Genomic DNA, 56,259 nt, shown 5'->3' on the forward strand with positions numbered 1-56,259 from the left:
CATAGTGTTTCGGTGGTTATAGCGTTGGGGAAACACCCGGTCCCATTCCGAACCCGGTAGTTAAGCCCTTCTGCGCCGATGGTACTGCACTGGTTACGGTGTGGGAGAGTAGGTCGCCGCCGAACTTACGTACAGAAACCCCTGAGGGTCGAGCGCACAAACGCTCCCCTCGGGGGTTTTCTGCGTTGTCGGCCAGTTGGGCGACCGGATCCTAATGTCCTGCGTCCGGAACGCGGCCTCCGGTGTCCAGCGGGCGTTCGAACGCGGCATCCAGGACGACGATGGTGTTCGTGCCGGTGACGCCCTCGACGGTGAAGATGCGGCACGTCCTGGAGTCCTTCGGTGGTCGCGGTCCGGACCTTCGCCAGCAGAGTCGCAGGGCCGGCGATGATGTGGAGCTCCTGGATCTCCGGGATGGTGGCCAGGGCGTCACGGGGAGGCCGCGTCGCCCATCCAGGCGCCGGCTTCGATCAGCACGAGGGCCAGCACTCCCAAGCCCACCGCAGGCGGGTCGACATCCACGGTGGTGCGGCGGATGACGCCCCGCTCGCGCAGCTTGCTCGGAAGGCCGAAGGGCCGGTGCACTTCGCCGGAGGGCGTTACCTGGTGTGGAGCGACATCCCCAACGACCGGCTCCTGCGCTGGGACGAGACGACCGGCCAGGTCGGTGTGTTCCGGCACCAGCCCGGCTACGCCAACCGCAACACCGTTGATCGCCAAGGCAGGCTGATCAGCTGCGAGCAGGGCAACCGGCGGGTCACCCGCACCGAGCACGACGGCTCCATCTGGTTCACCGATCCGATCTACGGCATCAACTGCGATTACGAAGGCAACAAGGGCGAGAGCGAGATCGGGGCCTGCCACGTCTACCGCATCGACCCCGGTACCGGTGCCGTGCGCATCGTCGCGGATGACTTCTCCCGCCCCAACGGTCTCGCGTTCTCGGCCGACGAACAGCGCCTCTACATCGCCGACACCCGCCAGGAACCGAGTCACATCAGGGTTTTCGACGTCACCGACGACGGCACGTTCACCGGTGGGAAGATCTTCGCCGAGTGCGACTTCGGCCGCTTCGACGGCATCCGCCTCGACGACGCGGGCCGGGTCTGGGCCGCCGCGTCGGATGGGCTGCACGGTTTCGACCCGACGGCACCCTGATCGGCAAGCTCCTGCTGCCGGAAGCGGTCTCCAACCTCACCTTCGGCGGCATCAAGCGCAATCACCTGTTCATCACCGCGTCGACCTCGCCGTACGCGCTGAGGGTGACCTTCAACGGGGTCCGCGACCCGGCCTGAGAGCCTCCACGAGGTGAGGTGGAGTGGCATTGGTTAACGTTCCGGCATGCACAACGAGCAGCGCACCGCCCGCCGGTCCGCCGGCGTCGGCAGGACGGCAGACCTCGCCACGAACCCCTTCCGCGTCGATCGCGACCGGGTCGCGAGCTCACCGTTCTTCGCGCGGCTCGGCGGTGTCACGCAGGTGGTCAGCTCCACCGGGTCCGGGTTGCTCGTGCACAACCGCCTCACCCACAGCCTCAAGGTCGCCCAGGCCGCGCGCGCCATCGCGGAACGGCTCACCAGCCGGCCCGAGCTGACCGCGGTGCTGGAGAAGCTCGGCGGGTGCGATCCCGACGTGGTGGAGGCGGCGGCTCTGGCGCACGACCTCGGGCACCCGCCGTTCGGGCACCTCGGCGAACAGGTGCTGGATCGGCTGGCGCGGCACCGGTTCGGGCTGCCGGACGGGTTCGAGGGCAACGCGCAGTCGTTCCGGATCGTGACGACGACGGATGTGCGGGGGCCCAAAGCGCTCGGCCTCGACCTCACCGTCGCGGTGCGGGCGGCGATGCTGAAGTACCCGTGGACGCGGCATCAGCCGCTCGACCTGCCTGTGGCGCCACGTGGTGCGTCGGAGCCGGACGACATGCCGGGGACCGGTAGTTCCAAGTTCTCGGCGTACGTTACGGAGACCAACGACCTGCGACAGGCGCGTGAGCCGTTCGAGGGCCGGATCGAATCATGGCAGCAGACGGTCGAGGCGAGCGTCATGGACACCGCGGACGACATCGCCTACGCGATCCACGACCTGGAGGACTTCCACCGGGTCGGGGTGCTGCAGCACGCGACGGTCGCGGCGGAGCTCGGCACCTGGCAGGCGCAGGCGCTCGACCTCGCGGGGCTGAGCGATGCCGAGCTCAGCGCGGAGATCCGGATGCCCGGACGGTCGCTGGAGACGCTGCGCAGGCGCCTGCACCTCAAGGACTCCTGGGTGATGAGCGACGAGGCGTTCGCGCTGGCGGTGCGGAAGGTGAGCAAGGAGCTCGTCGACGGGCTGCTGTCGGTGCCCTTCGACGGGTCGGTCGAGGCCGAGCAGGCGGTCGCCGGGTTCAGCGCGCGGTGGACGCGCAGGCTCGTGGACGCGGTCGGGGTGATCGAGGAGCCGACGCCGAGGTCCGGGCACGTAGTGCTGGCGGTGGCGCAGTGGCACGAGGTGCAGGTGTTGAAGTTCGTGCACCGGCGGTTCGTGTTGCTGCGACCGGATCTCGCTCTGCACCAACGTGGACAGGCGCGGTTGCTGTCGTCGCTGGTGGACGCGCTCGAACAGTGGGTGACGGACCGGACGGAGGCGGATCGGTTGCCGCGCAGGCTGCACGATCTCGTCGAGCTGGCCGAAACGGAGTACGCGGCGCTCGCCCGGACGGAGCCGTCCACATTGGTCGGTCCGAGTGGGGAGCTGCCGGTTGGTCCAGACGTCGTGCGGGGGCTGGCGCGGGGGCGGGCGGTCGTCGACTTCATCGCCTCACTCACCGACAACCAGGCGGCGGCGCTGCTGGAAGCCCTTTCCGGGCGAACCGGTCAGTTGTGGACTGACGCGTTTGTTCTGTGAAGTGTGATTGTGTCTGCTAAGTGGGAAGTACCCCAATCGGATGCTGACTGTGATCAGTCGTGCGCCATACGTTGACGCCTCGGCCGGGGTTTAGCCGGCCGCAGGCAGCGTGCTCGGGGGCACGCACAACGTTCGGGGGAGAAGCCCTGTGCGCCGATCTCGAAGAGGCACGACGTTAGTCACCGCAGGTACCGCAGTTCTTCTGGCCGCACTCACCGCTGTGACGCCGGCGTCTGCAGATCCGGTCAAAGCGTCCAAGTCCGTCACCGAACGCACCGCGGCCCAGATCGCCGCGCTGCAGAGCATCAAGAAGTCGCTGACTCCTGCTGAGTCCAAAGTGGACAGCGCGCTCGTCGTGGAGGCGCGCAAGCGCAGCCAGATGGGGACGATGAGCGCCCTTCCCCAGGTGCAGACCGGCGTCGCCGTGACGCCGCAGTCCACCACCCTCGTCGACATCCGCGCCAAGCAGTACTCCGAGGACCTGGTCAACGCTGTCCGCGCGGCGGGCGGACAGATCCGGGCAGTGTCCGAAGAGCACCGCACCGTGCGCGCGGAGGTGCCCGTCGCGAAGATCGCCGAGATCGCCGCGCGCTCCGACGTCGCCCGCGTCGAGCCCGGCAGTGACGCGATGACGCAGGACGTGAAAAACAAGCGGGACAACAAGAACCGCAAGGCTCCGTCCAAGGAGGACAAGGCTCGGGAGATCGAGCGCAGGCTCTCCGAGAAGCAGCTGTCCGTGCAGGCGGCCAAGGTCGCGGAGAGCGACAAGGCGCACAACGCCGAAGCGGCGCGTGGCTCGTTCCACGTGACCGGCGTCGGCGTGAAGCTCTGCGCGCTGTCGGACGGCGTCAACTCACTGGCCGTGTCGCAGGCCGCGGGTGAGCTGCCGGCGGTCGACATCCTGCCGGGTCAGCAGGGCACCGGTGACGAGGGCACGGCGATGCTCGAGATCCTGCACGACCTCGCGCCCAACGCCGAACTCGGCTTCGCCACGGCGTTCAACGGCGACGCGAGCTTCGCGGACAACATCAAGAAGCTGCGCTTCCAGCTCGGCTGCGACGTCATCGTCGACGACGTCATCTACTTCAACGAGTCGCCGTTCCAGGACGGCATCATCGCCCGCGCGGTCGACGCGGTCGCCGCAGACGGCGCGCTGTTCTTCTCCAGCGCCGGCAACCAGGGCAACGTTGTCGACGGCACGTCCGGCCACTACGAGGGCCAGTTCGTCGACTCGGGTGTGGGCGTCGGCAAGTTCGCCGGTTCCGCGCACGACTTCGACCCGGACCCGAACGCCAAGCAGCTGTTCAACCCGCTGTCGGGCTACTCGGGCAACAGCCCTGTGACGCTGCACTGGGCCGACCCGCTCGGCCAGTCGTTCAACGACTACGACCTCTACCTGGTCAACGCCCAAGGCAACGTTGTCACGTTCAGCCAGAACAACCAGGACGGCGCCCAGGATCCGTACGAGCGCCTCAACACCCCGGCGACCTCGACCGGCACGCGCCTCGCGGTCGTGAAGTTCCGCGGTGACGACAAGTACTTCGCCCTCTCGCTGTTCGGCGGCCGCTTCGCCGACTCCAGCGACGGCCTCAAGAAGTTCGTCACGCCGGGCATGACCCGCGGCCACTCGGCGGCCAAGGGCGCGATCTCGGTCGCGGCGGCCCCTGCGGCCCAGGCGCTGCCGTTCGACCTGCACCCCGGCGACCCGGCCAACCCGAAGGGCCCGTACCCGAACGCCTTCGACAGCACGCAGAAGCCGGAGCGCTTCACCTCCGACGGTCCGCGCAGGACCTTCTTCGCGCCCGACGGCACGCCGCTCGCCGAGACCCGGCAGAAGCCGGACATCACCGCGGCCGACGGCGTGACCACGTCGGTGCCGGGCTTCGCGCCGTTCTTCGGCACGTCGGCCTCCGCCCCGAACGCGGCCGCGATCGCCGGCCTGATCCTGTCCGGCAACCCGACCCTGTCGCCCGCCGAGGTCAAGGAAGCCCTTGTCGTCACGGCGATCGACATCGTCGAGTCCGGTGTGGACAACCGCACCGGAGCTGGCATCGTCATGGCGGACAAGGCTTTGGCGTACACGGGCGCGTCCCCGCAGGCGCTTGCCCGTGCCGGCCGCCCGACGATCGTGAACGACGCGGACGGCAGCCAGTACCTCAAGCCGGGCACCACGGCCACGGTGACGGTGCCGGTCACGAACAGCGGAGATGGTTCCGCCGCTTCGACTTCCGTCGTGCTGTCGTCGCCGAGCGCCGGCGTGACCATCGCGCCGCGGTCGAAGTACTACGGCAACATCGACGTCGGCCAGACGGTGTCCAGCACCTACAAGGTGACGGTGCCGGCCTCCGCCGCACTCGGTTCGGCGGTCAAGCTGGACGCGCGGGTGACCTACGCGGGTTCGACCTCGCCGACGACGGCGTCGTTCACCTACCGCGTCGGTGAGCCGTCGCGGGAGTTCAAGACGTTCGCCTACACCGGTGCGCCGGTGGCCATCCCGGACAACGACCAGACCGGTGTGTCGATCGCGGTGCCCGTGACGGGTGTCGGCGGCGCGTCGAACCTGAAGTTCTCCGTGGACGGTGCGACGTGTTCGGCGACCGAGGGTTCGACGACGGTGGGCATCGACCACACCTTCGTCGGTGACCTGGTGGGCACGCTCACCTCGCCGTCCGGCAAGTCCGTGACGCTGTTCTCGCGGTCCGGCGGCACCGGCGCCAACATCTGCCAGGCGGTCTTCGACGACTCGGCCACGCGGTCGTTCTCGTCGGTGCTGGCCGGTGAAGCGCCGTTCACCGGCTCGTGGAAGCCCGCCACGGGCACGTTGTCGTCGCTGCTCGCCGACCCGGCGGACGGCACGTGGACGTTCAAGGTCGCGGACGTGGTCGGCTCGGACAAGGGCTCGATCCGCAACGTGACGCTGCACGTCGCCGGCTGGGTGTGATGCCTTAGCCGACAACGGAAAGGCCCCCGGCTCGCGAGCCGGGGGCCTCTTCGTGTGCCGAGAAAACCTAACGGTTCGGCCACTCCCAGCGAATCCCGAACACACCGGGACCGAACCCGAGCGCCACCGCGTGCACGCCCCCGCCCGAGTCGAGGGTCAGGTTGCGGCGCCGCGACGGAGTTTCGTCGCCCGCCGGCACGCTGTACTGCTGCACGCGCGAAGGCAGGTTCGTCTCGTCGAACCGGACCTCGATGACGTACTCGCGGACCGGCAGCCGGAACTTGCGCGCGAACGTGTTGTTGCCCTTGGGGGCGTGGCCCTCCGGGAACACCAGCTGGTATTCCATGATGAGGGTCTCGCCGCGGGTCAGCGGACGTTCGAACATCATCTCGGCGACCATGATGTTGGCCTCGTGGTCGCGTGCGATCCGGCCCAGGTGGCAGTTGCGCACGTTCACGATCTCGGGGAGCACGTCGGACTCCTCGGTCTCGAACACGAGCGCCCAGCGGTCGGGGCCGTCCTGCTCCGCGCGGAGGATCTGCCGCACCCACACGGATTTCTGCCCGCCGTCGGCAGAGATCTCGATGCGGTCGTGCTGGCTGATCCGGCCGAGCTTCAGGTCGGAGGACGTGTCGACCTTCGAGAGCAGGTTCGCGACCCGCTCACGACGCGCCCAGAGGGCGTCGATCGGCATCATCGTCGTCGGGCGGCAACGGCGGCCTCGCGGACGAGGTGGGCCGAGCAGCGCCGACAGACCCGACTGAGGCACGCCCAGGACCGACTCGAGGTGCCGCAGCGCCTCCAGTGATTCAGGGCGTTCCGGCCTTCGCCGTCCTGACTGCCAGTAGCTGAGCGTCGCGACGCTGATGGTCACGCCGCGCAGTGCCAACCGGTGCTGGATGCGGTCGAGGCTGAGACGGCTCGCCTTGATCGCCGCCCTCAACGCCTCCGGGAACGGTCCCGTCGTCAAGAGCTGCGTAAGGCTGCCGTGGCCCGTTGAGTCAGTGTCGTCAACGGTCAGTGTTGGTCGACCGGCAGCAGTGGTCATGGTGACTCCCCGCTGTCATAAGATCACGCCCCAGTGACCCTACCCGTCCGTGAACATCGCTGGTCGAGACCGGATGGAGTCAATGGTTAATCCATACGGTTGACGAGTTCACGCTTTCGAGACTCATCTGTCAAGCGTTTCGAACCGATCAGTAACATAGTCGTGCAGTTCACGCCTCGTGTCGAGGTGGCTCTAGTGTGTGCACGGTGAACGACCTCGACGTGCTGACCTCCGTGGCCGGCGCGGTGCTCGGACCGGGTTCGCACGCGGTCGTCGACCTGCTCGACGTGGTGCCCGGCGTCCAAGTGGACGCGGTGCGGGCCGCGGACGATCTGCTGCCCAGGCTGGCGCACGAGGAGTCGCTCGCGAACATCCTCATGCTCGCCCGCGCCTCGCTGCGGCCCGGCGGCGTCCTGGTGGCCGCCGTCCCCGAGCTCGACCGGCTCGGCGCGCTCCGGCCGACCGCCCCGCCGCCCAAGGTGAACGGTGACCGGGTCACCGTGCAGCTCTGGGACTGGGCTCCTGACGGCCTGTCGTACGGCCTGGAGGTCGTAACGCTGCTCCGGGGTGCGGCGGGGTGGGAAATCTCCGCGACGGCCTCCACGCGCCACAGGGTCCTTTCCGCGGCCGAGATGGAGGAGGCGCTGGGCGCCGCCGGGTTCGTGAGCGTTCAACGACTCGCGCCGGGGGAGAGCGGCTACCGCGTGCCGGTGTGGGTGGCTGTCGCGTGAGCCGGGTGCGGCCGGTTCCCGGAGGACGGGCCGTCGAGGTCGAACCGGAACGCGTGGAGGGCTGGATCGGCAGGTTCGCCGACCGGCACGGCGCCGTCGACGTCCAGATCGGCGAGTCCGTCGTCATCACCGCGGCGGACGGCGCGACGGCCACGTTCCGGACGCGCGGCGGCACCCGCATGGAAGAGGTGATTGAAAACCTCACCGAACCGCGCCGGATCGGCCTGATCCTCGTGAGGCTCGGCGGGCACAGCATCGGTGTCGCGTACGGCGGCAAGGTCGAGGTGTCCGCGACCGACCGCAAGCAGGTGCACGGCCGCATCAAGGCCGGCGGCTGGTCGCAGCAGCGGTTCGCCCGGCGCCGTGAAGGGCAGGCCCGCGTCGCGCTCCAGGCGGCCGCGGACGACGTCTTCCGCGTTCTGGTCCCGAGGCTCGCCCAACTGGACAGCGTCGTGCTCGGCGGCGACTGGCAGGCGTTGGACGTGTTGCGCAACGACCGCAGGCTCACGAGCGTCTTCTCCAAGGCCGAGGACCGCGTCCTGGACGTCCCGGAACCCCGGCGCGCGGTGCTGGACGAGGCCGCGGAACGGGCCCGCTGCGTCGAGATCGTGATCCAGGACACACGGGCAACCGGATCGGACGCCGGCCGCATGGATACGGGTGAGGGTGCCTGACCGAGGCACCACCGAACACCCGCTGGAGTCGAAAAGTGCGCAAACGAATGGCGATCGTGGCTGGAGCCGTGGCGCTGGGTGCCGTCGGCATCGCGGTGCCCGCGCTGGCGCTGAGCGGTGGCGGCACGACCGGGCCCACGCCGACGACCTCGGCGCCCGCGACGACGCCTCCGGTGTCCTCGACGGTGACTCATCCGCCGTCGACCACGCCTCCGGTCTCCTACCCGCCGACGACCCCGCCCGTGTCGAGCACGCGGGTGACGACGTCTCCGCCTCAGGGGACGTCGTCCTCGAGGCCGGAGCCGCCGCAGACCACGTCGATCAGGCCGACCCCGCCCGCGACCACCCCGCCGCACCCGTCGACCACCTCGCGGCCGGCGTCCTCCTACCCCGCGACGACGCCGCCGGTGTCGTCGTACCCGGCCCGCTGAGGAGCCACCGCTGAACTGGGAGGCCGAGTTCACCGACTGCTTCGAACGGTGCGCCGACGCGATGCGCTTCACGGCGTTCTTGTTGTGCGGCAACTGGCATGAAGCGGAAGACGTGATGCAGTCGGCGTTCTTGAAGCTCTACCTGGCCGGTCCCAGGATGCAGGACCGGTCGGGGCTCGAACCGTACCTGCGCCAGATCGTCGTGCGGACGTTCCTCGCCGAACGCCGCAAAGTGCGATGGCGCAGGGAGAAGCTGACTGACACACCTCCTGAGGGCCTGTCCTCCGTCGCAGGGGCGGAGGACAGGCTCGTGGTGTGGCAGGCGCTCACCGCCGTGCCCGCACGGCAGCGCGCTGTCCTCGTGCTGCGCTTTTGGCACGATCTCAGCGTCGAGGACACGGCGACGGCACTGAACTGCTCGACGGGCACGGTGAAGTCGCAGAGCAGCAAGGGCCTGGAAACGTTGCGGCGCAAGCTGGGGCCGGAGTTCGATCAGCTGAGGCTGGAGGTGTGATGGTTCGCGAGGACGACCTGCGGGCGACTTTCTCCGCTCTGCACGCGGAAGAGGCGCCGCCGCGTGCCGTCACGGCCGCCGACCTGATCCAGCGCGGCCAGGCCGTGCGGACCCGGCGGCGCACGATCGCCGTGGTCGGCACCGGGCTCGCGACCGTGGGGGTCGTGGCCGTGGCGCTGGCCGTGCTGCCGGCCACGACCCCGTCGGACCCCGCGGTGCCGGGGCCCTCCACGACGACCGCACCGCCGCGGCCGGAGTCACCCGTGCCCACGACGGCGCCGCCGAGCTCGAGCGAGTCGACGCGGACCACCACGGTGCTCCCGCCGAACTCGAGCCGGCCGCCGACGCCCGGTCCGTCGACGACACCGCCCGGCACCACGTCGACGCCGGGCATGCCGCCGGTGACCCAGCCCAACACGTCGATCAACCCGACGTCGTCGTCCACCAGCGTGCTGTCCGTGCCGCCGACGACGCGCAGCGGTTAATCGTTCGGCAACACCGGAGCCGGCGCCCACAATGCCGGAATGACTGCCGAGATCCGACTCGTCGAAGTGACCGACGCCAACCGCGACGCGGTGATCGCCGTGCGCGTGCGTCCCGACCAGGAACAGTTCGTCGCGTCCGTGGAGAAGTCCTTCCAGCACGCGGAGCAGTACCCCGACGCGAAGCCCTGGTACCGCGCGGTCTACGCCGGCGATGAACCGGTCGGCTTCGTCATGCTCAGCTGGAACCTGGTCCCCGGGCCCGGGTTCCGCGGACCGTACTTCCTGTGGCGGCTGCTCGTCGGCGCCGAGCACCAGGGCCGCGGTTACGGCACCGCGATCCTCGACGAGGTCGTGACGCTGCTCCGCGCGGAAGGTGCGAAGGAGCTGCTCACCAGCTACGTGCCGGAAGAAGGCTCACCCGAGCCGTTCTACCGCGGCTACGGGTTCGTGCCGACCGGCGAGGTCGACGAGGACGGCGAGGTCATCCTGACGCTGGATCTGACCACGCGACCGTGAAGTGCCGGTCCGCGCCCGGCTCCTCGAGCTCGTCGAGCACCGCCACCGCCAGGTCCTCCGCCGAGATCCGGGACGGATCGGTGAGCAGCTCGTCGTGGCCGCGGCGGTAGGTGCCGGTGCGCTCGCCGGGTTCGAGCAGCGCGGGCGGGCTGAGGTAGACCCAGTCCGCCGGATGCTCCCGGCAGATCTCGAACTGGTGCAGGCTCGCCGCGGCGATGGGCCGGATGTGCGTTGGCACGTAACGGCTGTCGTCGAGCACGAGACCGCCGCCCGGTGACCGCAGTGGTGCGGCACCACCCACGACGATGATCCGGGTCCGCGTGGCGAGCGCGGCGTCCAGCAACGCTCTCGTCGTCGGGCCGGCGGCAGACTCCTCGCCCGGACGCGGCCGGGTGGCGGCGACGACACCGTCCACTCCGGACAGCAGGCCGTCCATCAGCTCGCGGTCGGTCGCGTCGCCCTGCACAACGCGTGCTCCGGCCACGGAGGCAGGGCTGCGGAACACCGCTGTCACGTCGTGCCCGCGTCGCAGGGACTCGGTCACCACCCGCGATCCGACCATGCCCGCGGCACCGACGACTGCGATCTTCACTGGAGAACTCCTTTGGCGAGAACGGGTGCCGGTCGCTGGCTGGCGACGATGGCGGCGAGGGCGAGTGCGAAACCGGTGAGCTGCACCGCGTCCAGCGTCTGGCCGAGCACGACGACGCCGAGCAGCGCGGCGACCATCGGGGAGAGCAGGCCGAGCATCGAGACGGAGGTGACCGGCAGCGTGGTGATCGCACGGAACCACAGGACGTAGGCGAGCAGGCCGCCGACAGCGCCGAGCCACAGGTAGCCGAGCAGGGCCGCGACACCGATCGCGGGCGGCGCGCCCTCGAAGAGGAACGTCACCGGCACCAGGAACAGCCCGCCCGCGGTCAGCTGCCAGCCTGCGAACGCCGTCGGGCTGGCGTTCTCCGGCCTGCCCCACTTCTTCGTCAGCGTCACGCCGAGCGCCATCGTTGCGGCGCCGCCAAGCCCGGCCAGCACACCGATCACGTCGAACCCGGCCGCCGGCCCCAGCACCACCAGCCCGACGCCGACGACCCCGATCACGCCCCACGCCAACCGCCACGCCGACGGGCTCTCCTTCAGCACGCCGACCGCCAGCAACGCCACGACGAGCGGTTGCGCGGCGCCCAGCGTGGCCGCGACGCCGCCCGGCAGGCGTTCGGCGGCGATGAACAGGAACGGGAAGAACAGGCCGATGTTGAGCACGCCGAGCGCGGCGGCCCTGGCCCACCACGAACCGCGCGGCAGCGTCCTGGTGAGCGCCAGCGCGACCAGGCCGGCGGGCAGCGAGCGCAGCAGCCCGGCGAACAACGGGTGTCCCGCCGGCAGCAGCTCGGTCGTGACCACGTAGGTCGATCCCCAGACCACCGGCGCGAACGCCGCCAGCGCGGTGCGGAAGAGGTCGTTGTTTCTCACGTGGTTCAGTCTTCGGCGGCTGGATCAATGAGTCCAACACATGCTTTTCATCTGATCCATCGTGATTCACGATAGATGGATGGAGCTCCAGCAGATGCGGTACGTGGTGGCGGTCGCCGAGACGGGCAGCTTCACCAAGGCGGCCCACCGCTGCCTCGTCGTCCAGTCCGCGCTCAGCCACCAGATCGCGCGCCTCGAACGAGAGCTCGGCGCCCGCCTCTTCGACCGCACGAGCCGCAGCGTCCGGCTGACCCCGGCGGGAGCGGCGTTCCTGCCGTCGGCGAGGCAGTGCCTCGACTTCGCGGAACGGGCGGCGGCCGAGGTCGCGGCGGCCGTGGGGGAGGTGCGCGGACGGGTCGTGGTCGGCGTGATCCCCACCGTCGCCGCGGTGGACCTGCCCGCGGCGCTGAAGGTGTACCGGGAGAGGTATCCGCAGGTGCGGGTCGCGTTGCGAATGCTGCCGAGCCACGAGCTCGTCGAGCAGGTCCGGCAGGGTGCGCTCGATCTCGCGTTCCTCGGTCTGCCGCCGGGGGTGAGGCCGGAGGGCGTGCGCGGCCGCGAGTTGGCGCGCGACGAGCACGTTGCCGTTGTGGCGCCGTCGCACTCGCTCGCCGGGCGTGCCGGGACTTCGCTGGAGAGGCTCGCGGAGGAGTTGTTCGTGGACTTCCCGGCAGGCTCGCCGGGGCGGATGCAGTCGGATCAGGCGTTCGCGGCGGCGGGGTTGCAGCGCGAGGTGGCGTTCGAGGTGACGACGGCGGAGCTGATGGCCGGGCTGATCTCGGAGGGGCTCGGGGTCGCCGTGTTGCCGTCGCGGTACGCGCCGCGGTTGAGCGGGGTGGTGACGCTGCCCGTGGTGGGTGGGCCCTCGCGGGTGGAGCACCTGGTGTGGAGCGCGGCGGGGCTGACGCCGGCCGCTGCGGCGTTCCTGGACGTGCTCGGTGTGCCCGAAACTGTCGGTGGTGCCTGAGAGAATGAAAGCAGGGGACCCCCTGAGGGGGACCCCTGCGTGAGCGTGGCTCAGCCCGCGGTGCCCGTGGCGAGAAGCCCGCCGTCGACGCGCACCGTCTCACCCGTGATCCACGAAGCGGCGTCCGAACACAGGAACGCCACGAGCGAAGCGACGTCCTCCGGGTTGCCGAACCGCTTCATCGGGTACGCCCGCGTTCCTTCCTCCTCGCGCCCGGACCACAGCGCCTCCGCGAACTTCGTCTTCACCACGGCGGGGGCGACGGCGTTCACGCGCACCTTCGGGCCGAGCTGCCACGCCAGTTCCTCGGTGAGGCGGATCAGCGCCGCCTTCGACGCCCCGTACGCGCCGATCACGCCGGTGGACCGGATGCCGCCCACCGACGCGATGTTCACGACCGCGCCGCCGTGCTCGCCCATCCACGACTTCCAGGCGAGCTGCGTGAAACCGAGCGCTGCCACCACGTTGACGTCGAAGATCTTCCGGACGGCGTTGAGGTCGGCGTCCATCAGGAAACCGAACTGCGGGTTGATGCCCGCGTTGTTGACGAGCACGTCGAGGCTGCCGAACTCCTCGACCGTGCGCGCCACGACCTCCTCGCGGGACGCCTCGTCGCCCGCGTTGCCCTGCAGGGCCAGCACTCGGCCACCCGTGTCGGACGTCAGCTTCGCCGCGGCCTCTGCCAGCTGGTCGGCCTTGCGGCCGGTGATCGTGACCGCGGCGCCGCGGGAGAGCAGCTCGCGTGCGATGCCGAGGCCGATGCCGCGGGACGCGCCGGTGACCAGGGCCGCCTTGCCTGAGAAGTCTTCGCTCATGGCCGGAATCTATGCGTCTGGACACAGGTGGGAAATTCGTTGGTCGCGAACCCGTAGACTGGTCCGCGTGATCCTCCTGGAGTAGGCCGACCCGGACGTGCCGACCTTTGCCGTGCCCGGAACATTTCTACTCGGAGTTTCTCTTGATCACCGCAACCGACATGGAGTTGCGCGCTGGCTCACGCATTCTCGTGAGCGGCGCCAACCTGCGCGTTCAGCCCGGCGACCGCATCGGCCTCGTCGGCCGCAACGGTGCCGGCAAGACCACCTCGCTGCGCGTTCTCGCGGGTGAGGGCCAGCCCTACGGCGGTGCCATCACGCGCAAGGGCGAGCTCGGCTACCTGCCGCAGGACCCCCGCGAGGGCGACCTGTCCGTCATCGCCAAGGACCGCGTGCTGTCCGCGCGCGGGCTCGACCAGCTGCTCCGCGACATGGAGAAGGCCCAGTCGAAGATGGCGGAGCTGGTCGACCCCGACGAGCTCGACACGGCCGTCACCAAGTACGGCAAGCTCGAGGAGCGCTTCGCCGCGCTCGGCGGGTACGCCGCCGAGTCCGAGGCCGCCCGCATCTGCTCGAACCTCGGTCTGCCGGACCGGGTGCTCGCGCAGCCGCTCAGCACACTGTCGGGCGGTCAGCGCCGCCGCGTCGAGCTGGCGCGCATCCTGTTCGCCGCGTCCGAGGCGGGCATCGGCGCCAAGTCGAGCACGATCCTGCTGATCGACGAGCCGACCAACCACCTCGACGCCGACTCGATCACGTGGCTGCGCGGCTTCCTCAAGTCGCACGACGGCGGCCTCGTCGTGATCTCGCACGACGTCGAGCTGCTCGACGACGTCGTGAACAAGGTGTGGTTCCTCGACGCGACGCGCGGCGAGGTCGACATCTACAACCTCGGCTGGAAGAAGTACCTCGAAGCCCGCGCGACGGACGAGAAGCGCCGCCGCCGTGAGCGCGCCAACGCCGAGAAGAAGGCCGGCGCGTTGATGACGCAGGCCGCCAAGATGGGTGCGAAGGCCACGAAGGCCGTTGCGGCGCAGAACATGGCGAAGCGCGCCCAGAAGCTGCTCGACGGCCTCGACGAGGAACGGCAGAGCGACAAGGTCGCGAAGATCCGCTTCCCCGCGCCCGCCGCGTGCGGCAAGACCCCTTTGACGGCAGAGGGTTTGAGCAAGTCCTACGGCTCGCTCGAGATCTTCACCGGGGTGGACCTCGCGATCGACAAGGGTTCCCGCGTCGTCGTGCTCGGGTTCAACGGTGCCGGCAAGACGACGCTGCTGCGGTTGCTGGGCGGTAGCGAGAAGGCCGACGCGGGCAAGGTCGTGCCCGGTCACGGCCTGAAGATCGGCTACTTCGCGCAGGAGCACGAGACGCTCGACCACGGCGCGTCGGTGTGGGAGAACATCCGGCACATGGCGCCGGACGAGCAGGAGCAGCGGCTGCGGTCGTTGCTCGGCACGTTCCTGTTCTCCGGTGAGCAGCTGGACCAGCCGGCCGGGACGTTGTCCGGTGGCGAGAAGACGCGTCTGGCGCTCGCCGGTCTGGTCTCGTCGGCCGCGAACGTGCTGCTGCTCGACGAGCCGACCAACAACCTCGACCCGGCCTCGCGCGAGCAGGTGCTCGACGCGCTGCGGCGGTACGAGGGCGCGGTCGTGCTCGTGACGCACGACCCCGGTGCCGTGGAGGCGCTGGAGCCCGAGCGCGTGATCCTTTTGCCCGACGGCACGGAGGATCACTGGTCCGAGGACTACCTCGATCTCGTGCAGCTGGCGTGATCTCCACCCGTCAAAGGATTACCGAGCGCACCCTGTGATCAACTGAGTGTGATCGAATCGACCGTTCGGCGATCTCTTTGCTTGATCACCTGGCGTTCTGCCGGTTCCTGTTCGATCATTGCGACGACAGGGGCCGTAGAACGGCCCGACCTGCTCGTACGGAAGGCGGGACGAGGTGGCTGACCTGAAGAAGGGTGCCCGGATCACCGGCGCCACACGGGACAAGCTGGCCGCTGACCTGAAGAAGAAGTACGAAAAGGGCGCGAGCATCCGGGCTTTGGCCGAAAGCACCGGGCGTTCCTACGGCTTCGTGCACCGGGTTCTGTCGGAATCCGGCGTCACGCTGCGCGGTCGCGGTGGCGCCACCCGGACGAAGAAGAAGTAGCCAAACTCAGACTGCTACTCTCCGGTAACTAGCTCCTAGTTCGCCGGAGGTAATGACCATGCCAGTGCCCGCTATCGACGCTGGCGTGCTCGAGCGCGGTGGCGTTCGGCTCGCACTCTCCGGGCCGCTCGCCACGATCACGCTCGATCGTCCCGACGTGCTGAACGCACAGACGCCCGCCACCTGGCAGGCGTTGCGGCACATCGGCGAACAGCTGGACCCGGACGTCCGTGTCGTGGTCGTCCGGGGTTCCGGCCGCGCCTTCTCGGCGGGGCTGGACCGGCGCATGTTCACCGGTGAGCCCGTCGACGGCGAACCCGGCGGTCTCGGGGCGATGTTGTCGTTGCCTGCTTCGGAGGCAGACGCGAAGATCGCTTCGTACCAGGCCGGGTTCACCTGGCTGAGCGACCCCGCACGCGTGACGATTGCCGCGGTGCAGGGGCACGCCATCGGCGCGGGTTTCCAGTTGGCGCTGGCGTGCGACTTCCGCGTGCTCGCCGAGGACGCTCAGTTCTGCATGGCCGAGACCGGGCTGGGACTGGTGCCCGACCTCGGCGGAACTCTGCCCCTGGTGCGTCTCGTGGGGTACTCGCGCGCGGCCGAGATGTGCGTGACCTCCCGCCGGGTTCCGGCGGCCGAGGCGCTGCAGATCGGCCTCGCGAACTCCGTCGTGCCCGCGGACGAGCTGGACGCGGCGGTCGACTCGCTGGTGGCCGCTGTCCTGAAGCCGCTTCCGGGTGCTGTCTCGGAGACGCTGGCGCTGATCGCGTCGGCGGCTTCCGGCGTGTCGTTCCCGGACCAGCTGGCGCTGGAGCGCGCCGCGCAGCTGCGCAGGCTGCAGTCCTTCGCGGCCATGTCCGCTCAAAGCTGAACTTTTTCGCTGCGCCAGCCGCATTCGAAGGAATTGTCAGACCCCTGTGCTGTTCTAGTCAGCGTGGACGGCTACAGCTCCTGGCGATTCATGATGGGGGTGACCTCGGACGCGCCTTCGAAGGTGCGCCGGGGCACCTTCCGGCGCGTGCTGGCCTTTGCGGGGCCGCACCGCGCGAAGCTCCTCTTCTTCCTGCTGCTGACGGTGATCTCGTCAGTGCTGGCGGTGACGACGCCGCTGCTCGCCGGCCGCGTGGTCGACGCGATCGTGCGCGGCTCCACGCCGTCGGTCGTGGTCTGGCTGGCGCTGGTGATCGCCCTGGTCGCGGTGGTCGACGCCGGTTTGGGCGTGGTCGAGCGATGGCAGTCCACGCGCATCGGTGAAGGTCTGATCTACGACCTGCGCCGCGCCGTGTTCGGGCACGTGCAGAAGATGCCCGTCGCCTTCTTCACCCGCACCCGCACCGGCGCGCTGGTGTCGCGTCTGAACAACGACGTGATCGGCGCTCAACGGGCCTTCACGTCGACACTGTCCGGCTTCGTCACGAACATCATCCAGCTCGCGCTGTCGCTGGGCGTCATGTTCACGCTGTCGTGGCAGGTCACCGCTCTGGCGCTGCTCCTGCTGCCGGTGTTCGTGCTGCCCGCCAAGCGGATGGGGCGGCGGATGGCGGACATGCAGCGCGAGGCCTCGGCCCTGAACGCGTCCATGGTCACGCAGTCGACCGAGCGGTTCTCGGCGCCGGGGGCGACGCTGGTGAAGCTGTTCGGCCGGCCTCAGCGGGAAGAGGCGGAGTTCTCCGACAAGGCCGCCAAGGTCCGGGACATCGGGATCAGGACCGCCATGGCCACCCGGTGGTTCATGACCGGGCTGACGCTGGTGTCGGCACTGGCTCAGGCTCTGGTGTACGGGCTGGGCGGGTATCTGGCGCTGACCGGTCACCTGGCCGCCGGCACCGTGGTGTCGCTGGCGCTGCTGCTGACCCGGCTGTACGCGCCGTTGACCGCGCTGGCCAACGCTCGGGTCGACATCATGACGGCGCTGGTGTCGTTCGAGCGGGTGTTCGAGGTCCTGGATCTGAAGCCGATGATCCAGGAACGGGAAAACCCCCGTGCGGTGCCGGATGGGCCGGTGTCGGTCGAGTTCGACGACGTGCGGTTCGCGTACCCGTCCGCGGAGAAGGTGTCCTTGGCCTCGCTGGAGTCGGTGGCCACTTTGGACACTCGCGGCGGCGAGGAAGTGTTGCACGGGATCAGTTTCAAGGCTGAGGCCGGGCAGCTCGTCGCGGTGGTCGGGTCTTCTGGAGCCGGTAAGTCGACGCTCGCCTCGTTGGTTCCTCGGTTGTACGACGTGGACTCCGGTGCTGTGCGCCTGTCCGATGTGGACGTTCGAGATCTCGGCTTCGAGTCCTTGCGGTCCACCGTCGGGGTGGTCACGCAGGACGGGCATCTGTTCCACGACACGATTCGGGCGAACCTGGAGTACGCGGCGCCTGGGGCGTCTGATGACGAGCTTTGGGACTCGTTGCGGCGGGCTCGGTTGCTGGAGCTGGTTGCTTCGTTGCCTGAGCAGTTGGACACGGTGGTCGGGGAGCGTGGGTACCGGCTGTCCGGTGGGGAGCGGCAGCGGTTGACGATCGCCCGGTTGTTGTTGGCCAGGCCTCGGGTTGTGATCTTGGATGAGGCCACCGCGCATTTGGATTCCGAGTCTGAGGCTGCTGTGCAGGAGGCGTTGACTGAGGCGCTGGAGGGGCGGACTGCGTTGGTCATCGCTCACCGGTTGTCGACGATTCGGGCTGCTGATCAGATTTTGGTGTTGGAGCATGGGGAGATTGTTGAGCGGGGGACGCATTCGGAGTTGATGGCCGCTGAGGGGCGGTATTCGGATCTTTATCGGACTCAGTTCTCTGAGCCGCCTGCTGTTGCTGTTTATCCGACTGTGAAGTTTTCTTCGGCTGAGGTTGGGCAGAGGTACTGATCTTTTGGGGTCCGTAGGTGGGCGCGTTGGCATCGGACGCGGCGGTTGCGAGGATTTCTGGGGCTCCGCCCCGGACCCTGCCAACCTGATCAAGGACCCGCCAGCGCCACGCGCAGGTAGATGGCACGCCTGTGCCGTTGGGCGGCTTGCGGTTGCGTTGTTGGTTGCGGTGTGGGTGGGTCCCGTCACAAGCCGTACCTGAGCGGCGAACGATCGGGCACGACTCGTGACGGGACCCACCCCACCGGCCCGCGTTGTGAAAAGCAGCTCGGCTTCGCCGTCGCCTTTTGCTCGGCTTGCTGTTGCCGTTAGCGCTTTAGGAAGGCTGCTGTGGCGGTTAGGGCGCTTTGGGACGAGCCTGCGTTTTCTACGAACACCGCGAAGGCCATGTTGCCCTGGTAGCCCACGAACCAGCCGTGGGCTGTGCCGCCGCCTGCTTCTGCGGTGCCGGTTTTGCCTGCCAGGCCCGGGATGCCGGAGAGTTGTTTGGCCGTTCCCGTGGTTACCACCTCTCGCATCATGTTGCGGAGAGGCTGGAGGGTTGCGGCTGGTGGGGCGGCGGCCACGTCGTTGGGTGTCGGCGGCTTGCCTCGCATGAGGGTGGGCGTGGGGGTTTTGCCGGAGACCACGGTTGCCGCTACCAGGGCCATGCCGAACGGGCTGGCTACCACGTTGCCCTGGCCGAAGCTGTTTTCGACCTGCTGGTCGCCGGAGGCCGGGGGGACTTTGCCGGTGTTCGTGTCGGCGCCCGTGATGGTCCAGTCGGCGCCCAGGCCGAAGCGCTTGGCCATGTCCGGGAGGGCGTTCGGTGGGAGTTTTGCGCCCAGTTCGCCCATGGTCGTGTTGCAGGAGAGGGCGAAGGCCGTGTGGAAGGGCAGGGAGTCGTGGCCGAAGCCCGCGTTGCTGATGCGGCGGGTGCCGATGGTGGCGGTGGCCGGGCACGGGACTGCGGTGTTGGCTTGGACGAGGCCTGCGTTCATGGCGGCGGCTGCGGTCACGATTTTCATCGTTGAGCCCGGGGCGTAGCGGCCTACGAACGGGTTTGTGCCGGACAGGGTTTTGTTTTGGGCCACGGCCAGGATTTCGCTGGTTGAGGGCTCGATCGCCACGATGGCCGCGCCCTGCGGGAGGGCGTCCACTGCGGCTTGGGCTGCTGCTTGGCGGGCCGGGTCGATCGTCACTGTGATCTTTTGGCCGCCTTCTGGGGCCTTGCCGTCCAGCTTGGTGAAGCCTGCGGTGGAGGAGATGCCCACTTCCCAGCCGTCGGTGCCTTTGAGATCGCCGGTCTGGCCGGTGATCGTGTTGTAGAGGCCGTCTGGGATGGTGCCCTTGACCAGTGGTTTGCCGTCGCGGCCCAGGAGGGCGCCGTCAGCGAGGGCCGCGCGGTAGACGAGGGAGCTGCCCTCGGTCAGTTGCGGGTGGAGCAGCGTCGGCGTCCAGTGGACCTTCCAGGCTTCGCCGGACTTCTGCACGGTGAGTTTGACGTCGTACTTCAGCACGGCGGAGCTCGGCATCGTCCACGTCACGGAGGCCGTTATGTCCGTTGTGGTGGCGTCGGGGGCCGGTGGTGTTGTCGCGGCCAGGCGGGCTTGGTAGGCGGAGGCGGCCATGCCCGTTCTGGTGGCGGCGATCGCCTTGGCGGCGGCGTCCGGTGCGTCGGTCAGCTGGGCGGCTGCGGCGGCGTCGGGGCTGGACAGCTTGTTCACGAAGGACAGGGCTACGTCGGCCGGTCGTTCGACCGACTGGTTCGCCTGGTTCTTCGGCTTTTCCGAGATGACCGGATCCGGGCTCCAGAGCAGTGCGCCCGCCACACCGATCGTGGTGGCTGTGGCGAGCGCGCCGCCGATCAGGATCCATCTACGTGTTTTCGGCTCCACTGGTGAAGTCCCCCCAGGTAAGTGCTTTCCCCGGTGGGAGACTAACGCGAAGACGCTGAAAAGCTGCTGAGTATTGCTACTCAACCCAGCTGCGGGATGCGGGTTTGGTAGTGCCTGAGCAGGTCGGCGTTGGCCGCGTCGCCTCCTTCCACGTTGGCGCTGCGCCACAGCGGCAGTTGCACGCCGGTTTCGGTGGCCTTGTCGACCAGGCGGACCATCAGCAGGTTCCAGAGGAACGTGGTGGCGAGGGTGGAGACGGCGGCGGTGACCGGGGCCTGTTCCGGGTAGGTGGAGTCGCCGGGCGGGACGAGGTTGTCCAGGACGACGGTGGCCACCTCGGCGAGGGTGGCGCCGGCGCGGCGGGGGGCCTGGGCGCTGGAGGTGACCGAGGTGACGGCGACTACCGGGCAGCCTGCCCCGGCGGCCTCCTGGGCCAGTTCCACCGGGTAGTGGTTGACGCCCGAGGTGGAGAAGACGAAGAGGACGTCGTGCGGGGCCAGGCCCGCTTCGCGGAGGACCTCGCCCGCCAGGCCCGAGCGGCGTTCGGCCGCGGTGCTGCTGATGGCGCCGTGCATCGGGAGCAGTTCCGGGTGGTAGATCGGGCGGACGCAGGCCAGACCGCCTGCCCGGTAGAAGGTTTCGGCGACCGCTGCCAGGGAGTGGCCGGCGCCCGCGGTGAGGATCATGCCGTCCGCCTGTACGGCGGCCAGCACAAGCTCGGCCACGTCGTCGAGCGCTGCCGCGTTGTGCTGTTCGACGCGTGTCAGGTGCGTGCGCACGAGGTTGCCGTAGTCGGAGCCGGTCACGGTGTCGGTCGTCATGCGGGTCAGTAGTACCGGAAGTGCCGTGGGCTCACCAGTAACCCGAGCACCACAAACCTCGATACGCGCGATAACAGGTGCGGTCACTCTTGGCGAGCGGAGGTGGGTTTGATCAGGCGGTACTTCTACATCTGGGTTGTGCTGGCGGCGGTCTTCACGACCGCGGGGGCCACGCACATAGCGCTCGCGATCACCTACTCCGTGTTGTGGCCGGTGTGGGTGGCGATGGCGCAGCTCATCGTCGCGGGTGGGTGTGCGCGGGCGGCGGTACGCACGCGGCCTTAGGTTTCGTGTGTCATGGGTGCATGGCTGAATCGCATGCGCCGGTGGTGGAGATGTTGTGGGAAGCGCACGATCCGCTCGGTGCGCTTGGGGGCAGATTCGGCTTCGAAGACGAGCAGGCGGCTGGGCGCTGGGTCGCCACCGCGCTGGGCGAGCACTGGGGTGTTCGGGTTCTTTCGTGCGAGCGGATCGTCATCAGCGCACACAACGCGTTGGCGTGGGTCGGTACGCCGGACGGGCGGATGATTGCGAAGTGGTCGGTGGTGCAGGAGCTGTTTCCGCGGCTGGTGGAGGTCGCGCGGCTCACGCGGTGGCTGGACGGCCGGGGGATCCCGGTTTCGGTACCGGTTCCCGCGTTGGACGGGCGTCTGCAGGTCGAGGTGGCCGGTGCCTCGATGGGATTGCAGCATGAGGTCGAGGGTGAGCTGCTCGACGTCACCGATGCCGGCCAGGTGCGTGAGGCCGGGGCGGTGCTGGCCCGGTTGCAGGACGCGTTGGCGGCGTATCCCGACGGTGATCTGGTTGCCGCGTTCGGCGGTCCGCCGCTGCCTCTGACGGCTCGGGTCACCGGCTGGCTCGACTCCAGCGCGGGGCACCTGCCCGGGACGGCGCGGGACGCCTTGCGCTCGATGCTCGGCGGTGTGCCTGCCGGGCGGCTGCCGGCGCAGCTCGTTCATCGCGACTTCCGGTCCGCCAACGTCCTGTGGGCCGGGGGCGAGGTTGCCGCGATCCTCGACTTCGAGGAGATCGCGCTCGACCACCGGGTCGTCGAGCTGGCGCGGTCGGCGGTCCTGCTCGGGACCCGCTTCCGCGACTGGGGGCCGGTGCCGGCCGAGGTGCACGCGGCGTTCCTCGCGGGCTATGAGTCCGTGCGCCGGTTGACCGAGGTCGAGGCCGGCTGGTGGGAGGTGCTTCTGCGGTGGCACGCCCTGGCGATGGTGCCGGAAGGTGAGGATCCGACCGGGTGGGGAGCGGCGGCGCTAGGCGAGGAGTTCCACGCCCAGCGCTGAGGCCGTGTGCAGGACGGAGTTGCGGTGCCGCTGGGCCACGGCCAGGCCCGCGTCGCGCAGGACCGAGGCGTGGGCGCTGGCCGACGCGGCGGAGATGCCCAGGCGGCGGGCGAGCTCCGTGGTCGTGCAACCGCCGGCGATGACCCCCAGCGCCGCCGCGCGGGTGCGGCCCAGGAGCGCCTCCAGTGAGCGTTTGCCGTTGGTCGTGATGTGGAGATCGCGGGCGATCGGGTAGACGAGGACCGGCGGGTGGCGCTGGTCGCGGAGCATGATCGGGCGTTCCCAGCAGAAGTGGGACGGGACCAGTACGAGGCCTTGGCCGTGCAGGTGGACGTCGCGCTGCGGGAAGCGGGACTCGATCGACAGCACGGGCGGGGACCACGAGATGGTCGGGTGCAGGGCCGAGAGCATGCCCTCGCAGCCGCTGTCCAGAAAGGACCTCGCCCGCACCGCGCGGTCCGCGTCGACGACGGCGCGGATCTCGTCCCAGATCGGGGCCAGCGCGTGGCGGTGGTAGGCGCGCAACGCCTCGCCGAGTGAGTCCAAAGTGGCCACGTCGCCGCTGGCCAGCAGGTTGGTGCGCGGGTCGAGTCGTTGCTGGCGGCCCAGTTGCGCGAGGTCGGCGCGCAACGACTCCACGGGCGTCGCCAGGACGGCGTCGATGCCCGCGTCGAGTGCGCAGGAGCCCGCGGTGGGCGTCAGGAAGTCGGGGGAGTAGCCGACGGGCGGCGCCAGCTGCATGAGCCAGCGCGCGTCGTCGGGCAGGGTCGATCGCACGTTCGCGCGCCACGTGCCGAACACCGGGGTCGCCGAACGCTGCCGCAGCACGTGCAGGCTCAGCAGGATCTCCCACATCGGGTCGGGACCAGGGGCGACGCGCACCCTCGCCAGGTCCTCCGCCGTGAAGTGGACACGCAACACGGCAAGCAGAGTGGCACAGCGCCGCAGGGCTTGTACCGGATTCGAGACGACTCAGCCGAACGGTCCACTCCACCCACCCAGCGTGGGTGTGAACAGTCCGTTGAGTGCTTCTACCTGGCTTTTTAGGACTTGGCCGAATCTGGTGGCGAGTGTTCGCGGGCTGCCAGCAAGCTTTCGCCGAGCGCCGCGCCAGGGGTTCGGCGCCACCACTGAGGGGAACGAGAGATGAAGCTTGCGAAGATCAGCGGGGCTGTCGCCGCCGTCGGCGTGGCGATGACCATCTTCACCGCGCCGGTCGCGCTGGCCGCGCCGGGCGAGACCGTCATCCCGGCCGCCGCAGAGCTCGGCATCCAGGGTGAAGGTGTTCTGCCGCACGAGTTCCAGGTGCAGAAGACCGGCTACTGGTGTTCCGCTGCCGCCGCCCGCATCGCGCTGACCGCGCGCGGCAAGAAGGTCGAACAGTCCACTCTGGCCTCGTACATGAAGGTCACGACCAACGGCCTGCCGAACATCAAGAACCTCGAGAGCGCCCTCGACCACTACACCGACTCGACTTACTACCAGGTCAAGCAGTGGTCGACCGACGCGCAGCTGCTGCAGAAGCTCAAGGCCGACGTCGTCTACAACGCCAACCGCGGCCACGCCGTCGTGATCAACGTGATCCGCCTGAACGGCCGCAACTACTCCGGCGGCCACTACGCCACGGTCGTCGGCTACCGCGCCGGTGGCAACGAGTTCGCCGTGGCCGACCCGGCCTACGCGGGCGGCCGGCTCCACTGGCTGAGCGCGTCCAACGTGTCGTCGGGCATCAAGCTTCGCCGTTACGTGGCCTGAGGTCTTCCGGTCGATCAACGTCAGCACCGTCCGCCACGTCACCGCATTCGACGTGGCGGACGGTGTTGGCTTTGAGGTAGTCCCGCGCGCCCTGGTCGCCCGCTGCCGACGCCATCACGCCCGCGAAGTGGTCGGCGCCGATCAGGACCGGGTGCCCGACCTTGCCGTCGTAGACCGCGCGTGCCAACGCTTTCGGCTCGGCGAGTTCCATCAGGCGGTGCAGGGCGGCGACGGTGACGCCGGGTGTGTCCACGGGAAGCACCACAACGGCGTCGACGATGCCGGCCGCGTGCAGGCCCGTTCGCAGCGACGAGCCCATGCCGGACTCCCAGTCGGGGTTGTCGACGACAGTCACGCCGTCCAAAGAGGCCTTTGCCCGCACCTCGTCCGCCATGGCGCCGAGGACGACGACGACCGGCTCGCACCCGGCAGCGCGTAACAGCTCAGCCGCCGAGTCGACAAAAAGCTTGCTGTGCAACGAGACAAGAGCTTTGGGGGAGCCGAACCGGCGGCCGGCCCCCGCAGCTAGCAGGAGGCCGGCCACGCGCATGCCTCCGAACCTACCTCCTTTGGAACTGCTCGCTCATGATGAGGAACGCCCCGATGCCGTGCAGGTCGTTCACGGCTCTCGGCCGGGCGAGGTAGAACGGCAGGTCACCGACATTCGTGCCGATGCAGATCTCGGAGATCTCGGTGGAGCCCTGTGCGTTGATCGACACGCGTTCCAGCACCCCGCGATAGCCGCGCTGCGCCACGACCTCGTACCTGCGCGACACATATCCGCGCTCGACGGCACGTGAGATCGCCATCGAGTACATCGACGAGCACGAGGTCTCGGTCCAGTTCCGCGGGTTCGAGCCCTTGTCCACGACCTGGAACCAGCGCCCGGACTTCGGGTCCTGGTGGCGTGCGAGTGCCGCGATCAGCCTGCCGAGGATCGAGATCAGCTTCGGCCGGTCGGGGTGGGTGCGCGGCAGGTCCTCCAGCACGTCGCAGCACGTGATCGCGTACCAGCCCATCGCCCTGCCCCAGAACTCCGGCGACACGCCCGTCGCCGGATTCGCCCACGAGGCCGTGCGCGACTCGTCGTACGCGTGGTGGAAGAGACCGTCCTTGTGCTGCAGGTTCTTCGCGTAGACGAGGAGCTGCCGCAACGCCTCGGCGGTCGCCCAGTCCTTCTCCCCGAACGTGTACCCGTGCCGCATGATGAACGGCACGACCATGTAGACGCCGTCCGACCAGTTCTGCCAGTCGCGCGTGCCGCCCTCGGCGTGCCAGAAGCCGCCTTCCTTGGTGCGCGAGTAGGTGTTCAGACGCTCGCGGATCTGCGTCGAGGCGACGCGGTACCGCACGTCCCCGGTCGCGTTGTAGAGCAACGGCAACAGCTGGCCCGCGCGCATCGAGTCGAGGTGCGTGAACGTCCGGTTGAACTTCCCGTCCGGACCGACGAAGCGGTCCACCCACGCCTTGATGTAGTCGAAGTACTTCTTGTTCTTCGTGCGCTGGAAGACGAGCCACTGCCCCCAGAGGTAGAGTCCGCGCGTGTAGCCCCAGCCGCCGAGCGTCTCCGGCGTGAACTGCCGCATGGTCGACTCGACGACCTCGACCGACCAGTCGATGCGCTCTTTCGCCGACGCCGTACCGGTTCCCAGAGCGACGCCACCGGCTAGTGCGGCGCCGCCGAGTCTGACGAAGTCGCGCCTGGACGTGGTCATGGTGTTCCCTCCAAGGGGCGTGCCGAGGCGGCGGCACCCACGACCTAACTTGGTCAGAACTCCGATGTCTAGACCTAATTCGTCGATCTGGCGATCTGGAAGCCGAGCGCCATGCGTGATCGTGTTCCGAAGCGCTGTTGCAGATGGGCTACCACTGCACGCACGGTGCGGCTGCTCATGCCGAGTCGGGCGGCGACCTGGTGATCTGTCGCCCCGTTCAGCAGAAGTCCGATGACTTCGGCTTCACGGCTGGTCAGGCCGTCGTACGGCGGAGCGTTCTCGGAGAGAGTCTCCGCATCCGACCACATCAGCTCGAACAGCTGGCCGTACGGAGTGGAGAGCGGGCAGCGCAGCAGCACGGCGCCGGTGTTGAGGTCGCTCGCGTCGAGCGGCAGGACGGCGGCCCTGTCGTCGAAGACCAGCATGTGACGCGCCGGCTGGGTGTGCACCCGGATGTCCACGTGGTGCCGCGCCACGCGCCCGATCGTCTCGGTGTGCCTGGCGAGCGGTGGGTCGAGCAGCAGGCGGCCTCGGTCGGCGGCGTTGCTCATGAGGCCGAGCAGGGCGCTGTCGATGCCGCCGCGGCTCGACAGCACCGCTCTGACCGACGCGGACCTGGTCACGAGGTGGTCGAGCGTGCGCATCACCGAAGAGCGGTCGTGAAGGACCTCGACGAATTCGGTGCGGCCTGATGGAGATCGCTGCAACACGACTTCGCCTTCCTTTCGAATGCTGACGGCTCAGTCATGTTCGCATCGACGGCGTCGAACGTCCTACCTCCATCCAGGGGATATTTCGGTCTCGAACGACTTAGAATTGTCAACGAATCTGCCCACCACCAGCCCGCTGTAGAAACCGTTGATGCCGAGCAACTCGTCGTGCGTGCCCTGGGCAATGACTTCGCCTGCGCGCAATACCACGATCCGGTTGGCTTCGCGAATTGTCGACAGCCGGTGTGCGATCACCAGCAATGCGCACTCCTGTGCGGCCTGGTGAATCGCGCGGTGCAGCGCCCGTTCGTTCACCGGGTCGAGATGGGCGGTGGGCTCGTCGAGAAGGAGCAGGTCAGGCTGGGTCAGCAGAGCCCGGGCCAGTGCGATGCGCTGACGTTCCCCGCCGGACAACGCTCGTCCGCGTTCACCCAATGGTGTGTCCAGTCCGTCCGGAAGCCGCTCGACGAGTTCGGTGAGATTCGCGAGTTCCAGTACTTCGTGAAGATCGTGATCGGACGAATGCGGCGCTGCGTAACTGAGATTGTCACGGAGTGTGCCGTTGAGAACTGTCGAGTCCTGATCCACCAGCGCAATTCGTGCACGCCATTGGTCACGGGAAAAGTTCCGAATGTCGATCCCGTTTGCGAGCAGAGCTCCGGAATCGGGTTCGTAGAACCGCTCGATCAGCGAAAACAGGGTCGACTTGCCGGCACCGGACAGCCCGACCAGCGCGACGTGCGACCGCGGCTCGACGGTGAACGAGACACCGCGCAGCACCGGGCGGTCCCGGTAGCGGAACCAGACGTCGCGGAACTCCAGCCTGATCCCCGCACACTCGGGCACCGCGCCGCCCGCGGTGCCCTCGACCGGCAGCTCCTGCACCTCGGCGACCCTGCCGAGCGCGCCCATGCCCTTCTGCAGCAGCCCGATGCCCTGCAGCACCGAGGTGAAGGGGATGATCAGGTAGGTCGCGTAGAGCAGGAACGCCATCAGGTCGCCGACCGACGCCGCGTCCCTCGCGACCCGCGTGCCGCCGACGAGCAGCACCATGAGCAACGACCCGCGCATCGCCAGTTCGACGGCGGGGCTCATCACCGACGTGATCCGCGCGGCCCGCACCCCGGCCGCGCACGCCTGCTCGGCACGTCGCCCGATCAGCTCCTCTTCGCGTTCCTCCGCCCGGCACGCGCGCACGGTGCGCAACGCCCCGAGCGCGCGCTCCAGTTCCGCGGTCATGTCACCGACGCCGCGTTGCATCTGCTCACCGGCGGCACGAAGCCTGCCGACCAGCGAGTAGACGACCACGGCGGCGACCACGACGGTCGTGCCCACCCACAGGAACAACACCGGGTCGATCAGCACCATCAGCACCACGGTGCCGACGCCCGTGAGCGTGCCGGTGATCAGCTGGACCGACGCGGTGGAGACGACCTCGCGCAACACCGTCGTGTCGACGCTGACCCGCGACATCAGGTCGCCCACCCGGTGCTCGTCGAACGCCTTCATCCGCAGCCGCAACAACCGGGCCACCAGCCTGCGCCGCACCCCGAGCACGACACGTTCCCCGGTGCGCTCCAACAGGTACAGCCCCGCACCGTCGACACACGCCTGCGCGAGGAACAACACGGCCATCGCCGCGAGCAGCTGCCACGGCACCGACGTGGCCGAGTCGACGGCGGCACGCAGCAACTGGGGCTGGAGCAGTCCGAGCCCGGCCGCGACCAGCGTCGCCGTCACGGCCAGTGCGAGACCGCGCCCGTGCCCGGAGGCCAGCCGCAGCAGGTCGAGCGTCCTCATACCGTCATCAGGGGACGGAAGTACTGAGCGGGCAGGTTCTCGTCGACGGGCACGCCGTCCGCCTCGACCCAGGCGTGCGCCCCGAACGGCGGCATCACGCGCACGCCGGCACACCACGTCGGCCACGTGCCCGACATCCGGCACAGCAGTGCCACGGCGACGGACCTCGGCAGGCAACCCTGCGGGCCGAGGCACCGCAGGCTCACCGCCAGCACGGCGTCCCGTGCCGCTTTGGCGGTGTCGTAGGGGGCGGGTTTGGCGCCTCGGCGGAGGAGGCTCAGGATCCGGCGCAGGGTGCGCGGCTTGAGGTGGGCCAGCGGGGTGGCGGCCGTGACCGCCAGGCGGGCCGCGATGCGGCGGCGGAGCGGGACGCCGGTGGGGCGGCTGAGTGACGAGGGTGTGGTCACGTCGTCACCAGGCCCGCGGTCCGCAGCCCCGCCACCAGGGCCGACACGTCCTGCCGCGCCCGTGCCTCGTCCACCTCGTACGCGAAGGTGAGCGCCGCGACGGCCGCGTTCTCGTCGGCCCCCTCGAGCAACGCCCGCACCACGGCCACGCCGGTCGGGTTGAGCTGCCAGTACCGGCCGCTGCGCTCGTCGAGCAGCACCTGGCCGTAGTCGGTGTCCGCCACGGAAACGTCAGCCCGCAACCGCATGTTCTGCTCCCTTGTCCAGGCTGCGCAACCACACCTCGCAGCCGATCGTCGAGTACAAGATCCCGGTGCGGAGCTCTGGCGTGTCCGGCCGCAACGCGAGCTCGGTCAGCCTGCGGCGGTCGACCAGGCCCAGGTCGGCGAGCTTCGAGCTCTCCCACAGCTCCAGCAGGTCACCGCGGTGCCTGCGCAGGCCGGCCGAGGCCTCCAGCGCCGCCTGCGCCTTGTTCGTCCGCGCCAGGCACTCGTCCGGCACGATCCCGCGCATCGCCTCGGTGAGCACGGGCTTGTAGCGCCACGGCGTCACGCGTTCCTCCGGCCGCACCGACAGGCACGCCTCGATCACGCGGTCGTCCAGGAACGGTGACTGGATCGGCAGTCCCGCTCGCGCACTCATCTGCTCCCACTGCCGGATGATGCGCGAGCAGGACAGGATCGGCTCCAGGTCGCCGTGCTCGCCTCTGTTGCGCCCCAACGGTTCCGCTGTCGCGGCGGCGTCCAGCAGCGTGTCGCGGGCGAGCGCCTGTGCCTCGGGCGTCACCCAGTCGAACAACCTCGGTCCGGTGCCCCAGCCGAGTGTGCCGATGACGTTCGGGTCGCGCGGCGCTCGCAGTCGCTCAGCCTCGTCCGCGAGCCACGCACCGTACGAGCGGGAGTCCGCGAGCGCTGAGATCATCGGCTTCAGCGGCCAGTCGAACAGCGCCCGGTACGCGCGCAGCTGCCGGATCGCGAACAACGGCCGCCTGCGCAGCAACGGGTGGTAGTGCGCTTCGGAGCACCAGGCGACGTGATCTCCGCCGATGCCGGTCAGCCGGACCCGGCTTCCCTTCTCCGCCAAGCCTTTCAGGTCCTCCAGCAGGCGCTGGCGGTCCATCATCCCGATGGTGGGCTCGTCCATCGGGTCGTCGATGCCGAGCAGGTTCTCGTACACCAGCGGGATGCGTTCGGCCGGCCACACGACGTGCTCGACCATCGGCAGGTGCGCCGCGGCTCGCCGTGCCCAGGCCACGTCCTCGTCCACCGGGTCCAGCGCGGGCCAGGTGCTGGCCACGATCCGCGCGTCCGACCTGGCCGCGAGGAACGTGATCGACGTGGAGTCCAGCCCACCGGAGAGATCGCACGCGACGGTGCCGCCTGCTCGCGTGCGGACGTCGACCGCGGTGGCGAGGGCGTCCCTGATCAACGGGACGGACTCCGCGATGCCGCGCACCGGTTCCGGGTCGCGCCACCACCGGGTCAGCCGGGCGCGGCCGCCGTCGACCAGCAACGCGCTGCCGGGCGGTACACATTCCACATCGCGCCACATCGTCCGTTCCAGCAACGGGTGCGGCGTGGGGAAGAGCAGTCGCACGACCAGGCCCCGTTCGTCCACAGGGGAGTCCTGGGCCAGCAGGTCCGCACGGTCGGCCGCGACCACGACCTCGCCGATCCGGCGGTGGAACACCAGCCGCAGCCCGGACGCCGTGCCCTGGACGCGGCACCGCCCGCCGAGCGACGCGACGAGGTGGAAGCTGCCCGGCAGCCTGCGGGCGAGCTCGTCGAGGTGGGTGAGGTCGCGCAGGCCGGCGGCCGCGCGTTCCAGTTCCGCGACGCTGACCGGGCACCAGCCGATCACCGCCAGCCGGGCGTCACCCGCTGCCGCGGCGACGATCTCGTCGTCGCGCCACCGGCCGGCGAGCCACGGACGTCCCGACGCGTGCTGCAGCGATCGGAACCCCGGCGCACACAAGCGACGGGCCACGGCGAGCGCGGCTTCGTGGTCGGGTAGGACCACGAAGTGCGACTCGCCGTGACCCCGCGAGGCCTGATCAGGCATTCGCGGTGGTGTCGCGTCAGTTCTTGCTGAAGATCAGCCGGTCGTTGCCGTTCCTCTGGAGCAGGCCCGTCTGCGCTTCGAAGGTGCCCAGGTCGATCAGCTGCGGCGTCTCGTACATGGTTCTGCCTCTCTCGTTGAGGGATCTTCATGGCAGCGCGCTGAATCGAACGTAACGAGAGGGCTGGACCGGCGACCAGGCAAAACGGCTTCCGGTTCCGGCAACTGCCGCAACCGGAAAACCAGGTTTAGGAGAGGTGTTCGAGGAGAAGGGAGCTCGCCGCCTCCGGGATCTCCTCGGGAATCCAGTGGCTCACGTCCTCGACCATCTCGAACCGGTAGGGCCCGGTGCACCACTTCTCGGTCTCGAACGCGGCCACCGATCCGAACGCGACGTCCTCGGTGCTCCAGACGTACATCGTCTTGACGGCCACCTTGTCTGCGGCGCCGGACGGCTTGCCCGCGCGGTACCAGTTCAAGGCGGCCGAGAGCGCGCCCGGCTCGGACAGGCGCTGGATGTACTCGTCCACGTGCGACGGCCGGATCCGGTACTCGAACATCTGCCGCAGGGCGTGCGCGTTGTTCTCCAGCATGCGGCGCTCGGTGCTGCGTTCGCGCCAGTCGAGCATGTACTGGGACCGCATCCGTTGCTCTTCGTCGGTCTGCAGCGCGGTCTTCAGCGCGCCGGGGTGCGGCGTGGAGAACACGCTCAACGTGCGGAGACGATCCGGGTGGTCGATCGCCGTCCACCACGCGACAGCGCCACCCCAGTCGTGCCCGACGAGGTCGAAGGTGGACCAGCCCTGCGCGTCGGCCATCGCGATCACGTCGCCGACGAGGTGCGTGACCGTGTACTCGGAGGACTGCTCCGGGCGGACTCCGGGGGAGTAGCCGCGCTGGTCGGGGGCGACGGCGCGGAAGCCGTTCGCGCCGAGCACCGCCACCTGGTGCTCCCACTCGATGGCGGCTTCGGGGAAGCCGTGCAGCAGCAGGACCGGGCGGCCGTCCTCTGGACCGGACGCGATGGCGTCGAAGGTGCCTGCCTCGGTCTCGATGCTCAGGTGGTCGATCACGAGTTCGAACAGTACCGGCGTGACCTGACGCTCAACCGGCGAGCCGCGCTGGACCGGGCGAGGTCCGCGGGTCTCCACGATCGGGTGATGGTCGAGTTGAGGGACTACTGAGAGGAGCACGGTCAGTGCGACGCCGTCGTGAGCGCCTCGGTGATCGAGGCAGTCAGTGCCGACTATTGGCCGGCGTACTTCTCGGTGCGCGGCCACACCCCGCTGCGGACCGCCGGGACGTGGTCGTTCGGGCACGACTGAGCCGAGACCCCCGAAGCGGTGGCGGCACACCTTCCTCACCCGTTCGGACGAGGTGGCACAGCTCGGCTTCGACGACGCGTTCCGCCGGATGCAGGAGTTCCACCCGGCCTGCTCGGAGGCCGGTTCCGGGGTCGCTACCTCGGAATTCTGCAATTCGCAATGGCCGAAAGACTGGGCCATTAGGACCACCTTCTACCCCAAAAGGGTGCTGCTTGCCCCACCCGCCTGGACTTCGTGGTCCTCTTGGAGACAGGCGGTATCAGACGGCTCGCTGCGGTCTCTTCTTCTGTGAAGCCCCTAGTGTCGCTGTAGTGGAGGAGGTCGCCGGGATGGTCCAACCCACAGCCGTGCGGACCGGTGGCGGTGTCGGCGTCCTCGATCCAGAGGAGGTGTGGAACCAGCCAACGGTGCCCATGCGTCGTCGGGTGCGCCAGGCACCGGTCTCCAACCAGTGGCTCGCCGAAGCCGAGTTCACCGACCTCGTCGACGCCGCTCTAGACGGAGACAGACGGGCGGTCGAGCACCTGCTCGGCCGGATCCAGCCGTTGATCGTGAGGTACTGCCGCGCCAGGGTTGGTGGCCGTGAGCGCACCCTCGTCTCGGCCGAGGACATCGCGCAGGAGGTCTGCGTCGCGGTGCTCGGTGCCCTGTCCAAGTACCGCTACGAGCCGCAGTCGTTCCTCGCGTTCGTCTACGGCATCGCCGCCCACAAGGTCGCCGACGCCCGTCGCCGCGCCGTCCGCAACCGCGCCGAGGTCGTGCCGGAGCTGCCCGACTGCCCGTCGCTCGACGACGGCCCGGAGCAGCACGCGGTCAACGGCGAGATGATGGCCCAGGTCACGCGCCTGCTGCACAAGCTGCCGGCACGTCAGCGCGAGATCCTGGTGCTGCGCGTGGCGGTGGGGCTGTCCGCGGAGGAGGTCGCGCTGGCCGTGGAGTCGACGCCGGGTGCGGTGCGGGTGGCACAGCACCGTGCGCTCACCCGGATGCGGGAGATGATCGCCGAGGAGGGCTGAGAATCGTTTCTCCCACCGTGCGCGCCACGAACGCCGCGTAGGCGTCGCCCGGTTTGCCGTCCAGCCGGACGAACCGCACGTACGCCTCGACGCTGGTGATCACGCAGAAGGCTTCGACGAGGTCGTCGAAGGGCACGTCCGCGCGCAGCCAGCCGCGTTCGGCGAAGACGTGGAAGACGTGTTCGACCTGTCGTCGCAGCAGGGCGAGGTTGGCGGCGTAATACCCGCGAAGCTCCTCGTCGCCCTGCGCCGCGCTGGCTACCGCCACCCAGAGGCCTGCCGATGGAGCGTTGATCGCGAGCATCGCGTCCCCGATCAGGGTGGCGAGCTCAGCGGTGCCGCTCACCTGCAGCATGGCCTTTCCCAAGTCGGTGGCGAGCAGGTCGGTCTCACCCTCGACCCCGAAGGACACGAGCTCCAGCGCGGCCTGCAGCAGCGCCGACTTGGGGCCGTGACGCTGCACGGTCTCGACGGACACGCCCGCCTCGGTCGCGAGCTGGGCGAACGTCGTGGCCTGGTAGCCCTGCCGGCTGAAGAGCTCCGCCGCCGCTTCGACCACTCTTCGCCGCGTTTCCGCCGCCTGCCGCTGTCGCAGCTCGGACCGGTAGGGGCGGGTGGATTCGGTCATGTCCGGCATTATTGACTACGGTCCCGTGCAGGTTAATACTCCATGACAGTCTTCAACACTGCTCCCAATGTCCTAGGCGGGTGACGTCATGGCGTCCCTCATCATCGCGACGGTGCCCGTCCACGGGCATGTCACGCCACTTCTGGCCGTAGCCCGCTATTTCACCCAGCGGGGAGATCGCGTCCGGTTCATCACGGCGCCCGTTTCGCCGAGGTGGTGGAGGCCGCGGGTGCGGAGCACATCGCACTGCCCGCGGAAGCCGACTTCGACGACCGGCAGGACTTCGGGGTGACGTTCCCCGAGCGCACAGCGCTCAAGGGGGGGAAGGCGATCGCGTTCGACCTGGAGAACGTCTTCGTGCGCCCCGGTCGCGCCCACTACAAGGTGATCGAGGCGGCGCAGTCGGCCGAGCCGGCCGACGTCGTGATCACCGAGCCGGCGTTCCTCGGCGGCGCGTTCCTCGTCTGCCGGCCGCTCGGCGAGCGGCCACCGGTGGTCGTGTGCGGTGTGCTCCCGCTCCCGATCTCCAGCCGTGACACGGCGCCGTACGGCATGGGCCTGACCCCGCTGCGCGGACCTCTCGGTCGCCTGCGCAACGCCCTGCTCACCACGATCGCCGCGCGCACGGTCTTCACCGCGGCCGAGCGGCTGGCCCAGGAGATCAACCACGAGCTGAACGGGTCCCCGCTGCCGTTCCCGATCATGGACTGGCTCCGGCACGCCGAGGCGATCGTGCAGTTCACCGTGCCCGAGTTCGAGTACCCGCGCTCCGACGCACCCGCCACCCTGCACTTCGCCGGCCCCATCTCGGCCTCCGGTTCGCAGGCGCCGTTGCCGTCCTGGTGGGACGAACTCGACGGCTCGCGGCCGGTCGTCCACGTCACGCAGGGCACGGTCGCCAACCACGACTACCGGCAGATCATCGAACCCACCGTCGCGGCTCTCGCCGATGATGACGTCCTCGTCGTCGTGTCCACCGGGGGCCGTCCGCTCTCCACCCTTCCGCCGTTGCCGTCGAACGCTCGTGCCGCTGAGTACCTTCCCTACGACGAACTCCTGCCGAAGACGCAGGTCTACGTCACCAACGGTGGCTACGGTGGCGTCCAGTACGCCCTCCGCCACGGCGTCCCGATCGTCACGAGTGGCGGTAAAGAGGACAAGCCGGAGGTCGCCGGCCGAGTTGCGTGGTCCGGTGTCGGTCGTGCGCTCAGGACCGAGACGCCCTCGCCTGCTGCCGTCGGGCGGGCGGTTCGCGCTGTGCTCGGCGATCCGCGCTACCGGGTACGCGCCCGACGGATCGCCGCGAGCATGGAGCGTGCCGGTGGACTGCCCCGGCTCGCCGAGATCGTCGACCGGCAGCTCTCAGGTCGCCGGTCGTAGCGTTCGAGGCATGACCCGCTTCGAGGTGATCACCGGTATCGCGGCCCCGCCGCACCGCGTGTTCGATCTCAGCCTCGACGTCGACGTGCACACCGCCTCGATGGCCGGCTCCGGTGAGCGGATCGTCGGTGGCATCAGCTCTGGCCGGATGGGGCTGGGTGACACCGTGACGTGGCAGGCCGGTCACTTCGGTGTGCGCTGGCGGATGACCTCGTGCATCACGGCACTCGACCGGCCGCACCACTTCGTCGACGAGCAGGTCGCGGGTCCGTTCCGGCGCTGGCACCACGCCCATCACTTCGAGCCGGACGGGCGGGGCGGCACGCGCATGCGGGACGTCGTCGAGTTCGCCGCGCCACTCGGTCCGCTCGGGCGCCTCGCTGAACGTCTCGTGCTCGACCGGTACATGGCCGAGCTCATCCGGCAGCGCAACGACCACCTCAGGACAGTTGCGGAGCTGGCGCCCGGAGATCCGTGAACTCCGCCACCAGGGCCGTGACCAGGATCAGCGCGCCGAACACGAGCAGCGCGAGCGCTCCACCCGCGAGGTCGGCGAGGAACGCGCCGAGCACCGGTGCGAGCGGCGTGAGCGCTCGCGAGGCGAAGGTCAGGATCGCGTCGATCCGCCCCATCAGGTCGTCGGGCACCAGCCCTGTGAAGATCGCGCTCACCGAGACGTTGAGCAACGGTGTCGCGATCGCGGTGACCATGAGCGGCACGAACGGCCACCACGCGCCGAACGGCAGTGCCATCGCCAGGTTGCTCACGCCGAAGACCGTGAGCACCGCGACGATGAGCCGGTCGTACCTCAGGGTGACCTTGGGTGAGATCAGTGCCCCGAGCAGACCGCCGACGCCGACGCCGGTGAGCACCAGGCCGACGAGCCAGTCCGGGCCGCCGCGTTCCTTGACCACGGCGACGACCGGGATCATCGAGGCCGTCCCGAGCAGGTTGAGCGTCAGGAAGATCGCCACGACGTTGCGCATCCCGCGCCGGCGCCACAGCCAGGTCCAGGCCTCGCGGACGTCGTGGCGCACGCGCCCGCGCGGCCGCTGCTCGGTGCGGGCCGGGATCTTGGCGAACCAGGCGCAGACGGCGGCGACGAGGAACGTCACGGCGTCCGCGACGAACGGGACAGCGCGGCCGAACCCGTAGAGCAGCGCGCCGAGCGACGGGCCGGCGAGCCACGCCACGTGACCGCGTGCCTCCTCCTGGGCGAAGGCGGTCCTGAGCCGGTCCGGGGGCACGACCGCCTTGATCGCGGTGGAGCGGGCGGGACCGGCGAACGCGGTGCAGACGCCGTCCACGGCGGCCAGCGCGATGAACAGCGGGATCGAGTTGAGGCCGGTGAAGACGTTGGCCGCCATCGCCGCGACGGCCACGGCCTGCGTCGTCTGGCTCCAGACCAGGACCTTGCCGCGGTCCCAGCGGTCGACCCACACGCCCGCCGGCATCTGGGTGAGGATCAGTGTCGTGGCGCGCACGCCCGCGATGACGCCGGCCCAGAAGAACGACCCGGTGACCGCGAGGATCAGCAGGGGCATCGCGTACGTCGTGAGCTGTGTGCCCAGCTGCGAGACCGTCCCGCCCAACCAGAGCAGCTGGAACTGAACGTTCTTCCTGAGCGGAACCCCTATGGACGACGTTTCTAGCGCATGGTTGTCGGTGTCGGATGGCAAGGTTTGTGCCATGGCTGATCCGGACTTCGACGTGCTGCTCACCGGCACGGTCTTCCTCGACATCATCTTCACCGGCCTGCCGCGCCCGCCGGCCGCGGGGACAGAGGTGTGGGCGGAGGGGCTCGGGTCGTGTCCGGGAGGGATCGCGAACCTCGCGGTGGCGTTGCGCAGGCTGGAGCTCCGGACCGCGCTGGCGGCGGCGTTCGGTGAGGACGCGTACGGCGACTTCTGCTGGGACGTGCTGTCCGAACAGGAAGGGGTCGACCTTTCTTATTGCCGGCGTTTCTACGGGTGGCACTCGCCGGTGACTGTGTCCATGGCGATGGAGCGGGACCGTTCGATGGTTACGCACGGCCACAAGGCGCCCGTGATCGCGGACGATCTCTTCTGCCCGCCGCCGTCGACGCGGGCGTGCTTCGTGCACATCCAGGCCGAGGACGAGCAGTGGGTGCGCACGGCTAAGGAGAACGGCGCGCTGCTCTTCGCCGACATCGGCTGGGACCGCACCGGGGCGTGGTCGCCGGAGTTGCTGCGGCGGCTGGAGGGATATGACGTGTTCCTCCCGAATCACGTGGAGGCGCAGGGGTACACGCGCACCGACTCGCCGGAGGCCGCGGCGCGCAAGCTTTCCGAGCACGTGCCGGTGGTGGTGGTCACACGCGGGGGAGGTGGCGCGGTCGCGGTCGACAGCTCTACCGGTGAGGTCGCGGACGTGCCGGGGCTGAACGTCGCGCAGCTCGACCCGACGGGAGCCGGTGACGTGTTTGGCGCCGGGTTCGTGATGGGCACTCTGGCCGGGTGGCCGCTGGAACACAGGGTGCGGTTCGCGAACCTGTGCGCCGCGCTGTCCGTGCAGCACTTCGGCGGTTCCCTGTCGGCTCCCGGCTGGGGAGACATCGCGGTCTGGTGGCGGACGGTGAGCAGGAGGCCGGACGAGGAGCTGGCGCGGTACGGGTTCCTCGACGACGTGCTGCCCGACCACGCGGGCGTGGAGGTGCGAAGGGCTAGTCCGACGATCGGCCTCCGGTTGCTCCGGTAGGTTGAAATCAGTCGATCAGCGGACGCAACCTCACGGGCCTCCCGCGCGACTTATAAGTAGGGATCTCTGGGGTGTTGCTCGGAAGGAGTTGCGGGTTTGTTCGCCGCACGCGCGTCAGGCTTGGTCAAATTGCTGGGGTTGTGCCTGACGGCGGGCGTGCTCCTCGCTGCGATGGTGTTCCCGTTCGTCGGAGGTCTCGGGCTCGCGTCCAACCGCGCTGCCGACACCGTCGACCAGACGTCGGGTGACCTCGCCAAGGGGGAGCTGCCTCTCGTCACGACCATTCAGGACATGAACGGCGACCCGATCGCCTATCTGTACGACCAGTACCGCATCCCGCTGGCGTCGAGCGACATCTCGGACACCATGAAGGCCGCGATCCTGGCGATCGAGGACAAGCGGTTCTACGACCACCGCGGCGTCGACTGGCAGGGCATCGCCCGTGCCGCCGCCAAGGCCGGTGTGGACGGTGGCGCGACGCAGGGCGCTTCGACGCTGACGCAGCAGTACGTCAAGAACTACATGGCGTTCGTGCTCGGCGCCGACAACGAGCAGGAAGCCTGGGAGAAGGCCACCGAGGCGACCATCGGCCGCAAGATGCGCGAGGCGCGGGTCGCCTTGCAGCTCGAGCAGCAGATGTCGAAGGAAGAGATCCTCACCGGCTACCTGAACATCGTGCCGCTGGGCAACCAGACCTACGGTGTCGGCGCCGCGGCCAAGGCCTACTTCAAGACGACCGCCGACAAGCTGACCGTCCCGCAGGCCGCACTGCTGGCCGCGATCGCGAACCGCCCGTCGTCGCTCAACCCCGGCGCCTCGCCGGAGAAGGCGCTGGAGCGTCGCAACATCGTCATCGACAAGATGCGCGAGAACGGCGCGTTCGGTACCGACCAGACCGAGGCTCAGAAGAAGGCCGAGGAGTACAAGGCCGCGCCGCTGGGCGTGGTCGACGACCTGCAGATCCTGCCCAAGGGCTGCGTCGGCGCCGGTGACGGTCCGATCTACGGCTTCTTCTGCTCCTACCTGCTCGACTACCTGCGCGAGTCCGGCATCACGAACAAGGAACTGCAGCGCGGCGGCCTCACCATCAAGACGACGATGGACCCGAAGGCCACCAAGGCGGCGAAGACGTCGGCCGAGCAGCAGGTCCCGAAGACCCAGAACGGCATCTCGAACGTCATGTCGGTCGTCGAGCCGGGCAAGGACAAGCACCGCGTGCGCGCCCTCGTCGCCTCCCGCGACTACGGCAACAAGGCCGAGCTCGGCCAGGTCGCCCGCCCCGTGCCCGCCGAGGTCCTCCCGTTCGGCCCCGGCTCGGTGAACAAGGTCTTCACCGCCGCCGCGGCCCTGGAGAAGAACGTCATCGGCATCGACAAGGAGATGGCGGTCCCGAAGGTCTACTACTCGAGGGTCTACCCCAACGGCGGCGCGCCGTGGAAGGTCGAGAACGCCGGCACCTACGGCGAGAAGATGTCGCTGACCCAGGCCCTGGCGCAGTCGCCGAACACCGGCTTCGTGATCCTGCAGGAGAAGACCGGCCTCGACAGCGTCGTGGACATGGCCTACCGCCTCGGCATGCGCGAAACCCTCCAGGGCGTCAACCGCGCGGGCGAACCGCTGAAGGACGACAAGTCCAACGGCCCGTCCCAGGGCGACTGGACGAAGCAGAACAACGCGGGCTCCTACACCCTCGGCCCCGGCGCCACCAGCGTCCTCGAACTGGCCAACGTCGCCGCCACCATCGTCTCCGGCGGCACCTGGTGCCCGCCGTCCCCGGTGGAGAAGGTCATCGACCGCTACGGCAAGGAAGTCCCGCTCAAGGAAAAGCCCTGCGAGCAGGCCGTGAACACCGAACTGGCCAACTCCCTGGCCCAGGGCATGTCCCACGACACCACCGGCCAGGGCACCGCGGCCCAGGCGGCCTCCGGCTCCGGCTGGAACCGCCCGACCATCGGCAAGACCGGCACCACCGAAGAGCACAAGTCCGTCGCCTTCATGGCCGCCACCCCGCAGTACGCGGGCGCTGTCATGACCTACGCCGACGGCAACCGCCCCGAGGTGATCTGCGCCAACCCGATCCGGTTCTGCCCGGGCAGCAACCAGGGCGTCTACGGCGGCCAGGTAGCGGCTCCGACGTGGTTCAACGCGATGAAGGTGATCCACGAGGGCCTGCCGGTGGTGCCGCTGCCACCAGCGGCCGCGCGGTACAAGTAGAGCCTGATTGATTGCGGGGCCGTCGGACGCCAGATGCGTCCGACGGCCCTTTGCTCTGTCCAGGTGGTGAGTGGGTGGCGCTTGGCAGGGTCGCGCACCCCGCTGGCGGCGCGCTGGGTGGGAGCTGTGGCGGGTGGAGGGCGCCCGTTGGGCGGTGCGCACGCCGCTGTGGCGTTGTTGACGCAACCAAAGCTCGGTAACGGCCCGCGCGCCACCTGCTCAAGGGGAGCCGACGCACAGCACGAACCCTCGCTGGAACAGCCGCCAGCCGCTCCGCGCAACCACCCCGCACCAAGCGCGCGCCCCAAAGGCGACCCCGCAACCAGCCAAGCACGCCTCGTAACCACGTAGCTGCGGTCACCCAGCCAAACCCCGCCGCAAAGCTTTCACGATAAAGCGACTGACCAGTACAAACACCAAGAACGGGATTGGTCTAAAGCCTGTTATTCAAACCCACCACGACTCGACTACGGTGTGTTACCAATCGTGGCCCTCATCACCTAAACGCCCACTTAGCTTGCTCCTGCCGGTGACGCGAGGTTACGTTCACCGCCGCATGTCACGGTTCGATAACCGCAAGGACACGGATCTCCCCCGAAACGGTCCAGTCCGACAGGGCCTCCCCAGCCCGCCGCAGAGCACCAACACGCCCTGCACCACGCCCGGCCCCGAAGCCGAGGCACACCAGCGGTTAGCCGAACTCCCCCGAGTGCATGGAGGCAGTTTTGGCACGGCATCGAGCGAGGACGAAGGGTCCGCTGGTGGACGTCATCGCCAGAGTGGACCTGGACCGCAAGAAGGCCGTAGCGGCGGTTGTCGCCGCGGGCGCCCTGGCCGGCGCAGGTTTCACCCAGGCGATGGCCACGGTCACTCCCGTTGACCGCATCGTCCCGGTAGCCGCGACGAAGGATCTCGCGGCCGCCATGACCGCGCAGCAGCAACCAGAGGCGATCCGCACGGTTCACTCGCTGAACACCAGCTCGGAGACGCTCAAGCTGCTGCAGGCCGAGCAGATCGAGGTGCAGTTCAACGTCCGCGAGGCGCTCAAGTCCGCGGAAGGCGCTTATGCGAAGCGCCAGGAGGCCGTCAAGGCCGAGCAGGCTCGCCTCGCCGCCGAGGCTGAGGCGCGGCGGCCCAAGTGCGTCCGGCCCGCGCAGGGAAGCTTCACGTCCGGCTTCGGTGCCAGGTGGGGTACGAGCCACAACGGTGTCGACATCGCCAACGCCATCGGCACGCCGATCGTGTCGGTCATGGACGGCACGGTGGTCGAGGCCGGGCCGGCGTCCGGGTTCGGGTTGTGGGTCCGGGTGCAGCACGAGGACGGGACGATCACCGTCTACGGGCACATGAACACCATCGACGTGCCGCAGGGTGCGAAGGTCAAGGCCGGGCAGCAGATCGCGACGATCGGCAACCGCGGGCAGTCGACTGGGCCGCACCTGCACTTCGAGGTGTGGGTCGGTGGGTCTCAGAAGGTCAACCCGGTGGGCTGGCTGGCCGCGCGCGGCGTCACGCTCTAGTCGTCTCCCGCCACACCGCCGGGCATGAGGCCCGGCGGTGTGGATTCCTGAGCGGCAAGTGCCCCGCGACGGGCCTTCTTGGACGGTTGGTTGCGCGTCGGTGATCTCGTGCGTGTCCACAACGGCCGGTTTCTGCGTCGTCGGCCGCATCAAAGAAATGATCAAGTACAAGACGTCCGCGCCCGATCGGGTTAACGGCCAGGTACCCCAAAGCCTTTGTGGTGACGGAAGGCGACGTCACCGCGGACGAGTTGATGGCGTTCGTGGCGGCGGAGGTGGCGCCTTTCAAGAACGTGCGCCAAGTTGAGCTCGTGGCAGAGATACCGAAGTCGGTCTCGGGCAAGATCCTTCGCCGGTCGCTGAAGGAAGCGGACGAGTGCGAGTCCTGATCACCGGCGGCGCCAAGGAGCTCGGCAGGGCGTTCAGCGAAGCCATTGGCGCGCAAGGGCACCAGCTCGTCATCACCGGACGCGACGAGATCGCGCTGCGGACCGCGGAAACCGAGCTCAGGGCCAAGGGTGTCGACGTCGAGGCGCACGTCGCCGACCTCGGCGACCCCGGCGCGACACCGAAGCTAGTCGAGAGCCTCGGCGGGATCGACGTGCTGGTCAACAACGGTGCGCTCGGCGGGCCGGTCGGGCCGACGTGGCAGGTCGACGAGAACGAGTGGTGGCGCACGTTCGAGGTGAACCTCCGTGGCACCGCGTTCGCCGCGAACGCCGCGATCCGCACCATGACGAGCGGGCGGATCATCAACGTCGTCAGCAACGCCGGCGTGCACCGATGGCCTTACGTCACGGCGTATTCCGTGTCGAAGGCGGCCGTGATCAAGCTGACCGAGAACCTCGCGATCGAGCTCAAACGACGGCCGATCGCGGTGCTGAGCTACGACCCCGGCATGGTCGACGCCGGCCTCATGAGCCGCGGCTGCGACCTGGAGACGGACGACCCGCACCTGCGCCGGATCGCGCAGTGGGCAAGGTCTCAGCGCGACGGGGGCAGGTTCACCCCGGTGGAGCAGTCGGCCGCTCTTTTGGCCCGAATCGTGAGCGGAGAGTTCGATCACCGGTCCGGTGGGCTGATCACGCAGGAGGACGGCTGAAAACGCCCTGCACTGTCAACGGACAACAACTACCGCCACGGGTAGGAACCAAGTACCGATATTTGTTCGGGTAGTGCGTTCAGGCCCTTCCTCGCCGACAGGTCAACGGGGATCGTCGCGAGAGGCTCCCCAAAAACGTCCACAGGAGGCCTCGTGCCTGTCGGAACCTCTTCCGCTGCCGTGAACCTGGCGGCGGCACTCGAACCCGCACAACTGGAACTGGCCCGCGGTCCACTGCACGTCGATCTTCCCGACGAGGTGAGAGCACGTGTCGCCCGCTGCCGTGAGTTCGTGCGGGAGATGAGCGGCTCCGGACGCGCGATCTACGGTGTCACAACGGGTTTCGGGCCGCTCGTCGAGTTCGCGGGCCGCGCGGACGGCGCCGCGCAGAGCGACAACACGATCATTCACCACATCGTCGGCCATGGCGAGCTGATGCCACCCGCTGTCGCTCGCGCGGCCGTCCTGGCGCGGCTGTTCTCGCTGGCACGAGGACGGTCCGGCGTGTCGGAGCACGTCGTCACCGCGCTGATCGCCGTGCTGGGCACGGAATTCGCCCCCGCCGTGCCACGTCTGGGTTCGGTCGGCGCGAGCGGTGACCTCCAGCCGCTGGCCTACGTCGCGCATGCGTTGCGCGGTAACGGGAATGCGTATTTCCAAGGTGAGCTCATGCCCGCGGCCGACGCGCTCGGCAGAGCCGGGCTGCGGGAACTGGAGCTCGACGGGCGTGACGCGCTCGCGCTGGTGAACGGCATTTCGGTGACCGCCGCAGCACTCGGACTCGCTGTCGCACAGGCCAAACGCTCGCACCGGATCGCGGAGTTGTTGTCCGCCTTGATGACCGATGTCCTCGGCTGCGGTCAGGAGTTCACGTCGGCGGGGCTGCTGGCCGCGTTCGGGCATCCGGACGTCGCGGAGACCGGTGCCGCGCTGCGCACCTGGCTGGCGGGCAGCGCGCCGTCCGGTGAGCGCCCGTTGCAGGAGGCGTACAGCATCCGTTGCACACCACAGCTGATCGGCGCGGCCGGGACGAGCGTGCGGCATGCCGAGGACGTGGTGCGCCGCGACCTCAACGGCGTGAGCGACAACCCGTTGTTCTTCCCGGAGAGCGGGGAGGTGGTGCACGGCGGCAACTTCTTCGGTCAGCCCAGCGCCTTCGCCGCCGACCAGCTCAACGTCGCGCTGGTGCAGCTGGGCAACCTGGCCGAACGTCAGCTCGACCTGCTGGTCGATCCGCACCGCACGGGTGGGCTGCCGCCGATGCTCAGCCCGCTGCCCGGTCAGCACCACGCGTTGCAGGGAGTGCAGCTCTGCACGACCGCGACGGTCGCCGCGATGCGCCGTGCCGCCACGCCCGCCTCGGTGCAGAGCCTGCCGACGAACCTGCACAACCAGGACGTCGTCCCCTTCGGCACCCAGGCCGCGTTCACCGCGCTCGACCAGGTGGGGCTGCTGCGCTACCTGCACGCCGGGCTGGCGATCGGGTTGCGCCAGGCGGTTCACGTCGGGGCACGCCGTCCGCGGGCGCCACGGCTCGCGGAGGTGTTCGACCGGATCGCCGCCGAAGTTCCGCCGATCGCCGAAGATCGGCCACTTGACACCGAGCTCCGCCGTGCCGCCGTTCTTCTCGACACCATTGCGTCCGAAGTGGAGGGTGAGCGATGAGCGCTCCGGTCTGTGCGCCCGCCTGGGGTCACATTCACGTCGACCTGCCGGTGCTGCGGCTGCCGATGCCGGGCTCGGAATTGATTCCGTGCACCGGCTGCTATCAGCTGCCGATCGTCATCAACGCGCCGGAAGATCCGGTGGACCGTGCCGTCCACCGGTGGTTTCTCGGCCATCACGGCGCATTTCTGGTCTGGAGGTTTCTTTCGGCTTCACTCGATCGGTTGATACGCGAGCCTGATTCGCAACTAGTCCGCCTCGCTGCGCTTGGATATGACGCGTACTCGGTGATGCTTGCCTATTCGGGCAGTTGTTCCCGTGAGGTGTACGAGGACGTCATCCGGCCGATGATGATGGCGTTCGACCCGGCGTTCAGCGGGCGGTGGGCGCGTGACTACGAGCCCCTGCCCGGCCTGCTGCGCCGGGCGCGTACCGCACTGGGGCCCGTGGCGGCCGCACCGCTTTCCTCCGCGAGCAAGGCGAACCTGTTGGCACACATGGAGGTCATGCGCAGACTCGTGCCCTGCGGCAACTCGCTGCTGCGCGAGTCGGGACGCACACAGGTGCCCACCACCGACGCCGAGCGCGACCGGTTCGACGAGTTCTTCCTCGTCAGCCGGGAGAACGTGTGCCTGAGCCGCTACCGCGCACACCGCGCCGCCGTCCTGTCCGCCATCGGTCGTGACCTCGAGGAGCACCCGCTGCGGCCCGAGTACAGCGACACACTCAGGACGCTCGTCACCCGACTATGAGAGAAGGCCGCGCGTGAACGACTTCAAGACCGTGGTCATGACCCCGCAGATCTACCAGTACGTGCGCCAACAGGCAGGCCAGCCCAATGCGGTGCAGGAGAAGCTGATCGCGCGGACGCTGGAGCTCGGCGACTCGGCGGAGATGCAGATCCCGCACGAGCAGGCGGTCCTGCTGTCCCTGCTGGTCAAGATCACCGGCGCGCAGACGGTGGTCGAGGTCGGCACGTACACCGGGTACTCCACGCTCGCGCTCGCGCAGGCGCTTCCCCCGCACGGCAAGGTCATCACCTGCGACATCTCCGCCGAGTGGACCGCGATCGCCGAGGAGGCGTGGCAGGCGGCCGGCGTGCGCGACCGGATCGACCTCCGGCTCGGCGCCGCCGCGCAGACGCTGGCCGAGCTACCGGACGAGCCGGTCATCGACCTGGTGTTCATCGACGCGGACAAGGTCGGGTACGTCCACTACTGGGACCTGCTGGTGCCACGGCTCCGTCAGGGTGGCCTGCTGCTCGCGGACAACACCCTCTACTACGGCGAGGCCGCGGCGGAACAGCCGGAGGGCAACGCCGCCGCGATCGACGCGTTCAACAAGTTCGTGCTGAACGACTCGCGCGTCGAGTCGGTGCTCGTGCCGATCGCGGACGGGCTGACGTTCGCCAGGAAGAAGTAGGTCTCGCCGCAGGCTCCGCACCCGTCGCGGCGGAGCCTGCGGTTGTGAGGCATACCGACCGGTCGGTAGGGTGGGGTCAGGTCGCTGACATGGAGGGCGTTCATGGCTCGTTGGGGAATCACGCTGCCGCTGATCGGCGTGCCGGTGCTGGAGCACCGCGCGCTGGTGTCCGAGCTCGCCGGCCTCGGCTACACGGACGTGTGGTCGGCCGAGACGACCGGCACCGACGCGTTCACGCCGCTGGCGCTCGCCGCCCAGTGGTCCTCCGAGCTGCGCTTCGGCCCGGCGATCGCGCCCGTCTACACGCGTGGCCCCGCGACGCTGGCGATGACCGCGGCCACGCTGGCCGAGGTGACCGGTGGCCGGTTCGTGCTGGGCATCGGCTCGTCGTCGCCCGCGATCGTGCAGCGCTGGAACGCGATCCCGTTCGAGGAGCCGTTCAAGCGCACCCGAGACACGCTGCGTTTCCTCAAGGCCGCGCTGGCGGGCGAGAAGGTCACCGCCGAGTACGACACGTTCAAGGTGTCGGGCTTCAAGCTGGAGCGCCCGCCCGCCGAGAAGGTGCCGATCATGCTCGCGGCGCTGCGGCCGAACATGCTGCGCCTCGCCGGTCGCGAGGCCGACGGCGCCATCACCAACTGGCTGGCCGCCTCCGACGTGGCGCAGGTGCGGGGCGAGCTCGGGGACGCGGAGCTCGCGGCCCGGATCTTCGTGTGCCCGACCGAGGACGCCGACGCGGCGCGGGCGCTGGGACGCATGCTGATCAGCACCTACCTGACCGTGCCCGCCTACGCGGCGTTCCACGACTGGCTGGGCCGCGGCGAGGCGCTGCGCCCGATGCACGAGGCGTGGGCGGCGGGCGACCGCAAGGCCGCGTCGAAGGCCATCCCTGACGAGGTGGTCGACGCGCTGATCGTGCACGGTTCGCTGGACGAGTGCCGCGCGCGCGTCGCCGAGTACCAGACCGCGGGCGTCGACACCCCGATCATCGCGCTGCTGCCGACCGGTGGCGACCAGGTGGAGCAGGTACGCGCCTTGGCGCCCAAGGCCTAGCGATGCCCGGCGCGACCGAGCAGAAGATCATCGACGCGGCCGTGCGCCTGTTCGCGTCGCAGGGCTACGACGCGACCTCGGTGCAGGAGATCGTCACGGCCGCGGAGGTGACCAAAGGCGCGCTGTACCACTACTTCCGCGCGAAGGACGACCTGCTCTTCGAGATCTACCGGCTGCTCATCACGGCCCAGTCCGCGGACATGGACCGGATCATCGAGCTCGGGCTGTCGTCCGCCGACACGGTCAGGGAGATCCTCGTGTCGCTGGTGGTCTCCACGGCCGAACGGGTCGACGAGACCGCCGTGTTCGTGCGCGAGATGCACCGGCTCGACGAGGCGCGGATGACCGAGTTCCGCGCCGAGCGCCGCCGGTACCACGAGACGTTCCTCGGGGTGATCGAGAAGGGGCAGGCGGACGGGGAGTTCAGCTCCGCCGTGCCCGCGGACACCGTGGTGCGGATAGCGTTCGGCGTCGTGAACCAGCTGCCCGTCTGGTACCGGCCGGACGGTCCCAAACCGCCCGCCCGGCTGGCAGGGGAGATCGCGGACTTCGTGCTGGCCGGCCTGCGGTAACGACAGCCGTCCTGAGATCGACTTCCCGGTCAGGGGGAGGGGGTCGCATGTCGCAGCTACCGCCCGAATACGGTGTCGCGCCGCCGATGCACGAGATGCCGCGGTCGCCGAAGTGGCCGTGGGTGTTGTTGCTGGTCGTCGCGCTCCTGGCGGTGGGCGGGGCGGTCTACGGCCCGCGAGTGGTGGACGCGATGAGCGCCCAGGAGCCGGGGCCACCACCTCCGCCACAGCCTCCGCGCGTGCTGCCACCACCACCGCCCACCGCCAAGCAGGTGGTGGTGTTCGAGGTGAACGGCAGCGGCAAGCCGCTGACCGTCACCGCGACCGTCGGCAGCACCGTGCAGAACGAGATGAACGTGACTCTGCCGTGGACGCGCACCGTCGAGGTGCCCGCTGACGAGCCCTCCGCGTCGGTGGTGCTCGTGGTGGTGGCGGGCCCGGACGGCGCCGAGGTGCACGGCAAGTACACGATCGACGGCAGGACTGTCCGCGAGGGCAGGGCCTCCGGGCCCTACGGCGTGCTGACGATCACCGACTCCTGAGTGCCGCCAGCGCCTTGTCCGCGTGCGAGTTCATGCTGAACTCGCTCTTGATCACCTCGACGACCTCGCGGCCGGTGTCGATGACGAACGTGTGCCGCTTGACCGGGATCGGCCCGAACCGCCGCTTCACCCCGAACTGCTCGGCCACCTCGCCGTCGACGTCGGACAGCAGCGGGTAGTCGAAGCCGTGCAGTTCCGCGAACTGCTTCTGCTTCGCCACGTCGTCGGTGGAGATGCCGACCCGCTGCGCCTTCACCTCGGCGAACTCCGCCGCGAGGTCGCGGAAGTGGCAGCTCTGCGCGGTGCAGCTGGCCGTCATCGCGGCCGGGTAGAAGAAGAGCACGACCGGCCCGTTCTCGAGCAGCTCGGACAGCTTGCGCTCGGTGCCGTCCTGGTCGGGCAGGGAGAAGTCGGGGGCGATGTCGCCGGGCTTCATGGATCTCCAATACGCTCGGAACCGTGACCAGCATGTCCGATGTGGCCAAGGCTGCAGGGGTGTCCGCTGCGACCGTATCGCGGGCCCTGCGGGGCGAACCGGGCGTGTCCGAGGCGACGAGGCAGCACGTGAGCGAGGTCGCGCGACGGATGAAGTACGCCATCGCGCGCGACGCGTCGTCGTTGGCCGGTGGGCGCCGGTACGCGATCGCGGTGCTGACGTCCGAGGTCAGCCCCGTGCTGGCGGGCGCGGAGGGTGCGCTGCGGCAGGCCGGGTACGACGTGCTGCTCTACGTCCTCGGTTCCGCGGAGGCCCGGGAGAAGTTCTTCGACGAGCTGCCGCTGGGGCGCCGCGTGGACGGAGTGCTTCTTCTGTCCATGTCCATGACAGAAGCCGAACAGGCGGCGCTGGGCAGCCTGGAAGTCCCGTACATCACCGTCGACGACGCCGACCTGCGGCGCGCGTTGCAGACCGCTGTCGCGCATCTGCAGGCCCTCGGTCATCGCGACGTGGCGCTGGTGTTGTCCGACGGGGTCGACGAGTCGTACGACGAGATCCTGCTGGAGGCCGGGCTCGAAGTCCGTCCGGAGTGGACGGTCTGGTGCTCGCCGACCGTCGACGGCGGCGAGCAGGTGGTCGACGTGCTGCTCGACGGCGAGCGCCTGCCGACCGCCGTGATCAGCTCGAACGGCGCCGCGGCGGTGGGGATCTACCTGCGCATGCAGCGGGACGGGCGCGCGGTGCCGGACGAGGTGTCGATCGTGTCGCTGGACGGGCAGGAGCTCACCCGAGTGGTCGGGCTGACCGCGGTCGAGGGTGCGGCCAAGGAGCAGGGGGAGCACGCGGTCGCCGATCTGTTCACGTTGATCAGGGGCGGCGAGATCGAGCCTGCTGAGCACCCGGTGCGGCTCGTGGTGCGCAACTCGAGCGGGCCGGCCGCCTGAGTACGGTGAACGCATGCCCGTCGAAGAGCGCTTGACCGAACTGCCCGACCTGCCGGACACCCCCGGCTACGCCCACGCCGTGACGGTCACCGGAAAGCTCGCGTTCGTCTCCGGCCAGGTCGCGGTCGACGCGCAGGGTTGCGTGGTCGGGGTCGACGACCTGGGCGCCCAGACCCGGCAGGCGCTGAGCAATCTTCATCACGTGATCAGAAAACTCGGCGCCGACTGGTCGGATGTCATCAAGTTCACCTGGTACGTGCTTGATGCGTCGGAGGTTCAGACCATTCGTAACGTTCGTGACGAGATTCTGCGGCCCGCGCTGGGAGAAGTGCACAACCCGGCGAGCACACTGGTTCAGGTCGCGGCGTTGTTCGGGCCCGACTTTCTGGTCGAGGTAGAGGCGGTCGTGGCGATTCCGGCAGAAGCATCGGATGTTTAAGCAAATGCATCCGAGAGTGTGCATCCCAACAGGTCTGCACCCTTCGGGTGACCAGGGACCATTTGCTCTGGTAATGCCGACCGAGCTGTGACATAGCTTGTACCTGTGGAGGAGTCGGTGGCGCGGCTGGCGGACGCCTGGGGCGTTGCCACTCGGTACGAGAACGCGGACCAGCAAGAGGTCGTCGTCGACACCGCGGTCGTCATCAAGGTCCTCGCCCAGTTCGGCGTCGATGCGTCCACTGAGGACTCCGTGGCGCGTGAGCTCGCCAAGATCGAGCAGCGCCGGGCCGTCGAAACGCTTCCGCCGACGATCGTGATCCGCGAGTACGAGACGTACGACCTGCGCGGCCCGGCGACCGTCGAGCTGGAGGACGGCACGGTCTTCGACGTCGAGCGGCACCTGCCGGACAGCCTGCCGCTGGGCTGGCACCGCGTCGTCACCGCGTCCCAGACGATCACGCTGGCCGTCGCGCCGAGGACGTTGCCGGACGTGCCGCACACCTGGGGCTGGATGCTGCAGCTCTACGCGGCGCGGTCGAAGGACTCGTGGGGGATGGGCGACTTCGCCGACCTCGCCACGATGGCGCGCAGGTCCTCGCTGGAGCTCGACGCGGGCGTGGTGCTCGTCAACCCCGTGCAGGCACCCGCGCCGACCCACCCGGTCGAACGCTCGCCGTACTCGCCGACCAGCCGCCGCTTCGTCAACCCGCTGTACCTGCGCGTCACCGACACCGCGGAGTTCCTGCAGGCCTGCCCGCGCACCCGGCAGCTCATCCGCGACCTCAGGCCCGCCAACCAGGACCTGATCGACTACGACGCGATCTGGGACGCCAAGAAGCAGGCGCTGGAGCTGCTGTTCCCCGGCGGCGAGATCGAGATGGACGCCGACCTCGAAGCCTTCGCCACGTACTGCGCGCTCGCCGAGATCCACGGCAAGGACTGGCGCGAGTGGCCGGCCGATCGTGCCGGCGCCCCGGCCGAGCGCGTCGCGTTCTACGCCTGGCTCCAGCACCTCTGCACCCGCCAGCTCCAGGACGTCCGGCTCGCCGCGCACGAGGCCGGCATGGCCGTCGGTGTCATCCACGACCTCCCGGTGGGGGTCGATCCCGGCGGCGCGGACACGTTCGCGGACCCCGAGGCGTTCGCCATCGACGTCGCGGTCGGCGCCCCGCCCGACGCGTTCAGCGCGGACGGCCAGAACTGGGGCCTGCCGCCGTGGCGCCCGGACAAGCTCGCCGAGACCGGCTACCTCCCGTTCCGCCAGGTGCTGCGCAGCGTGCTGAAGCACGCCGACGGCATCCGCATCGACCACGTCGCCGGCCTGTGGCGGCTGTGGTGGATCCCGCCGGGCGAGCCGCCGTCACGCGGCACCTACGTCCACTACGACGCCGACGCGATGCTCGGCGTGCTGGCGCTGGAGGCCTACCGCGCGGGTGCGGTCGTCGTGGGCGAGGACCTCGGCACCGTCGAGCCGGTCGTCACGAAGACGTTGGCGGAGAACGGCATGCTGACCAGCGCCGTTCTGTACTTCCAGCGCGACTACTACGCGGAGGGGCATCCGCTGGTCCCGCCGTCGCAGTGGAACCCGAAGGCGATGGCCAGCATCTCCACGCACGACCTCCCGACCGCCGCGACGTTCTTCGCGGGGCCCGACGGCCCCGACTTCGACGCGCTGATGCGCCAGGAGGGCATCGACGCCTCCGACCGGGTCGCCGGCGCCCACGAGTTGCTCGCGCAGGCACCCTGCGCGTTGGTCCTGACTTCACCTCAGGACGCTCTGCGGGAAACCCGGCAGCCCAACGTGCCGGGCACGATCGACGAGCACCCGAACTGGAGAATCCCCCTGCCGGTCGCCCTGGAGGATTTCTTTCCGCGCGTCCGGGACATCACCCGTCCGCTGCGCAGTCGTGGAAGATGAAACTTTTGCGTAACGGCAGGTCATGGACCTGCGGAGTACTCTGAGGCCGTCACCCGACGGCGGACCACGAACCCTGTTTTGGAGGTGGCGTACCAGATGAGCTCAGCCGTGAGCACGCGGACACCAACCGGCGTGCTTGAACTGGCCGTCGAGCAGGTTCTCGCCGCGGTGAGACCACAAGCGCTCGGCGACCCGGTGGTCGGGGCACGGCGCGCGGAGGAGTCACTGCGTGACGCGCTGCGGGACGCGGGTCCCGTGGACGGCAACATCGCCCTGCAGAACGCGCTGGCTTGCGCGGAGGCTGCCTGTGAGCACCTGAAGTACTGCGAGATCCAGGAAGCCCGCACGTTGCTCACGGCCGCACGTGGGCAGCTCGTGCTGGCACACGAAAGGGTGTGACTGCACGCGGTAGCAGCTGATTGGTGACGATCACACGTTCGACTTAAGCCGCTCCCACTCTCGTGAGAACCTTCCTGTAGCGGGCCGGGAATTGTCGGTGCCTGCTCGTAGGGTTCGGAGTGTGATCGTCCACCAGGCCTACCGGTTCGCATTGGACCCGACCCCGGCACAGGCGCGGGCTCTGTCCGCGCACTGCGGTGCTGCGCGGTTCGCATTCAACTGGGGCCTGGCGCTGGTCAAGGCGGTCATGGACCAGCGCGAGGCCGAGAAGAGCCATGGCATCGCACCCGAGGATCTCACTCCAGCGCTGCAGTGGTCGCACTATTCGTTGCTGTGGATCTGGAACCGAGCGAAGCACGAGGTTGCACCCTGGTGGACGGAGTGCTCGAAGGAGGCGTACAGCGGAGGCCTTTACAGGCTTGCACCGGCGTTGAAGAACTGGACTGACTCTCGTACAGGCAAGCGAACAGGTCCGACCGTCCAGTTTCCGAGGTTCAAGTCGAGGCGCCGTGCGCGCCGGTTCACCACCGGAGGTATCCGTGTCGAGCCTGACCGTCGCCACGTGACACTCCCCAAGCTGGGCCGAATCCGGACGTACGAGTCGACCCGCAAGCTCGCCCGGCGGATCGAGGCTGGCACAGCCCGTGTCACGTCGGCGACGGTCTGCTTCGAGGGTGGTCGCTGGTTCTGTGCATTCACCTGCGAGGTTCAGCGCAATGACCCGCCACCTGCCCAGCCGGATGCGGTGGTCGGTGTGGATCTGGGCGTCGCGCACCCTGCAGTGCTGTCCCGGCCGCTCCACGGTGTGACTGACGCAGCCGGGTTCGTGCTCAACCCGAAGCACTTCGTTCGTGAGTCGACAGCGCTGCGTCGCATCTCGCGCAAGGTGTCGCGAAGATGCGGGCCGGACAGGCGTACTGGTGCGAGGCCGTCGAAGCGGTGGGAACGAGCGAACCAGCGCCGCAACCGCCTCCATTGCCGCGTTGCGAATATGCGGCGTGATGGACTGCAGAAGCTGACGGCGGCGTTGGCGACCGAGTTCGGCACGATCGTGGTCGAGGATCTGAACGTGGCCGGGATGTTGCGCAACCGCCGGTTGGCGCGGTCGATCGCTGATGCCGGGTTCGCGGAGGTCCGACGACAACTGGCGTACAAGACGCGGTGGCGGGGTAGTCGTCTGGTCGTGGCCGACCGCTGGTTTCCGTCGTCGAAGACATGCTCGGATTGTGGCGTGGTGAAAACCAAGCTGCCGTTGCACATCCGGGTGTTCCACTGCGAGTGGTGCGGGTTGGAGATCGATCGCGATCTCAACGCCGCCCGCAACCTCGCCGCACTCGCGGCGAGCAGCACGGCAGGTACCGGGGTAGCCGGAGACCTGGAGCCATCCGGCTCGAACGGACGTGGAGCTGACTGTAAGACCTGCGCCCCGCGGGCTGGTAGCCGTGAAGCGTTCACCTCGCACCGGGCGACCGTGTCAGACGAGGACCGCCGATTGGGATCGGCGCGAGACAGTAGGCGGATAGGGTCCCCGTCCCGTCCGTCAGGTAGCTGACAGTCTGTGAGGAGCATCGTGCGACCCTGGCCTGGAAGGCCCTACCCGCTAGGCGCTGGATACGACGGCGTGGGCACCAATTTCGCCCTGTTCTCCGAGGTCGCGGAGTACGTCGAACTCTGCCTGTTCGACGACGACGGCACCGAGACACGCGTGAGGCTGCCGGAGGTGGACGGCTTCGTCCACCACGGCTACCTGCTCGGCGTCGGGCCTGGGCAGCGGTACGGGTACCGCGTGCACGGCCCGCACGACCCCGCGCGAGGGCTCCGGTGCAACCCCAACAAGCTGCTGATCGACCCGTACGCCAAGGCCATCTCCAACGGCCTGGCGTGGGACGAGGCGCTGTACGGGTACAAGTTCGGGGCGCCGGACGAGCGCAACGACACCGACTCGGCGCCGCACGTCCCGAAGAGCGTGGTCGTGAACCCGTTCTTCGACTGGACGAACGACCGGCTGCCCAAGACGCCGTACAACGAGAGCGTCATCTACGAGGCGCACGTTCGCGGCCTCACCATCGACCACCCCGAGATCCCGCCCCGGCTGCGGGGCACGTACGCCGGGCTCGCGCACCCGGTGATGATCGACCACCTCGCGAAGCTCGGCGTGACGGCGGTCGAGCTGATGCCGGTGCACCAGTTCATCAGCGATCACACGCTGGCCGAGCGGCGGCTCAGCAACTACTGGGGCTACAACACGATCGGCTTCTTCGCGCCGCACGACGGTTACTCGGCGTTGCCGCTGAACCAGGTGCAGGAGTTCAAGGGCATGGTGCGGGCCCTGCACCAGGCAGGGATCGAGGTCATCCTCGACGTCGTCTACAACCACACCGCCGAGGGCAACCACCTCGGGCCCACGTTGTCGATGCGCGGTATCGACAACGAGGCGTACTACCGGCTGGTCGAGGACGATCCGCAGTTCTACATGGACTACACGGGCACCGGTAACTCGCTCAACGTGCGCACGCCGCACACGTTGCAGCTCATCATGGACTCGCTGCGGTACTGGGTCACCGAGATGCACGTCGACGGGTTCCGGTTCGACCTCGCGGCGACGCTGGCCCGCGAGTTCTACGACGTCGACCGGCTGGCCACCTTCTTCGAAGTCGTGCAGCAGGACCCGGTGGTGTCGCAGGTCAAGCTGATCGCGGAGCCGTGGGACGTCGGGCCCGGTGGCTACCAGGTCGGCAACTTCCCTCCACTATGGACGGAGTGGAACGGCAAGTTCCGGGACACTGTGCGCGACTTCTGGCGGGGCGAGCCCGCGACGCTGGGCGAGTTCGCCTCGCGGATCACCGGCAGCAGCGACCTCTACCAGGACGACGGGCGCAGGCCGTACGCGTCGATCAACTTCGTGACGGCGCACGACGGGTTCACGCTCAACGACCTGGTGTCGTACAACGAGAAGCACAACGAGGCCAACGGCGAGGACAACCAGGACGGCGAGAGCCACAACCGGTCGTGGAACTGCGGTGTCGAGGGGCCGACGGACGACGAGGAAGTCCTGGAGCTGAGGGCACGGCAGCGGCGCAACCTGATGGCGACCATGTTGTTGTCGCAGGGTGTGCCGATGATCCTGCACGGCGACGAGTTCGGGCGCACGCAGCACGGGAACAACAACGCGTACTGCCAGGACAACGAGGTGTCGTGGGTCGACTGGTCGCTGCTGGAGACCAACGCCGAGCTGGTCGAGTTCACCTCGGCGCTGGCGGCGTTCCGCAAGGCGCACCCGGTCTTCCGGCGCAAGCGGTTCTTCGCGGGCCGGCCGATCCGCAAGGGGGAGGAGCTGCGCGACATCGCGTGGTTCACCCCGTCCGGCGAGGAGATGACCGAGCAGAACTGGGAGGACGACTTCGGCCGGTGCATCGTCATCTTCCTCAACGGTGAGGGCATTCCCGACCTCGACGCGCGCGGCATGCGGGTGGTCGACGACTCGTTCCTGATGGCCTTCAACGCGCACCACGAGGACATCGAGGTCACGTTGCCCGATGCCGAGTACGGTCCTGAGTGGAGGGTGGTGGTCGACACGACCACCGGCCACATCGGCAACGGGGAGAAGCCCGTCGTCGCGGGCGGGCAGCTGACCCTCACCGCGCGGTCGCTCGTCGTGCTGCAGAGGGTGGGCTGATGGGCGCGCCCTCCTCCACGTACCGCGTCCAGTTCACCCCGTCCTTCACCTTCGCCGACGCCACCGGCATCGCGGACTACCTGGCGCGACTCGGTGTCGGCGCGTTGTACGCGTCGCCGATGCTCGACGCGCGCGAGGGTTCCACGCACGGCTACGACGTCGTGGACCCGACCCGTGCGCGGCCGGAGCTGGGTGGCGAGGACGGGCGCAAGGCGATGCAGGAACGGCTGTCGGAGCTCGGCCTCGGGCTCGTCGTCGACATCGTGCCGAACCACATGGTCGTGCCGAACCCGTGGTGGGACGACGTGCTCGCGCACGGTCAGGCGTCGAAGTACGCGCGGTACTTCGACATCGACTGGTCGTCCGGCAAGGT

General features: G+C 68.9%; 57 protein-coding genes, 1 rRNA gene and 1 pseudogene (1 of these 59 only partly in view). 39 read left to right on the top strand and 20 right to left on the bottom strand.

The window, feature by feature from the left end; all coding sequences use genetic code 11:
• Positions 1-8: 8 nt before the first annotated feature.
• A 5S ribosomal RNA gene (gene rrf, locus ABFX45_RS33770) occupies positions 9-125 on the top strand.
• Here rrf and ABFX45_RS33775 read toward each other — a convergent pair.
• The gene (locus ABFX45_RS33775; protein ID WP_346134579.1) at positions 126-425 is read right to left on the bottom strand and encodes an Lrp/AsnC ligand binding domain-containing protein; all 300 of its coding nucleotides are present in this window, start codon (positions 423-425) and stop codon (positions 126-128) included. It abuts the rRNA gene before it with no gap.
• A gap of 136 nt (positions 426-561) precedes the next feature.
• Here ABFX45_RS33775 and ABFX45_RS33780 point away from each other — a divergent pair.
• The 3 genes and pseudogenes from ABFX45_RS33780 to ABFX45_RS33790 form a co-directional block, all read left to right on the top strand.
• Positions 562-1,295 (top strand): annotated as a pseudogene (locus tag ABFX45_RS33780) (SMP-30/gluconolactonase/LRE family protein); the annotation flags it as partial.
• A gap of 46 nt (positions 1,296-1,341) precedes the next feature.
• Complete coding sequence (locus tag ABFX45_RS33785; protein WP_112226171.1) at positions 1,342-2,883, top strand: deoxyguanosinetriphosphate triphosphohydrolase family protein; 1,542 nt, start codon at positions 1,342-1,344, stop codon at positions 2,881-2,883.
• 220 nt (positions 2,884-3,103) lie between these two features.
• Entirely contained in the window at positions 3,104-5,824 is a 2,721-nt protein-coding gene (locus ABFX45_RS33790) for a S8 family serine peptidase (RefSeq protein ID WP_346134444.1), read from the top strand.
• A 67-nt stretch (positions 5,825-5,891) separates the two neighbouring features.
• Here ABFX45_RS33790 and ABFX45_RS33795 read toward each other — a convergent pair whose 3' ends face one another.
• Positions 5,892-6,794 carry a helix-turn-helix domain-containing protein gene (locus ABFX45_RS33795; protein ID WP_229813482.1) on the bottom strand — a complete coding sequence of 301 codons (903 nt, stop codon included), beginning with the start codon at positions 6,792-6,794 and terminating at the stop codon, positions 5,892-5,894.
• Between the two features lie 284 nt (positions 6,795-7,078).
• Between ABFX45_RS33795 and ABFX45_RS33800 the strand changes: the two genes are divergently transcribed.
• Genes ABFX45_RS33800 through ABFX45_RS33825 form a run of 6 tightly spaced genes read left to right on the top strand, consistent with a single transcriptional unit; the run spans position 7,079 to position 10,223 of the window.
• Complete coding sequence (locus tag ABFX45_RS33800; RefSeq protein ID WP_346134447.1) at positions 7,079-7,603, top strand: hypothetical protein; 525 nt, start codon at positions 7,079-7,081, stop codon at positions 7,601-7,603.
• Positions 7,600-8,277 carry an acVLRF1 family peptidyl-tRNA hydrolase gene (locus ABFX45_RS33805; protein ID WP_109635360.1) on the top strand — a complete coding sequence of 226 codons (678 nt, stop codon included), beginning with the start codon at positions 7,600-7,602 and terminating at the stop codon, positions 8,275-8,277. Before ABFX45_RS33800 ends, ABFX45_RS33805 begins: the two co-directional genes overlap by 4 nt.
• A 35-nt stretch (positions 8,278-8,312) precedes the next feature.
• Positions 8,313-8,708: a hypothetical protein gene (locus ABFX45_RS33810; protein WP_146231489.1), complete on the top strand. Its 396-nt coding sequence runs from the start codon at positions 8,313-8,315 to the stop codon at positions 8,706-8,708.
• A 10-nt stretch (positions 8,709-8,718) separates the two neighbouring features.
• A complete protein-coding gene (locus ABFX45_RS33815; RefSeq protein WP_109635365.1) occupies positions 8,719-9,222 on the top strand; it encodes a SigE family RNA polymerase sigma factor in 504 nt (167 codons plus the stop codon).
• Positions 9,222-9,707: a hypothetical protein gene (locus ABFX45_RS33820; RefSeq protein WP_109635367.1), complete on the top strand. Its 486-nt coding sequence runs from the start codon at positions 9,222-9,224 to the stop codon at positions 9,705-9,707. The genes ABFX45_RS33815 and ABFX45_RS33820 overlap by 1 nt, the downstream gene beginning before the upstream one ends.
• A gap of 39 nt (positions 9,708-9,746) precedes the next feature.
• Positions 9,747-10,223 carry a GNAT family N-acetyltransferase gene (locus tag ABFX45_RS33825; RefSeq protein WP_215732217.1) on the top strand — a complete coding sequence of 159 codons (477 nt, stop codon included), beginning with the start codon at positions 9,747-9,749 and terminating at the stop codon, positions 10,221-10,223.
• On the opposite strand, the gene ABFX45_RS33830 is transcribed toward ABFX45_RS33825, so the two are convergent.
• Both ABFX45_RS33830 and ABFX45_RS33835 read right to left on the bottom strand, forming a co-directional pair.
• A complete protein-coding gene (locus ABFX45_RS33830) occupies positions 10,189-10,815 on the bottom strand; it encodes an NAD(P)-dependent oxidoreductase (protein ID WP_346134450.1) in 627 nt (208 codons plus the stop codon). The two genes, ABFX45_RS33825 and ABFX45_RS33830, sit on opposite strands and share 35 nt — an antisense overlap.
• Positions 10,812-11,693 carry an EamA family transporter gene (locus tag ABFX45_RS33835; protein ID WP_109635371.1) on the bottom strand — a complete coding sequence of 294 codons (882 nt, stop codon included), beginning with the start codon at positions 11,691-11,693 and terminating at the stop codon, positions 10,812-10,814. Before ABFX45_RS33835 ends, ABFX45_RS33830 begins: the two co-directional genes overlap by 4 nt.
• A gap of 79 nt (positions 11,694-11,772) precedes the next feature.
• Here ABFX45_RS33835 and ABFX45_RS33840 point away from each other — a divergent pair, with 79 nt between their 5' ends.
• The gene (locus tag ABFX45_RS33840) at positions 11,773-12,660 is read left to right on the top strand and encodes a LysR family transcriptional regulator (protein WP_346134452.1); all 888 of its coding nucleotides are present in this window, start codon (positions 11,773-11,775) and stop codon (positions 12,658-12,660) included.
• 50 nt (positions 12,661-12,710) lie between these two features.
• Here ABFX45_RS33840 and ABFX45_RS33845 read toward each other — a convergent pair whose 3' ends face one another.
• A complete protein-coding gene (locus ABFX45_RS33845; RefSeq protein WP_109635375.1) occupies positions 12,711-13,475 on the bottom strand; it encodes an SDR family oxidoreductase in 765 nt (254 codons plus the stop codon).
• Between the two features lie 143 nt (positions 13,476-13,618).
• Between ABFX45_RS33845 and ABFX45_RS33850 the strand changes: the two genes are divergently transcribed.
• The 4 genes from ABFX45_RS33850 to ABFX45_RS33865 all read left to right on the top strand — a co-directional run bounded on the left by ABFX45_RS33850 (position 13,619) and on the right by ABFX45_RS33865 (position 18,480).
• Positions 13,619-15,247, top strand: a complete 1,629-nt coding sequence (locus ABFX45_RS33850; RefSeq protein ID WP_112226161.1) for an ABC-F family ATP-binding cassette domain-containing protein — start codon at positions 13,619-13,621, stop codon at positions 15,245-15,247.
• Positions 15,248-15,422: 175 nt separating this feature from the next.
• Positions 15,423-15,632: a helix-turn-helix domain-containing protein gene (locus ABFX45_RS33855; RefSeq protein WP_030473247.1), complete on the top strand. Its 210-nt coding sequence runs from the start codon at positions 15,423-15,425 to the stop codon at positions 15,630-15,632.
• Between the two features lie 58 nt (positions 15,633-15,690).
• On the top strand, positions 15,691-16,503 hold the full coding sequence (locus tag ABFX45_RS33860) for an enoyl-CoA hydratase/isomerase family protein (protein ID WP_109636431.1): 813 nt from the start codon (positions 15,691-15,693) through the stop codon (positions 16,501-16,503).
• Between the two features lie 90 nt (positions 16,504-16,593).
• Complete coding sequence (locus tag ABFX45_RS33865) at positions 16,594-18,480, top strand: ABC transporter ATP-binding protein (RefSeq protein WP_346134581.1); 1,887 nt, start codon at positions 16,594-16,596, stop codon at positions 18,478-18,480.
• 308 nt (positions 18,481-18,788) lie between these two features.
• On the opposite strand, the gene ABFX45_RS33870 is transcribed toward ABFX45_RS33865, so the two are convergent.
• Both ABFX45_RS33870 and ABFX45_RS33875 read right to left on the bottom strand, forming a co-directional pair.
• On the bottom strand, positions 18,789-20,357 hold the full coding sequence (locus tag ABFX45_RS33870) for a penicillin-binding transpeptidase domain-containing protein (protein ID WP_346134456.1): 1,569 nt from the start codon (positions 20,355-20,357) through the stop codon (positions 18,789-18,791).
• An 80-nt stretch (positions 20,358-20,437) separates the two neighbouring features.
• A complete protein-coding gene (locus ABFX45_RS33875) occupies positions 20,438-21,178 on the bottom strand; it encodes an SIS domain-containing protein (protein ID WP_346134458.1) in 741 nt (246 codons plus the stop codon).
• 102 nt (positions 21,179-21,280) lie between these two features.
• On the opposite strand from ABFX45_RS33875, the gene ABFX45_RS33880 reads away from it, so the two are divergent.
• Positions 21,281-21,463, top strand: a complete 183-nt coding sequence (locus ABFX45_RS33880; RefSeq protein ID WP_109635385.1) for a hypothetical protein — start codon at positions 21,281-21,283, stop codon at positions 21,461-21,463.
• Between the two features lie 20 nt (positions 21,464-21,483).
• Positions 21,484-22,470, top strand: a complete 987-nt coding sequence (locus ABFX45_RS33885) for a phosphotransferase (protein WP_346134461.1) — start codon at positions 21,484-21,486, stop codon at positions 22,468-22,470.
• Here the strand turns inward: ABFX45_RS33885 and ABFX45_RS33890 are convergent.
• Positions 22,441-23,391 carry a MarR family transcriptional regulator gene (locus ABFX45_RS33890; RefSeq protein ID WP_346134463.1) on the bottom strand — a complete coding sequence of 317 codons (951 nt, stop codon included), beginning with the start codon at positions 23,389-23,391 and terminating at the stop codon, positions 22,441-22,443. The genes ABFX45_RS33885 and ABFX45_RS33890 overlap by 30 nt on opposite strands.
• Before the next feature lie 225 nt (positions 23,392-23,616).
• Between ABFX45_RS33890 and ABFX45_RS33895 the strand changes: the two genes are divergently transcribed.
• Complete coding sequence (locus ABFX45_RS33895) at positions 23,617-24,225, top strand: C39 family peptidase (RefSeq protein WP_346134465.1); 609 nt, start codon at positions 23,617-23,619, stop codon at positions 24,223-24,225.
• Here ABFX45_RS33895 and ABFX45_RS33900 read toward each other — a convergent pair.
• The 9 genes from ABFX45_RS33900 to ABFX45_RS33940 all read right to left on the bottom strand — a co-directional run bounded on the left by ABFX45_RS33900 (position 24,200) and on the right by ABFX45_RS33940 (position 31,988).
• A complete protein-coding gene (locus ABFX45_RS33900) occupies positions 24,200-24,775 on the bottom strand; it encodes a nucleotidyltransferase family protein (RefSeq protein WP_346134466.1) in 576 nt (191 codons plus the stop codon). The genes ABFX45_RS33895 and ABFX45_RS33900 overlap by 26 nt on opposite strands.
• A 10-nt stretch (positions 24,776-24,785) precedes the next feature.
• Complete coding sequence (locus tag ABFX45_RS33905; protein WP_346134468.1) at positions 24,786-25,940, bottom strand: glycoside hydrolase family 88/105 protein; 1,155 nt, start codon at positions 25,938-25,940, stop codon at positions 24,786-24,788.
• Between the two features lie 74 nt (positions 25,941-26,014).
• Positions 26,015-26,584: a helix-turn-helix transcriptional regulator gene (locus ABFX45_RS33910; protein WP_109635397.1), complete on the bottom strand. Its 570-nt coding sequence runs from the start codon at positions 26,582-26,584 to the stop codon at positions 26,015-26,017.
• A 129-nt stretch (positions 26,585-26,713) separates the two neighbouring features.
• Positions 26,714-28,450 carry an ABC transporter ATP-binding protein gene (locus ABFX45_RS33915; protein WP_346134470.1) on the bottom strand — a complete coding sequence of 579 codons (1,737 nt, stop codon included), beginning with the start codon at positions 28,448-28,450 and terminating at the stop codon, positions 26,714-26,716.
• Positions 28,447-28,857, bottom strand: a complete 411-nt coding sequence (locus ABFX45_RS33920) for a lasso peptide biosynthesis B2 protein (RefSeq protein WP_109635401.1) — start codon at positions 28,855-28,857, stop codon at positions 28,447-28,449. Before ABFX45_RS33920 ends, ABFX45_RS33915 begins: the two co-directional genes overlap by 4 nt.
• On the bottom strand, positions 28,854-29,105 hold the full coding sequence (locus tag ABFX45_RS33925) for a lasso peptide biosynthesis PqqD family chaperone (RefSeq protein WP_346134471.1): 252 nt from the start codon (positions 29,103-29,105) through the stop codon (positions 28,854-28,856). The genes ABFX45_RS33920 and ABFX45_RS33925 overlap by 4 nt, the downstream gene beginning before the upstream one ends.
• Positions 29,089-30,918, bottom strand: a complete 1,830-nt coding sequence (locus ABFX45_RS33930; protein ID WP_346134473.1) for an asparagine synthase-related protein — start codon at positions 30,916-30,918, stop codon at positions 29,089-29,091. The genes ABFX45_RS33925 and ABFX45_RS33930 overlap by 17 nt, the downstream gene beginning before the upstream one ends.
• Positions 30,919-30,934: 16 nt before the next feature.
• A complete protein-coding gene (locus ABFX45_RS33935; protein WP_109635407.1) occupies positions 30,935-31,036 on the bottom strand; it encodes a keywimysin-related RiPP in 102 nt (33 codons plus the stop codon).
• A gap of 127 nt (positions 31,037-31,163) precedes the next feature.
• Positions 31,164-31,988, bottom strand: coding sequence for an alpha/beta fold hydrolase (locus ABFX45_RS33940; RefSeq protein WP_346134475.1), 825 nt, complete (start codon positions 31,986-31,988; stop codon positions 31,164-31,166).
• A 581-nt stretch (positions 31,989-32,569) separates the two neighbouring features.
• On the opposite strand from ABFX45_RS33940, the gene shbA reads away from it, so the two are divergent.
• A complete protein-coding gene (gene shbA / locus ABFX45_RS33945; RefSeq protein WP_233439415.1) occupies positions 32,570-33,256 on the top strand; it encodes an RNA polymerase sigma factor ShbA in 687 nt (228 codons plus the stop codon).
• Here the strand turns inward: shbA and ABFX45_RS33950 are convergent.
• Entirely contained in the window at positions 33,219-33,884 is a 666-nt protein-coding gene (locus ABFX45_RS33950) for a TetR/AcrR family transcriptional regulator (protein WP_109636435.1), read from the bottom strand. The genes shbA and ABFX45_RS33950 overlap by 38 nt on opposite strands.
• A 216-nt stretch (positions 33,885-34,100) precedes the next feature.
• Between ABFX45_RS33950 and ABFX45_RS33955 the strand changes: the two genes are divergently transcribed.
• Positions 34,101-35,264 (top strand): glycosyltransferase, encoded by a 1,164-nt coding sequence (locus tag ABFX45_RS33955; RefSeq protein ID WP_346134477.1) that lies wholly within the window; start codon positions 34,101-34,103, stop codon positions 35,262-35,264.
• A gap of 10 nt (positions 35,265-35,274) precedes the next feature.
• The gene (locus tag ABFX45_RS33960; protein WP_346134479.1) at positions 35,275-35,742 is read left to right on the top strand and encodes an SRPBCC family protein; all 468 of its coding nucleotides are present in this window, start codon (positions 35,275-35,277) and stop codon (positions 35,740-35,742) included.
• Here ABFX45_RS33960 and ABFX45_RS33965 read toward each other — a convergent pair.
• The gene (locus tag ABFX45_RS33965) at positions 35,705-37,009 is read right to left on the bottom strand and encodes an MFS transporter (protein WP_346134481.1); all 1,305 of its coding nucleotides are present in this window, start codon (positions 37,007-37,009) and stop codon (positions 35,705-35,707) included. The genes ABFX45_RS33960 and ABFX45_RS33965 overlap by 38 nt on opposite strands.
• Here ABFX45_RS33965 and ABFX45_RS33970 point away from each other — a divergent pair.
• From ABFX45_RS33970 to ABFX45_RS34020, 11 genes are all read left to right on the top strand, one after another.
• The gene (locus ABFX45_RS33970; protein WP_112226150.1) at positions 36,954-37,982 is read left to right on the top strand and encodes a PfkB family carbohydrate kinase; all 1,029 of its coding nucleotides are present in this window, start codon (positions 36,954-36,956) and stop codon (positions 37,980-37,982) included. The genes ABFX45_RS33965 and ABFX45_RS33970 overlap by 56 nt on opposite strands.
• A gap of 120 nt (positions 37,983-38,102) precedes the next feature.
• Positions 38,103-40,196, top strand: coding sequence for a transglycosylase domain-containing protein (locus ABFX45_RS33975; RefSeq protein ID WP_233439416.1), 2,094 nt, complete (start codon positions 38,103-38,105; stop codon positions 40,194-40,196).
• Between the two features lie 725 nt (positions 40,197-40,921).
• Positions 40,922-41,716 (top strand): M23 family metallopeptidase, encoded by a 795-nt coding sequence (locus tag ABFX45_RS33980; protein ID WP_233439417.1) that lies wholly within the window; start codon positions 40,922-40,924, stop codon positions 41,714-41,716.
• 185 nt (positions 41,717-41,901) lie between these two features.
• Positions 41,902-42,105: an AMP-binding enzyme gene (locus ABFX45_RS33985; RefSeq protein WP_407656906.1), complete on the top strand. Its 204-nt coding sequence runs from the start codon at positions 41,902-41,904 to the stop codon at positions 42,103-42,105.
• A complete protein-coding gene (locus ABFX45_RS33990) occupies positions 42,093-42,818 on the top strand; it encodes an SDR family NAD(P)-dependent oxidoreductase (RefSeq protein WP_109635418.1) in 726 nt (241 codons plus the stop codon). The genes ABFX45_RS33985 and ABFX45_RS33990 overlap by 13 nt, the downstream gene beginning before the upstream one ends.
• Positions 42,819-42,971: 153 nt before the next feature.
• Positions 42,972-44,483 (top strand): HAL/PAL/TAL family ammonia-lyase, encoded by a 1,512-nt coding sequence (locus tag ABFX45_RS33995; protein WP_346134484.1) that lies wholly within the window; start codon positions 42,972-42,974, stop codon positions 44,481-44,483.
• Between the two features lie 50 nt (positions 44,484-44,533).
• Positions 44,534-45,235 carry an L-tyrosine 3-hydroxylase gene (locus tag ABFX45_RS34000; RefSeq protein ID WP_346134486.1) on the top strand — a complete coding sequence of 234 codons (702 nt, stop codon included), beginning with the start codon at positions 44,534-44,536 and terminating at the stop codon, positions 45,233-45,235.
• A 13-nt stretch (positions 45,236-45,248) separates the two neighbouring features.
• The gene (locus ABFX45_RS34005) at positions 45,249-45,905 is read left to right on the top strand and encodes an O-methyltransferase (RefSeq protein ID WP_233439419.1); all 657 of its coding nucleotides are present in this window, start codon (positions 45,249-45,251) and stop codon (positions 45,903-45,905) included.
• A gap of 102 nt (positions 45,906-46,007) precedes the next feature.
• On the top strand, positions 46,008-46,958 hold the full coding sequence (locus ABFX45_RS34010; protein ID WP_109635424.1) for an LLM class F420-dependent oxidoreductase: 951 nt from the start codon (positions 46,008-46,010) through the stop codon (positions 46,956-46,958).
• 2 nt (positions 46,959-46,960) lie between these two features.
• A complete protein-coding gene (locus tag ABFX45_RS34015) occupies positions 46,961-47,530 on the top strand; it encodes a TetR-type transcription factor C-terminal domain-containing protein (RefSeq protein ID WP_109635426.1) in 570 nt (189 codons plus the stop codon).
• Positions 47,531-47,577: 47 nt separating this feature from the next.
• A complete protein-coding gene (locus ABFX45_RS34020) occupies positions 47,578-48,072 on the top strand; it encodes an MmpS family transport accessory protein (protein WP_346134488.1) in 495 nt (164 codons plus the stop codon).
• Here the strand turns inward: ABFX45_RS34020 and ABFX45_RS34025 are convergent.
• Positions 48,059-48,508 carry a peroxiredoxin gene (locus ABFX45_RS34025; RefSeq protein ID WP_346134490.1) on the bottom strand — a complete coding sequence of 150 codons (450 nt, stop codon included), beginning with the start codon at positions 48,506-48,508 and terminating at the stop codon, positions 48,059-48,061. The two genes, ABFX45_RS34020 and ABFX45_RS34025, sit on opposite strands and share 14 nt — an antisense overlap.
• Positions 48,509-48,540: 32 nt before the next feature.
• Between ABFX45_RS34025 and ABFX45_RS34030 the strand changes: the two genes are divergently transcribed.
• The 7 genes from ABFX45_RS34030 to treY form a co-directional block, all read left to right on the top strand.
• Positions 48,541-49,452 carry a LacI family DNA-binding transcriptional regulator gene (locus ABFX45_RS34030; protein ID WP_109636440.1) on the top strand — a complete coding sequence of 304 codons (912 nt, stop codon included), beginning with the start codon at positions 48,541-48,543 and terminating at the stop codon, positions 49,450-49,452.
• A gap of 13 nt (positions 49,453-49,465) precedes the next feature.
• Positions 49,466-49,891, top strand: coding sequence for a RidA family protein (locus tag ABFX45_RS34035; protein ID WP_346134492.1), 426 nt, complete (start codon positions 49,466-49,468; stop codon positions 49,889-49,891).
• Positions 49,892-49,996: 105 nt separating this feature from the next.
• Complete coding sequence (locus ABFX45_RS34040; RefSeq protein WP_346134494.1) at positions 49,997-51,811, top strand: 4-alpha-glucanotransferase; 1,815 nt, start codon at positions 49,997-49,999, stop codon at positions 51,809-51,811.
• A 96-nt stretch (positions 51,812-51,907) separates the two neighbouring features.
• Entirely contained in the window at positions 51,908-52,210 is a 303-nt protein-coding gene (locus ABFX45_RS34045; RefSeq protein WP_112226347.1) for a hypothetical protein, read from the top strand.
• A gap of 121 nt (positions 52,211-52,331) precedes the next feature.
• On the top strand, positions 52,332-53,762 hold the full coding sequence (tnpB, locus tag ABFX45_RS34050; RefSeq protein ID WP_346134497.1) for an IS607 family element RNA-guided endonuclease TnpB: 1,431 nt from the start codon (positions 52,332-52,334) through the stop codon (positions 53,760-53,762).
• 18 nt (positions 53,763-53,780) lie between these two features.
• Positions 53,781-55,886, top strand: a complete 2,106-nt coding sequence (gene glgX, locus ABFX45_RS34055; RefSeq protein WP_109636441.1) for a glycogen debranching protein GlgX — start codon at positions 53,781-53,783, stop codon at positions 55,884-55,886.
• Positions 55,886-56,259, top strand: the 5' portion of a protein-coding gene (gene treY / locus ABFX45_RS34060) for a malto-oligosyltrehalose synthase (RefSeq protein WP_346134500.1). 1,699 nt of this gene lie beyond the right edge of the window; only the first 374 of its 2,073 coding nucleotides appear in the window; the start codon lies at positions 55,886-55,888; its stop codon lies off the right edge, out of view. The genes glgX and treY overlap by 1 nt, the downstream gene beginning before the upstream one ends.

Source organism: Lentzea roselyniae, assembly GCF_039537795.1.
In the GTDB taxonomy this organism is placed as follows: Bacteria; Actinomycetota; Actinomycetes; order Mycobacteriales; family Pseudonocardiaceae; genus Lentzea; species Lentzea atacamensis.

Bases quoted from the DNA above. Each gene is read 5' to 3' on its own strand.
- ABFX45_RS33785 (WP_112226171.1), top strand. From the start codon at position 1,342: ATGCACAACGAGCAGCGCACCGCCCGCCGGTCCGCCGGCGTCGGCAGG.
- ABFX45_RS33820 (WP_109635367.1), top strand. From the start codon at position 9,222: ATGGTTCGCGAGGACGACCTGCGGGCGACTTTCTCCGCTCTGCACGCG.
- ABFX45_RS33825 (WP_215732217.1), top strand. From the start codon at position 9,747: ATGACTGCCGAGATCCGACTCGTCGAAGTGACCGACGCCAACCGCGAC.
- ABFX45_RS33840 (WP_346134452.1), top strand. From the start codon at position 11,773: ATGGAGCTCCAGCAGATGCGGTACGTGGTGGCGGTCGCCGAGACGGGC.
- ABFX45_RS33845 (WP_109635375.1), bottom strand. From the start codon at position 13,475: ATGAGCGAAGACTTCTCAGGCAAGGCGGCCCTGGTCACCGGCGCGTCC.
- ABFX45_RS33860 (WP_109636431.1), top strand. From the start codon at position 15,691: ATGCCAGTGCCCGCTATCGACGCTGGCGTGCTCGAGCGCGGTGGCGTT.
- ABFX45_RS33865 (WP_346134581.1), top strand. From the start codon at position 16,594: ATGATGGGGGTGACCTCGGACGCGCCTTCGAAGGTGCGCCGGGGCACC.
- ABFX45_RS33875 (WP_346134458.1), bottom strand. From the start codon at position 21,178: ATGACGACCGACACCGTGACCGGCTCCGACTACGGCAACCTCGTGCGC.
- ABFX45_RS33885 (WP_346134461.1), top strand. From the start codon at position 21,484: ATGGCTGAATCGCATGCGCCGGTGGTGGAGATGTTGTGGGAAGCGCAC.
- ABFX45_RS33895 (WP_346134465.1), top strand. From the start codon at position 23,617: ATGAAGCTTGCGAAGATCAGCGGGGCTGTCGCCGCCGTCGGCGTGGCG.
- ABFX45_RS33900 (WP_346134466.1), bottom strand. From the start codon at position 24,775: ATGCGCGTGGCCGGCCTCCTGCTAGCTGCGGGGGCCGGCCGCCGGTTC.
- ABFX45_RS33905 (WP_346134468.1), bottom strand. From the start codon at position 25,940: ATGACCACGTCCAGGCGCGACTTCGTCAGACTCGGCGGCGCCGCACTA.
- ABFX45_RS33910 (WP_109635397.1), bottom strand. From the start codon at position 26,584: ATGCGCACGCTCGACCACCTCGTGACCAGGTCCGCGTCGGTCAGAGCG.
- ABFX45_RS33915 (WP_346134470.1), bottom strand. From the start codon at position 28,450: ATGAGGACGCTCGACCTGCTGCGGCTGGCCTCCGGGCACGGGCGCGGT.
- ABFX45_RS33925 (WP_346134471.1), bottom strand. From the start codon at position 29,105: ATGCGGTTGCGGGCTGACGTTTCCGTGGCGGACACCGACTACGGCCAG.
- ABFX45_RS33930 (WP_346134473.1), bottom strand. From the start codon at position 30,918: ATGCCTGATCAGGCCTCGCGGGGTCACGGCGAGTCGCACTTCGTGGTC.
- ABFX45_RS33935 (WP_109635407.1), bottom strand. From the start codon at position 31,036: ATGTACGAGACGCCGCAGCTGATCGACCTGGGCACCTTCGAAGCGCAG.
- shbA (WP_233439415.1), top strand. From the start codon at position 32,570: ATGGTCCAACCCACAGCCGTGCGGACCGGTGGCGGTGTCGGCGTCCTC.
- ABFX45_RS33950 (WP_109636435.1), bottom strand. From the start codon at position 33,884: ATGACCGAATCCACCCGCCCCTACCGGTCCGAGCTGCGACAGCGGCAG.
- ABFX45_RS33960 (WP_346134479.1), top strand. From the start codon at position 35,275: ATGACCCGCTTCGAGGTGATCACCGGTATCGCGGCCCCGCCGCACCGC.
- ABFX45_RS33970 (WP_112226150.1), top strand. From the start codon at position 36,954: ATGGCTGATCCGGACTTCGACGTGCTGCTCACCGGCACGGTCTTCCTC.
- ABFX45_RS33965 (WP_346134481.1), bottom strand. From the start codon at position 37,009: ATGATGTCGAGGAAGACCGTGCCGGTGAGCAGCACGTCGAAGTCCGGA.
- ABFX45_RS34010 (WP_109635424.1), top strand. From the start codon at position 46,008: ATGGCTCGTTGGGGAATCACGCTGCCGCTGATCGGCGTGCCGGTGCTG.
- ABFX45_RS34015 (WP_109635426.1), top strand. From the start codon at position 46,961: ATGCCCGGCGCGACCGAGCAGAAGATCATCGACGCGGCCGTGCGCCTG.
- ABFX45_RS34020 (WP_346134488.1), top strand. From the start codon at position 47,578: ATGTCGCAGCTACCGCCCGAATACGGTGTCGCGCCGCCGATGCACGAG.
- ABFX45_RS34025 (WP_346134490.1), bottom strand. From the start codon at position 48,508: ATGAAGCCCGGCGACATCGCCCCCGACTTCTCCCTGCCCGACCAGGAC.
- ABFX45_RS34030 (WP_109636440.1), top strand. From the start codon at position 48,541: ATGTCCGATGTGGCCAAGGCTGCAGGGGTGTCCGCTGCGACCGTATCG.
- ABFX45_RS34035 (WP_346134492.1), top strand. From the start codon at position 49,466: ATGCCCGTCGAAGAGCGCTTGACCGAACTGCCCGACCTGCCGGACACC.
- ABFX45_RS34045 (WP_112226347.1), top strand. From the start codon at position 51,908: ATGAGCTCAGCCGTGAGCACGCGGACACCAACCGGCGTGCTTGAACTG.